We start from the raw sequence: 57,671 nt of genomic DNA on the forward strand, positions 1-57,671 counted from the left end.
TTCACTTACTTTAACTTACCGCGCCCTGTTTATTTGTAAATTAATTGAGGCGACAACTATCCTGACACAGGGGGATAGCTTGCCCTAAAGTAGATGAAAATTTTAATGTGTTTGATAGGCGATCTATGCCTGAAGTCATGAGTAGTAATAATATTGAAAATCATTTGCGGGAGTTTGTATCAAGCTCTGATATAGAACAATATAATAGTTGGCTACCAACAGAAGTAGAACTAGAAAACTATAATTCTGAATTAGAAAGAAAATTTAAGGTAGAGGGTTATTCTACCCCTCTTATAATCGATGTAGTTAATGTAGGATCGACAAAAGCTAATAACTTATATATAGATATAACCTTTCCAGATAGTGTTTTAGTTTATAAAAATGACAGAGACTTCAGTGAGCCAAATAATCCGTTTCCGCCTGACCCTATAGATAAAGCGAGAGCACTTTATCAAGAAAAAAAAGAAGAGGCTCTAAGGAGGCTAAATCCTTTAGATTCACTTCACAGAACTTTAAGTATGAATGATAATTTTTCCGCATTGTCTATGGCACAACATTTAGGAGGTAATATTCAACATATTACTCCAATAAATCAGAATTGGTGGACAAGATTAAATGAAAATAAATTGACCATTAAAGTAAATAGCCTGCTTCATACCAGAGAAATATCATTTGATGATGAATATATGATTGTTCCTTTAACTTTAGGCTGTCATGTAATAGAAGCCGTAATTATTTGTGAAGAGTATGAAGATATTAAAACCCAAGTAATTGAGATGAAAGTTTAAATGCGCTATAACAAGCTAATTCAGTAGGACAAAAAATAGTTGGTTTTGCTCCTACGTCGCTAACTTTAACTAACTAACCAGCTCCTTCCTGCTAATAGGCTTCTAACGTGGTAAGTTGGACTGTTTCTGGTAAATTCATCATTTTGTCGGACGGCGTGGCTTCGCCACTTATCCGACCTACGTCAAAAGGTAGGTTGGTTAAGCCGAAGGCGCCACCCAACAGAGTTTCAGGTTTACGCCTTGAAGCTCCGCAATTGGCACTCTCCAGCCACTCGACAACATAAAATATTGATTATAATTGGCAAGGTATTTTACTGTGTCGGATGGCGTTTCGCTTATCCGACCTACACTGTCTAATAGCTATCATTCCTCGTCAAACCTTGGCACTTTTCGCTTATCAGCCTTGCTCATAGCGAGCTCTTGGATTTCTTCATGCTTTAGTTCTTCGGGTTTATCTTCTAGAGATTCCTGATTGGCATTCTCAAAAGAAAGCTCAGTGAGTAGTGCAAAGTGATCAGAGCCATATTTAGCAAGGCGCTTAATACGCTTTACTTTAAAGCCTTCACTGTGAAATAAATGATCAAGCGGCCAGCGCATAAAAAAGTAACTTGCGTGAAAGGTATTATAAAAACCGCGACCTTTACGAGGATCCAGCAAGCCGCTTATTTGCATAAATAAACGCGTGCTGCGCGACCATGCTACGTCGTTTAAGTCACCAGCAACTATGGTAGGTCGTGTAGGGTTTTTAAGTGCTTTAGCCACCATTATTAGCTCTGAGTCGCGTGGGCGCGATGAGTCTTCCTCCGTTGGGCTTGGCGGTGCGGGGTGAATAAAATGCCCTTGCATTTTAAGGCCTTCGTCGTTTTCAAACAGTATATGAATAGAAGGAATATCTTCTTCTATTAGCTCACATATTTGGGCATCGAGTATTTTAAATTTGCTGTATAAGTGCATGCCGTAGCGATTGTCTTTAGGGCATTCTATAAAATACGGATAGTGTTTTTTAATGACTGATAATTTATTTTCCCACCAGCTATCGCTTTCAAGCGTGATAAGTAAGTCGGGTTGGTGCTCGTTAACCAAGCTAATTAACTGCTCACTTTTATGATTCGACATAAGTACATTTGCCGACATAATCCTTACACTATGATCTATATGCTTTGGTGCGCTTTGCACTTCTTTTTTAGCAAGCCACGTATACGGGTAAATCCATTTGCCTTGTAAAATCATTATAAGTAACGAGGTTAACGCTATAAATACGTAGCTTATTTCACCGTTTTTCCATAATAAAAACAGCGACGTAACAGCTACAAAACTGGCAATATAAAATACCTGTAAACGCACAAAATCACAGCTACGCACTAAATAGTGTTGGCTGTACGACATAGGTAATAAGGTAACCAGTAAAAAAAAGCCAATAATTATAGCCAGCGTAATGAGCATTTTAATATCCTTATAAAGTTAATTTAACGACTTAAAATTGAAAGTATTTCTCGGGTGTCGTGCACCATATGGATAACTGTACGGTCTATTTCAATACTTACTGTACCATTATCTCTAGAGCGTTCAATAACTCTACCTCGTTTGTATAAATCGCGCTCTAAAAAGTCGCCTCGGTGGTAGCTTTTACTTAGCCCTGGTGGCGTCCAACCTGCGCGAATTAACTGCTTTGCCTCTTTTTTAGAAAGGTAGTCATTGTCGTTATGTTTATGTGAATGATGCTTATTATGGCCGTGTTTATGACCATGTTTATCTTTATGCGGTTTTGCGTCTGCGCTTATTGAACATAAACTCAATGCTATTAGTGCTGTGTGTATTACTGCTCTCATAAATAATCTCTAGCGTAATTAATAGCTAAAGATTAACAAACATGGATGAACATCGTATGAAACACACACCTCGTTTAACGTTGTTTATATTGAGTTTTACAATGGCTGCGCATAATAGCGGGATCGCGTAATTTTAAGTGTTTTGTTTTACGCCCTGCATGGCGCTTACGCCACACTTTAAAACTCCCTTTTGAAACATTGTCTCGCATAAATACCACCAGCTGCGGGTATTTTAATCCGTATAGCTGCTCTATTGCCTCATAAGGGGTTCTATCTTCCCACGCCATTTCGATAATACGTGACTGCTGCTCTGGGTTAAACATGGTGTTTCTCACAAAATTTAATTTATACGCTAGGCAAAAATACTTAGATCAATGCAATTTAAGCTCAGTAACTGTATAATTAGCATTCAGATTATGTATTTAAATGGTATCGAATTTATATTTATGCGCGCAACATTACTGTTTTTAGCTTTAACTTTTCCCTCGTTATTACTTGCAGCGCCAAGTAAAACTTTGCGCTGCGTTACAACGCACTACCCTCCTTTTACTATTTACGATGAAAAAGCCGATACATTTACAGGTTTAGATATTGATTACATAAAGTTTATTGAAAAAAACTTAAACCTCAAGATTGACGTTGTTCATTTACCTTGGGCGCGTGTTAAAAAAGAGATGAAGCTGGGCTATTACGACTGCTATTTCTCATTGGCTAACTATAAAGAGCGTACAGAATATTTAGATTTTACTAGCGAGCCTTTGCATACGACTAAGTATGGTTTATTTACTTTAAATGAAGATAATTTGCTTACTGATGATTTATCAAAAGCCGCTATAGCTATGCTACGCGGTGTTATTCTTCCCGAAATTATCGCTACAAAATACACAATTAATGAAAATAACTTACTTCGTTCACTTTCTACTGAAGCCACTTTTGAGCTACTAGAAAAAAACCGTGTGCAATATGCAATAACCAACTATCAGGCCGGTTTGTGGTACTCAAAAAAATATAAAAATATTTATGCGCGGCAATTAAATGACTATTCGTTCCCCGTTTATATTGCTTTTAAACGTGGCGTAATGGATACAAAATTAGTTGATGAACAAATAAAGCAATTTAAAACACAAAAATAGTAACTCCCCCACATTACGAGATAGATAATGTTTACAAAACTACCAAAATGGGTTGAATATGGCGCGTTTACGCTGGCATTTATAGCGGGCATAGTAAACGCTGTAGGCTTATTAGGATTTGAGCATCAAGCTATTTCGCACTTGTCAGGCTCTGTTACCTTGTTGGGTATTAAGCTAATGAGCAGCACGTCAGCCGCTTTGCTGTTATTTAGCATACTCATTAGCTTTATGTTGGGCTCGGCACTTTCTGGCTTTTTACTTGCTGGGCGCTCATTAAAACTCGGCCGCCATTACGACACGCTCTTATTTATTGAAGGTATTTTGCTGTTAGCAAGTGCCTACCTACTTGATCAATCTTATGTTTATGCAATTACGCTCGCATCAGCAGCATGTGGTTTACAAAACGCGTTAGCGACTAATTACAGTGGCGCAGTTGTTCGTACTACACACCTAACGGGTATTTTTACTGACCTTGGTTTAATGATGGGAAAAGCACTTAAAGGTGAGCAATTTGATACGCGTAAAGGCGTTATGTTTTTACTTATTATTGCGGGCTTTTTATTAGGTGGTGTAATCGGCTTTATTTTATTTAAGCACTACCAAGTGCTTACTTTGGTGTTTCCTGCTGCAGCTTGTTTTGTTTTATCAATTACATATCGGGTTTACAGGCTACGTACGCTTTAACGCAACAAGTTTAAATACACATTAAAACCGCATATTATAGAGGCAATGCAATATAGATTACTTTCAAGGAATGTATGAAACCTTATTTTTTGCCGCTGTTATTACCCTTTAGCTACACTGCGCTTGCCAATAATCAAAATAACGATTCAATAGAAACCATAACAACCACTGCATCGCGCGTTGAAGCACTATCTACCCCACTGCCTCTTTCAATAAGTACACTAAGTGAAGCGCAGCTAAAAAGCATAGCGCCTACCCATATTGAGGAAGCACTACAACGAGTAGCAGGCGCTAATATTCAACGCGGAAACGGCCAAGAATATTTACCCGCCCTTCGCTCGCCGGTACTTTCGGGCGCTGGAGCATGTGGTGGCATATTGACTTTGGAGGATGGAATACCACTAAGAGCCGCTGGGTTTTGTAACATAAACGAGCTATTTGAAGCCCACAGCGAAATGGCGCAGCGCATTGAAGTATTAAAAGGCCCTGGCTCTGCACTTTATGGCTCAAACGCTGTGCACGGTGTTATTAATGTAATAACGCCCGACACCACACAAGGCGGCGGCTTAGTTGGCATTGATTACGGCTCGTACGGTTATGCTCGTTATAAATTACGTGCCGGGCAAGATTACGGCAACAGCGGTATAGGCATTAACGTAAGTATTACCGACGATAGCGGTTACCGCGACGACGAAAGCGTAGATCAACAAAAAGTAAATATTCGCCATCGCTATTCAAATGATAATTTACTACTAACTTCAGGGCTTACTTACACAAACCTCGATCAGCAAACAGCGGGATTTATTACAGGCTTTGAAAGCTATAAAAACGAAGATCTCGCGCAAAAAAACTTTGACCCAGACGCATTTAGAAAAGCACGCGCGTTTAGAGCGTGGAGCAATGCAACATGGCAATTAAATAACGATGATGTGCTCTCTACTACGGTTTATTTTCGTGACCAAAGCATGGACTTTTTTAAGCACTTTTTACCCGGTACACCGCTTGAAAAAAACAGTCAAACAGGCTTTGGCGTGCAATCACTTTATCAACATAACCTACAAAGCAATGTAAAAGTAAACCTGGGGCTTGATGGAGAATACACGCAAGCCGATTTTACTCAAAGTCAAAACGAGCCAACGCAGGGCTCTGCATTTTTAGTGGCCACCGTACCGCAAGGCAAGCATTACGATTACGATGTAAACGCCACGCTGTATGCGCCTTTTGCATCGGTTGATTGGCAATTACATAAATGGTTATTTACCGCAGGTGTTCGCTACGAGCATATGCAGTACGACTACACCAATAATATGCTTGCAGGCAGAACAAAAGACGATGGTACTGAATGCGGCTTTGGCGGTTGCCGTTATAGCCGCCCAGCAAGCACAAAAAATAGTTTTAGTAATTTATCGCCAAAGCTTGGCGTAAGTTATCAGTACAATACAAATAACACACTTTATGCCAATTTTTCTCGTGCTTACAGAGCGCCACAAGCCGCTGAGCTATACCAATTACAACGCCAGCAAACCACTGCAAATTTAAGCGCCGAAATAGCCAATAACGCAGAACTAGGTATTAAAGGGATTTACGAAAAACTACGTTATGGCGTGTCTGTTTACGCTATGAGTAAACACAATACGATTTACCGCGATAGCGACTTTTTTACGGTAAATAATGGCAGCTCTCGTCATCGTGGTATTGAGCTTGAGCTTGATTACCAGCTCACTAAATCGCTTGCGCTTAACTTTGCAGGCACACACGCAAAGCACACTTATACTAACAACCAAGTACTCAATGGTTTAAACATAAATGGCAACGATATAGACACCGCGCCGCGCAATATTGCTAATCTTGATTTAACATGGCAAGCACTCAGCAATACACAATTTGCCCTACAATGGCATCGTGTTGGTAACTACTACACCGACCCAGAAAATTTAAATAAATACCAAGGGCATGATGTTTTAAGCCTACGCGCGCAGTGGCAGGTTACGAGTAATATTGAGGTACTTGCACGTATTATTAATTTAACCGACGAAGCGTATGCAGAGCGCGCCGATTTCACTAGCTTCACTGGCGACAGATACTTTCCAGGCAAACCTCGTAACGCCATGCTTTCGGCAACTTACACATGGTAATGCGTTAATTTAAGGGCTAAGCTAATTTAAATCGCTCATGTATTTCATGGGCGATTTACCCATCACCTTTTTAAACATAGTAATAAATGCACTCACCGACTCGTACCCTAATAACTCAGACACCTGCTGCACACTTTGCTTATCAGAAAGCGCCTTTAAGGCTGTAATTATATGTAATTGTGTACGCCATTTTCCAAATGTCATGCCGGTTTCTTTTTTAATTAACCGCGCTAACGTGCGCTCAGTTAATGCAAATTGCTTGGCCCATTGTGGCAGTGTTTTTCGATTATTTGGCTTGTTTATAAGCTGATCGCTCATGGCTTGAATTACCTCGTTATTAGATAAAACAAAGTCCAGGGGTTGTACTGGCATATCGATAAGTTGATCAAATAATACCTGCGCTAAACGTGCCGTTTTATTATTTAAAGCATAGTGTTGATTATGAGCAGCTAGTTCGCACATTAGCTCTTTAACCAGTGGCGTAATGGCTAACGTACAGGTATTTAGTGGCATACCGTTTTTACTACTATCAATAAATAAATGACAAAGCTTTGCGTTATCAGACGCCCTATTACTGTGAATCTTTTTTGCAGGGATCCAAATTGCACTGTGCGTAGGCACCATCCACATTTTTGCCGACACTTCACATGTTACATAACCATGCAGCGCTAAAATTAATTGCCCTTTTGGATGAGTATGCAGAGGGATTTCGTGACTTGCATGGGCGTGCTCTATTTTGGCTATTATGGGCTGCGTCATTGTTTCAAAGTTTTTAATGTCGTCCCAGCCAATTGCATCAAACATAGTTTTGTCTGTTTTTAGTTATTTAATGTCATTATCTCTAAATTATAGTTTTTACTAAGCCTTTATACTAGCGCCCATTATGCATTAGTAACAACTCAACTTTAATGGCCTTCTCTTTTGTTAAATAACACACCTAAATCACGCTTTGCTGGCATATTGCTAGTACTTGGCATATTGCTTATAGCTGCAAACTTACGCGCCACATTTACAGGTATTGCACCTGTGCTTGAACAAATTATTAATCACTTTGGGCTTAGCGCATCACAAGCAGGATTTTTAACAACATTGCCACTCATTGCCTTTGCGGTTGTATCGCCAATGGCGGCAACCCTTGCTAAAAAGCAAGGGCTGGAGCGCACTTTGTTTGTGGCTTTGCTATTAATACTTACAGGGGTTGCAGCAAGAGTAATAAATACCTCAGTTATGTTGTTTATAGGTACCGCTATTATTGGTGTGGGTATTGCTATAGCAAACGTATTATTACCAAGCTTAATTAAACGCGACTTCCCAGGAAAAATTGCATTAATGACCTCGGCTTACGTGCTTACTATGGGCGTTGTATCGGGCGGATTTTCTACCTTAGTATTTCCGCTGAGTCAGTTAAACGGTTTGGGCTGGCAACTTGCGCTGGGCTCATCAGCCCTAATTACACTGGCGAGTATTATTGTATGGACGTCGCAATTAAGTAAACACACAAAACCTGCCAGTATTGCTCAGCACGCTGATACTTCAAAAAGTGTATGGCGTTATGTACTAGCGTGGCAAATTACCCTGCTGTTGGGTTTAAACTCTTTTTTAAATTATATAATTATTACGTGGTTGCCCAGTATATTAACCGAAACTGGCCAAAGTGCTACGCAAGCGGGTGCTTATCATGGGGCTTTTCAAATTGCGACTGCATTACCGGGTTTAATATTAATCCCGCTATTGGCAAAATTAAAAGATCAAAGCGTGCTTAGCTTTATTTTAGCCATGCTCAGTGCGTTAAGTGCATTAGGTTTACTTTACATGCCAAATTTTGCCTTTGTGTGGACCTTAATGCTGGGTTTTTGCTCTGGAGCATGTTTTATATTGGGGCTGTCGTTTATTAGTTTACGAACCGATGATTCACAACAAGCAGCATCGCTTTCGGGTATGTCGCAAAGTGTAGGTTATTTACTCGCCGCTGTAGGGCCAATGCTTGCGGGTGCATTACATACGACTACGGGAAGTTGGGCTGCGCCATTATGGCTATGTGCTATTGCAGGCGTATTATGCGCGCTATGTGGCTTAGGTAGTGGTAAAAACACCACGTTAGCTAAATCAGTTAACTAGCTGTTGTAACCACGAAAAAAAACCAGATGCAGGCTTACCGCTAGTATGCTTTTGCTCGTAGCGTTTATTAGTTGCTTCGCGCTGTGCGCGGCGCTCTTGTGCTAAATTAGCTTTTGCAGCAAAACGTAGGCGCTATTCTTGAGTAAGCTCATCATTAAAACTAATGGCTGTTTTTTTTACTGCTCGGCTGCTTTTAGGTGAACTACACATGTTATTCTCCAAATGACTGACTTATAAGTAGACAGTCATTTGGTAAAATAAATTTCAAACCGCTTACTAAAAAAGTGATTTTTGATCAGTATTACTAATTTTGTGGGGTTGTATCAAACGCAGGTACTTCGTGTAAGCCGCTCAACCAGCTCAATGTTGATTTAGCCCAAATTTGTGCTGTTGGCGTAAACTGTTCACGCTGATCAACCGCACCAATACGCAAGCCATATACACGGTCAGTTTTAGCTTCGTTAGTTGCATAAAGTGTTGTACCACATGTGCCGCAAAAACCTTGCGCACGCTTGTTACCGCTTTGCGCTGTTTTAACAAACTCTTTTGGCTCACCTTGGGTAAATACTACCGAATTTGGCTCTGCAATTATAACGGCTCTAAATGGGCCGCTCGACATACGTTGGCAATCGCTACAATGGCAAACAAGTGCATTGTTATTTTGAGACTTTGCTTGGTATTTAATTTCACCACAGTAACAGCTTCCAGTAATTTCCATTATTTAAATCCTTAATGCTTATGAAGATTGAATCGAGATATAAGACCGGCAGTATCGATTCATTATTTTTAAAATATAAAAAATTGCTCGCCGGTTCATTTGTATATTCGGTTAGATTTTTAATTTTTGAGAGTGATTTTCAACGTTGAGCAAGTGCTACAAACATGATCCGATGTTTTAAATAAAACAGCAATACCACGTTAAGTTAATAGCGTAACGTGGTGCGTCTAAATTATTTTTTATATGTGTTTAGATCATAAAATAAGAATAGCAATGTAGAACCTCCCCTTATGTTGGGGGTAATTATTTAAATGCGTTAGCATTTTTTATGCTGTCAAAATCGTTAAAGCGCACGTTGTGTTGCGCCATTACTTTAAGTATTTTTTCACTTAGCATTTGACGTAAATAAAACGGCTGATTTGGCACAAAATGATGGATGGTATGCGTTTTACCAAAGTTAAAACAAAACAAGTGAAACGGCATAAATAAACGACTCGTTAGTACATGTGTTTGTTCAAGCATATTATTAACGCCGCCATAGTAATGCATGCTTGAGGTAACAAAATTAAGCGAGCTTGAGCGAATAATATTAGGCACAATAAGCACGACCATTAAAAATTCAAACACGTTCATTGTGCTTAGTACCCAGCTAGGTGAATTTAGCGAAAGTGGTATAAATAAATCCACGATATGAAACACAATAACACTATATAAAACAGCAAAATAAGCAGTCGCTACCGGAAACCCCGCATTAAAAACACTCGAAAAACTAAAGCCATTAATTTCTTTTCTAAAACGTTTAGTAGAAATAACTAACCCTAATAACCCATCCATAATAACTAGCGCACGCATAAATGGATTTTTAATACCATTGCCCACCAAGCGCTCTTCTAAGTCTTGTTGTGTGCCTGAGGTTTTGTGATGGTGTAAATGCATTTTACGTCGGTACCACGGGCTAATAGTATTTGGCCGCATTAACCATACTGTTAGCATCATAAAATTATGCATGAACGGCTGGTTACTAAAGTATTGTTTATGTATAAGATCGTGTTCTAACTCATGGGAAATAGACGCAGCAATAGCCGCAAGTACTATGCATACCCAAGCAGGTATTATGGCTAAATAATATAGAACACCAACGCCAATAAGAGCACTCAGCGACAGCAATAAAATGATTAACCCTAAGGTATTTTGATGTGCAAGTAATGGATGCTTTTGACGAAGTAATGCTTCCTCTGCCTTAATTGCTTTAACAATCGCTTGAATGTTCTGTTTGGCACTTAATTGGGTCATATATAATGTCTTAAAAACCTTGTTGCGCAAATAATACCTGAATTAAGCGCAACATCGGAATAAAGCAGGAATAATTTTTGTAATACGATTAACTATTATCAATAGTTCAATTGCTTATTTATTCAATCGCATAACAATTTAATAGCACTCATAACCCAAAATATTCGCTTTATATATCAGTCCAAAAAGACTTAAAAAATTTACCGATGGAGTCTCCTTGCTATAAACGATTAATTATCAACCAGTTGTTTATACAAATAAAAGAAAAGGCTTGCCGCCCCCTCTTTTGTTTGTATAATGCGGATACAGAATAAGAGGTATATAAGTATCCTTTTTATTTTAAGTGGTTTTTCTTTATCTTTTTATGCTTAAAAGATTAAAGAAAAATTATGCCAGCGTGATGAAATTGGTAGACATGGGGGATTCAAAATCCCCTTCCGAAAGGAGTGCCGGTTCGAGTCCGGCCGCTGGTACCACTTTTTGAACCTCAGCTAATTATTGGCTGAGGTTTTTTTATGCCTAAAATTTAACTAGTAATTAATACTAATTCGCTTTACTAAGTGAGCTACGTTTAGGCAGAAAACGGTTTCGATAACAAGATAAAACCTAGATGAGTTGAAGCAAAAGCTACAAGCCTTTCATTAAAGCCGTCAACGTAATTAGGAAGGTACATAAATCTAATTAGCATGCTAGTTATGCGTCTTGCTCTTGATTTGTTATATTCCCAATACGATTATTTAACTCTTCGTCACTAACATCTTCTTTGTGTGTACCAATGATCCATATATGACCAAATGGGTCTTGTAGTGTGCCGGTCCTATCACCATAAAACTGATCATGTACGGGTCTTATTAGTGTTGCACCAAGCTCAATTGCTTTTTTAAATACGGTATCAACATCTTCAACATAAAGCATAAGGCTTAGCGCTGTACCACCGAGTTCTTTTGGGCTTTTTAAATGCTCTTCAGAACCATTATCTGAAAGCATAATATGCGAATCACCAATTATTATTTCTGCATGGGCTATTCCACCATCAGGTAAAGGCATTTGCATTACGTGTTCAGCACTAAATGCATCACAATAAAAATCTATCGCTTTTTGTGCGTCATTCATAATTAAATATGGTGTAACTGAATGAAACCCTTTTGGTATTGCTGGGACTGCCATAATATTCTCCTTTACTTACGCGGTGATTTTTAATATTTAATAAACTAAATATGCGTTTAATTGCCCCTAAATTTAAGCTTAGCTCATACAAAAAATTGCGTTACTTTTCGAGGTTTAAACGCTTATGCCAAGCAGCAATACTTTCATCAGGGTATTCTTCAAATTGCTTGTCACCTTCATTAATGGGCGCATTTACCCAATTTGCTTTACTACCAAGCATTAAATGAGTGCGCTCTGGCGGTATGGGTAACTCACTATCTATTGCACCAGCAAAGGGGTGAACTTGCTCAGGCCAACGTGCATCGTATAACCACAAGTTAGCACTACAATGCTTACAAAAATGACGCTCTGCAGGGCTGATTTTATCGCCTATTTTTGCATGATAAATAGTTATGTGTTCACGCCCTGTAACCTCAAGCGTGCTGTATTGTGCGTTCAAATTAATAACAAACCCGCCGCTCCCTGCGGTTTTACGGCATATAGAGCAGTAACATAAATTGTAAGGATAAGGGTGTTTTGAGTTGACCGTAAATACCACTTTGCCACAGTGACAAGCCCCATTAAGCTTCATAATATATCCAATTTTTTTATTGTTGGCTTGAACTAATACCTTAACTAGGTGAGCTTAAAAAAACCACAACAATTACATGCTGTGGTTTTTTAATTATTGAGCTTACTAACGTTTCCAATATCTTAAATTACGTAATGTATTTATAAATTTATCGGCAGAGTGTGCCTCTAAATCAATCCAACCATCATCTGCTTTGTCATCGAGCCCTGCGGCTTTAAATAAAGGCTTAGCCTCTTGTGTGTAGCCAATGTATTTCATATGTGCATACGCATCACTTACAAAGTCTTTAGCTTCTGCAATAGCAGCTAGTTTTTCGGCTCCCTCTTCAGTGGTGAGTACAAGTACCGCATCGTATAAAACCGATGGACCACCATTAATAACCTGATCAGCTTTAAAGTGCTTACCTTTACTGCATTTAGCACCGCCAACTTGTGGGGCAATAATTTCAGAGTTTGCGCCTTCACTTTTAAGTGCATTGGTAACCGATTCAAAGATGTCTGCATTAAAGCCATCACTTACTAAAATACCTAATTTACGGCCTTTGAAGGTGTTGGGCGCATTTTTCAAAATACTTAACGCATCAGATACAGGTAAGTCTTTACGTGTTGGCATAGCAGCTTCAGCTGGGTCTGGCATTTCTTGCAAGCCAAGTCCTTCGGCAACTTTATCTGAGAGGGTTTCGTCAATATTTAACAAGTGCGATACCAAACGTTCTCGTATTGGTAAATGCTCAACTTTAGACAGCTCAAACACGTACGCAGATTGAATATGCGCCTGCTCTACCTCTGTTTGACTTAAATAAAATTGACGGGCTTGACTGTAATGATCGCTGAATGTTTCTGAGCGATAACGCAGTTTATCACCGCCGCTTACTTCAGGTTCCTTTGAGCTTTTAAAGCCATGTACTGGGCATTCGCGCGGGTTGTTTTCGTCGCCGCTCCATGAGTTTGGCTCATAATTAACACGCCCTTTTGGATTGTGCATTGCCATGTGGCCATCTTGCTGAAAATGACGCATTGGACATTTAGGCGCATTGACCGGAATATGCGTAAAGTTAGGACCACCTAAACGCTTAGTTTGAGTATCTAAGTATGAAAAGTTACGACCTTGCAGTAGCGGGTCGGGTGTAAAGTCGAGCCCCGGTACAATGTTTTGAGTACAAAATGCTACTTGCTCTGTTTCTGCAAAAAAGTTGTCTACAACACGGTCAAGCACCATACGGCCAACAATTTGCACTGGTACTTGCTCTTCAGGTATAAGCTTAGTGGCATCGAATACATCAAATTCAAATTCATCAGCAAATTGCTGATCAAACACCTGTACACCTAGCTCCCACTCAGGGAAGTCGCCATTACCAATAGATTCCCACATATCTCTGCGATGAAAATCAGGGTCTGCACCATTTAGCTTAAGTGCTTCGTTCCATACTACAGATTGCATGCCGCCTTTTGGTTTCCAATGAAATTTAACAAATTTCTCTTCACCTTTGGCATTAATAAATTTAAAGGTATGAACACCAAAACCTTCCATAAAGCGTAAAGAGCGCGGAATAGCTCTATCAGACATTGCCCACATAACCATGTGCATTGACTCAGGCGATAAGCTCACAAAATCCCAAAAGTTATCATGTGCTGTTTGCGCTTGCGGAAAACCTCGGTCGGGCTCGGCTTTAGCTGAATGAACTAAGTCTGGAAACTTCATCGCATCTTGAATAAAGAAAACCGGTATATTGTTTCCCACTAAATCCCAGTTTCCTTCTTGGGTATAAAATTTTACCGCAAAACCACGTACATCACGTGCTAAATCTGGAGACCCTTTATTACCTGCAACTGTAGAGAAACGAGTAAATACTGGGGTTTTTTCACCTTTTCGCTGAAAAATATCTGCACAGGTTAAATCTTCAAGCGTGTCGTAATTTTCAAAGTACCCATGTGCCCCGTAACCTCGTGCATGCACTACTCGCTCAGGAATGCGTTCGTGATCAAAGTGAAAGATCTTCTCGCGCATTATGTGATCTTCTAATAATCCTGGGCCACGCTTTCCTGCACGTAATGAGTTTTGATCGTCACTTACAGGGCAGCCCTGCGCGGTGGTCATGGTAGGGTGTTCATCCGACGCTTTTTGATGCAATTCACCGCCATGCCCTTTATTACCTGAGTATTTAAATGATTCAGCCATGTTTAGTCCTTCATACAGTTTGATTTAATGGGTCAATAGTTTTTATGAGCTTTAAAGCTAAAAGCGACTATGCAAATGCAAAATAAAGACCAGCCATCCAACCTAGTAAAAAAGGGCTGTACAGATAACAATGTAGTATTTGAAGTGGTTTATAAAAGAAAAGGTTACACAGGTATGTAACTTTTTCACACAAAAAAAGAGCACTTAAAAGTGCCCTTAGGTTTAAATCGTTTTAAATTTAGTTAATCTTTGCTTTCGTTAACTAAAATAACTTTACGATGTGGGAAAGGTATTTCAATATTATTTTCATCTAGTGCTTTTTTAATTAACTCTGGCACAGTGTAAAGAATATCGAAGTAATGCTCGCCCTTACAAAAAGGTCTTACTAAAAAGTCTACTGAGCTGTTGTTAAGAGTTTCTACTTCAACAAAAGGAGCTGGATCTTTTAGTATGTGTGGGTGCGCTGCAAGTACGGCATCTATAACTTTACGTACAGCCGTTGTATCTTCACCGTAAGCAACACCAAAATGCATATCCACACCACGAATTGGATGATGTGAATGGTTTATAATTTGCGCGCCCCAAATTTGACTATTTGGAATAATAACCTGTTGGTTATCGAACGTTTGTAAAATAGTAGTAAACATATCTACTTCTGTTACTTTACCAAAACGCCCTGCGGCCTCAATAAAGTCATTCACTTTATAAGGTCTGAAAACAAGTAGCATAACGCCTGCGGCAAGGTTCGACATTGCACCTTGTAACGCCAAGCCTATAGCAAGTCCCGCAGCACCTAGCAAAGCAATAATAGAGGCCGTTTGTACACCAAAGCGATTTAACACAGCAATAATAACGAACGCTAATATGATGTAGCGAGCCATACTGCCTAAAAAGCGAAAAAGCGTATCATCAAGATGAGTGTATTTATGGCATAAGCCAATAATTAAATTGCGTACTTTGCCTGCCAGCCATAAGCCCGCAAGTAAGATTGCAATCGCTAGTAATATGTTGGTTGCCCACGTAATTGCAGCGGGTAAATATTGATTAATATCAATGTTGTTTATTATATCTTCCATTTTTTTTCCTGTTTTAAAAACTTTTAACTGACTTCAATTCATACTAAGCGCAATAGTTTAACAAAAAATTAACTAAAGTACGACTATAGGAGTAATTTAAAACATAAAGAAAGAGCGTTCCCTCAAAACATGTCATCGCTCACGTAAATCTTTCAACACATAATTTTGCTTTAACCCTTGGTCTACAGCTTAAATAATTCAACTTTAACTTGTTCATAAATAAAGTTAATGCCCGATATAAATCTCGGTTAGCTCTCTTAATTTTCTAATTACTACTGGCACTCATCTATAAATTTACCGATAATCTCACCTAAGCGCGCATATATTGGCGAGACAACACAATTGGATGAAATTAAAACAAAGGATTATTATGAAAAAGTACTCAATTTTACTTACAGCGGCAGCACTTACTGTACTTGCTGGTTGTTCAACATCTGTTGCAGTAAGAGACTTTGAACAAAACCCTATTCCACAAACATCAACAATTACCAACAGTGAAGCTGACGTAGAAAAAGGTATTCTAAAGGCATGTATTCAGCTTGGTTGGAAGTGTACGCCTATGAGTGAAGGTAAAATAAAAGGTGTACTGGATATTCGCACACACCAATTAACTGTCGATATTGCGTATGACAAAACGGCATACTCAATCAACTATAAAGACTCTATTAACTTAAACTACAACGGCAAAAAAATTCACCGCCAATATGTTAATTGGGTATCAAACCTAATACGCCATATAGATGCTGAAATGATTTAGCAGCGCGTTAACCTGCTTTACATATTATAAAAATCACTAAATATGAATAATAAAAGTGGAGAAGTTACCTATAGCTTCTCCATTTTTTAATTGAGATTTAAACAGTAATAATCACGCCAAAAATATTAATAAATTTCAACCAGTTACAAGCCAAAAAAGCACCAAACCTAACACTATTAGTAAAAGTACTCTCCCGTATTTTCACTCTTTAATGAATGAGTGATTTTTTACTTATCCCCCTTCGTAAAAACATATTTTATATCTTGCTATAACGCAGTTTCGCTCATATAGTCAGCAAATTATCACACCTTTATTTTGAACATCTTTGTTTATGAAATCTTCTGCTCCTGCTAGTGATTTTGGTACCTTATTAGGTTATGCACCTGGTAATGTTGCTGTGTACTCATCTGATTATGATACGGCTGACGAAAGCATTTATCCTAATCGTAGCGCCTATCGTAGTTACCTTGATGGCATTTACATGGGCTATAAATGGCAATGCGTTGAGTTTGCACGTCGATGGATGTATCTCAACCATAGCTATATTTTTGATGATATTGCTATGGCTTACGATATTTTTGAGCTGCGTTCAGTGCGCGATGTAAATAGCCAAAACAGATTGCCACTAAACGCGTTTAAAAATGGTGCAAAACATCATCCTCAAGTAGGTAGCTTACTTATATGGGAAGAAGGCGGCGAGTTTGAAGAAACAGGCCATGTTGCTGTCGTTGTTGAAGTGCACGAAGATAAAATACGCCTTGCTGAGCAAAATGTAGGACATCAAATATGGCCAAAAGATCAAAGCTGGTGCCGTGAACTAAAAGCAAAAGTAACTAAAGATGGCGACTATTGGATTGAGTGCTCTTACAGCGACGCCACTATTTTAGGCTGGATGACACAAACTGATGAAACAGAATATGCTGAGCCAACGTCTGAGCTAAACACTGATTTATTTATTATAGAAGCCCATAAAGCAGTAGATACAGGCCAAGCAAACAAGTCATGGTTAAATATTGCGAATGACGATGAAGCTGCCTACGTAGAAATGATGCAAGGCCATAAACTTACATCAGTAGCTGCGAATCAACATAATTACTTTGCGATATCTCAAACGGCGCAGCAAAGCATTGAGCATGCAACAAATGAGCTGCATGGCTTATTTATGCATGCAACCGACTATGTACTGCAGCACCCTGAGTTATTAAAAAAGTTTAATTTACCCGATGTTGTGATTAATAAAATTCGCCAATCGTGGGATAACCGCTTAAACCAATTAATTACCAGTCGGTTTGACTTTGCTTTAACAGCAGCAGGTTTAAAAGTTTACGAATACAATTGCGATTCGGCATCGTGTTATATGGAGAGCGGCAAAGTTCAGGGTAAATGGGCAAAACACTTTGGTGTTAAAACAGGTGTAGATGCAGGCCAAAATTTATTTAAAGATCTCGTAAAAGCATGGCGTAAAAGTGAAGTAAAAGGTCTTGTTCATATTCTGCAAGATGATGAACCAGAAGAGCATTACCACGCATTATTTATGAAAGAAGCTATTGAAGCCGCGGGCTTTGAGTGTAAGTTAGTAATTGGCTTAAGCACACTTCGCTGGAATGAATCAGGCAACATAGTAGATGCAGATGGCGCACAACTGAGTTACGTATGGAAAACCTGGTCGTGGGAAACCGCACTTGATCAAATTCGTGAAGAATGCGAAGCAGACCAATCATTAGGTGATAACTTTGAACCACAATTCAAAATTGGTGAAACGCCACGCTTAGTCGATGTATTACTGCGTAAAAATGTCATGGTATTTGAACCGCTGTGGACATTGATCCCAAGTAACAAGGCTATTTTACCAATACTGTGGAGTTTATTCCCTAATCATAAATATTTACTTAATACCGCGTTTGAGCTTAACGACGAGTTATTACAAACCGGTTATGTAGTTAAACCAATAGTAGGACGTTGTGGTGCTAATATTCAACTTGTTGATGAACAGCAGCAAGTTATAGAAAAAACAATGGGGCACTTTGCCGAGCAAGACCAAATATACCAACAACTATTTGCACTGCCTAAAGTAGATGACTACTTTGTACAAATATGTAGTTTTACAGCCGCCGGAAAATACTCTGGTGGTGGCGTACGTGTTGATAAAAGCATGATCATAAACGGCCATAGCGATTGTATGGCACTGCGTATTAAATAAATAATACTAAGCCCGCAATTTTGCTGCGGGCTTAAGTTTGTGTAGACCCCCTTCCCTCTTTTAAGTTTTATAGCTATCTCAAGCGAGTTACTCCTGATAGAGTAAATTTATTAAACACCACAAACTAAGGTATTTCATGGCGAATCAATTTAATGTACTTGGCACACGTTTAAAACTATGTTGCGGTAATGGTGGCTACACACGTGAAGGATTTTGTTATGTACCAGAATCAGATCTTGGCAATCACAGTGTGTGTGCAATTATGACTGACGAGTTTTTACAATTTTCAAAATCACAAGGTAACGACTTAATAAGCCCAAACCCTCTTTACGATTTTGAAGGTTTAAAAGCCGGTGATAAATGGTGCTTGTGTGCGCTAAGATGGCTTCATGCTATTGCAGCAAACGTTGCGCCACCAGTGGTACTTGAAGCTACAAATAAAAAATCATTAGAAATAGTGCCGCTCGATGTTTTAAAAGCGCACGAATATATAGCCAAAGTTTAAATACACTTAAGCGTTATTAAATTAAAGTCTGCAGATTTTACAAATGTATGCAGGCTTTTCAAAAATTCAATCACCCCTCCAGCCTCTAAAATCTTAAATAAAAACACAACCCCATGTTTTTAAACGACTTTTAAAAACAATCAACTTACGGCATAACAGTTGCTTCATTAAGTTTAAGTCATGCTCATAACGCAACATATTATATGAGCAACACATTACTTAATGTAGGAGAAATTATGAGTAACAATAACGAATCAAACAAAACAACTAAATTTACCGCGCCAGGTATGAGTGACGAATCAGCTCAAAAAACAATAGCTACGCTAGATAACCGCATGGTTGCATTGATAGATTTACAGCTTACTTTAAAGCATATTCACTGGAATGTAGTAGGACCTAACTTTATTGGCGTACACGAAATGATAGACCCACAAGTAGACATTGTGCGCGAAATGACAGATACAATTGCAGAGCGAATTGCGACTCTTGGTGGAGTGCCCGTTGGTACGCCTAAATCAATTGTAGATCGTCGTACATGGAGCGAATACTCAGTAGGTAAAGGGTTAGTAACCGAGCATTTAGCCGCACTTGATAAAGTATACAACGGCGTTAATGGCGATCACCGCAAAGCAATTACCACTCTTTCTGAATTAGATCCGGTGTCTGAAGATATGATCACCAGCCAATTAGCCGATCTAGAGCAATTTCAGTGGTTTATCCGCGCCCATTTAGAATCATCTACAGGCGAACTAAAAAGCTAATATATTTAATCTAAGAAAGCCCAGCATTAATATGCTGGGCTTTTTTTTGCGTGAAAACCACTCTATTTATAATCATATATAGATATGTATCAGTAAGCTCTAATACAAAACCCATATAAAAACAATAAAAAATTGGTATTACCAAAACAAATAACCAAAATAAAATTTAATGATTTTATACTCCTTACTATTTCGCAAATTTATAAGCCATACCCAACCTTTAATGAACATCTCATTATTTTAACATCACTTAAAAAACAAACTAAATACGTATAAAAGTACGGCATAAAATTTAAAAACAGCACTAAAAAGTGTATTTAATAGTACAAATAATATAAAAAAACGTCTTTGGTAAACATACTTCAATAAAATTCATTCAAAATATAAAAAATAAAAACACATCATAAGCTATTAAATTTATTAAATATAAGCAAAATAAAAGAACATTTTGTAATACATCTTGTGAATTTTTGGTAAACAAAGGTTGTAATAAAAGCTGAATTGGACTAATTTCAACCATACCACCTGTATGACACGATACAGGGAAACAGCAGTTAAATTGGTTAACCAAACCAAGTAACAACACACACAATGACGTAAGTCGTACCCAAACGGGAGAGATACATGAAACTCAATCAAATTACTTCAACATTAATTAATAAACATAAAAGAAGTAGCTCTACAACAATCAGTGCAGCAGCCCTTTTATTAATGGCTTCTTCTACTATTGCAGCGCAAGAGGCTCCGGCAGCTTCAGAAACGGCAGCTGCAGATATTGAAGTTATTGAAGTAAAAGGCATGCTAGGTAGTATGAAAGCCGCCGCTATGCTTAAGCGTACTGACGGACGTATTGTAGATGCGATTGTTGCTGAAGACATTGGTAAGTTACCTGATAATAATATTGCAGAAGCACTGCAACGTATTACTGGTGTATCTATTAATACCGATTTTGGTGTGGGTGACAGTGTTTCGATTCGTGGCTTACCTCAAAACCGTGTTGAATTAAACGGTCGCTCTACTATTGGCGACTCTCGTGACGGTATTAGCTTACAAGATTACCCATCAAGTTTCTTAAAAACAGTAGAAGTAGTTAAATCTCCTACTGCCGATATGATTGAAGGTGCATTAGGCGGAACAGTTAGCTTAAAAACAGTTCGCCCATTAGAGTTAGATAAACTAACTGGCGCAGTTTCATTAGATGGTGAATATGCAGATAAAACAGAAAAAGTAGCACCTATTTTTAGTGGTTCACTTGGTAACAACTGGGACTTTGACGAAATGGGTACCTTTGGTGCCATTGCTATGTTTTCGTATCAAGATCGTGAAATTCGTCAAGATGAAACGTCTAGCCGTGTTAAACCTCAAGACATTGATATTAATGGCCAAGAAGGTAATACACCAAGTGGCAACGCTATCGTACGAGACGAGCACAGTGTTGAGCAATATGTAGAACAACGTAAACGTACTGCTGTAAATTTATCACTTCAGTGGGCACCGCAATCTGGTAATGGCATGGTGTATCTTGATTTAAGTGGCACTAAACGCTCTGGTGAGCAAAGTGGTAACTCTATATTAGGTGTTGCAGGTTCACTATCAACAGATGCAAATACAACTCAAGATGCTAACGGCGTAAATAATTACACGCTAACAAACGAATTTGGTATCCCTAAAACATACAGTGACTTTCGTGAAACTGACTCGTTTTCAAATGCACTTGGTGCAGAGTGGAACCTTACTGACAGTATAAAAATCTCTGGCGAAATTGCAGTAGCATCATCAGAAAGCGTAAGACCTGATTCTGAATTTACACTTCGCCCAATCGAAAAATCAACATTTGAAGCAAGTGGCGGAACTCAGCTAACAAATCATTTATATGATGGTGCATTTTCTCAAGACGGTAATAAATTACCAAGCATCATTCATTCAGATCCTAATGCATTTACTGACCCACAAAACTTAGCACTTCGTACGTTTAAAAGTGAAGATAGAAGAACAGACAATGACGAAACAGCTATTCGTTTTGATGTTGAAATGTTTGAACCTCTCAGCAGCTTAAGCTGGGTGTCTAAAGTAAAAGCAGGTGTACGTGTTACTAACCGCGATTACGAATATGAGCAATACAAAGTAGAAATTAAAGACATTTACAAAAATGCATTTAACGACTCAGATGGTTCATTAGCTACTTTATGGGTTGATGACTACAACGCTGCTTTTTCAAATAGCTTCACAACAGTTAGCCACGACAACTCTTTTGACCAATTAGGTAATTCTGGTCAAAACGACCTACTAACGTTTTTAAGCTACAACGGTTTATCTAACCCTGCAAATACTTACGCTCAACTTCAGCAGTTACTTGCAGGTACTAACCTAGCGTCAACGGGGAGTCTTTCAGATAACCAAGAGTTCCAAGAAAGCGCATACCGTAACGTAGTTGAAGATACAGCAGCTGTGTATATATCAGCGTACTTAGACTTTGATAACATCACTGCGATTGTGGGTGGTCGTTATGTGACTACAGATTTAGAATCAAGCGTATTTCTTAATGGCGAAAAAGTAACTGGCGACAATGACTACAGCGACTTTTTACCAAGCTTAAACGTTACGTATAACTACTCAGACGAAACATTATTCCGCTTTGCTGCTGCAAAAGTTATGCGCCGCGCTGACTTTAGCGAGCTAAGCCCTGCATTTGACGTTAATAACGATATTACGGGTGCAACGCAAGGATCTATTGATTTAGAACCATACCGTGCAACGCAGTACGACTTATCAGTAGAGCATTACTTTGATGAAGGTAACGTACTATCTTTCGCTGTATTTTATAAAGATGTTGAGTCTTTCTTAAGTAACGAAAGCAGCTGTCAGGCTTCTTCAAGCACTTCAACTGGTCAAAACGTAACGCAGTGGAACCAAGTATGTCAGCTTGACGTTGCAGGTGTTTCACAAGACAACCTAGTATACTCTGACGCAACTGATTTCCCTGTAGATGTAGATGGCTTTAACCATGTTGCAGGTCTGCGTGACGCAGGACTAACGGGTATCGATACAGTTAAAAATGTAAATGGTGAAAACGGCTCAGTACAAGGTTTTGAAGTGGGTTACCAACAGTTCTTTACAAGCTTACCTGGTGCATTTTCTGGCTTAGGTGTTAATGCAAACTACACGTATGCAGACAGCGAACAACCAAACGGCAACCCACTATTAGATATTTCTAAAAATACATATAACTTACAAGTATTTTGGGAATACGAAGGGTTCTCTACTCGTATCGCTTATAACTACCGTGACAGTTTCTTAGATACTGAAAACGAAAAACGCGTAGAAAATATTAACTCAGATGGCAGTATTTCAGCAGAAGGCACTGTTTACGGTAATAACTACCGTGACGACAGAGGCCAGTTAGATTTCTCTGCAAGCTGGGATATTAACGAAAATATTACGCTAGTAGGTAATGCGACTAACTTAACGGGTGAGCCTTCAATCTACCTATCTGAACTAGGTGGTGCTTGGAAGTACACTGAAGCGGATCGTCGTTACAGCTTTGGTATTCGCGCTAAATTTTAATTTTCCCTGGAAACTAAAGCCTGCTTTATGCAGGCTTTTTTACGTCTATAAAAAAGTGGCTTTATATTATACAACCTTATTAAAAACATGATTATTCTACCGAGTTAAATAACCCTCCATCGCTATAGTAAATAACTAATTCAATACAGTAGGTATTACGTAAAAATACTCTCCTCTAGCTATACTTATTTGAATATTAAATTTACTATCAAAGCGTTATTACTATTAACAGGAAAAGTTGAAGTGCTGTCGCGTTTATATAATTTTATGCCGGGTTTAGATACATTGCTGCACTATGAGCGACAATGGTTTGCTGATGATGTAAGAGCAGCGCTATCGGTAGCTGCCGTAGCTTTACCTGTTGCCATTGCTTACGCACAGCTAACCGGTGTTAATGCTGCCGTAGGGTTATATTCTTGCATATTGCCAATGATGTTATATGCACTTTTTGGCACTTCAAAACAGTTAATAGTAGGCCCTGATGCTGCTACCTGCGCCGTTATTGCAGCAGTAGTAACACCTCTTGCTGCAGGTGACAGTTTTAAACATTGGCAACTTGTTGTCACCATGACCGCTATGACCGGCTTTTGGTGCTTTATAGCCAGTAAATTTAAGCTAGGTGTATTAGCCGACTTTTTATCTAAACCTATTTTAATGGGCTTATTAAATGGCGTAGCCATTACTATTATTGTTGGTCAATTTTCCAAAGTATTTGGCTTTACCTTTGACGAACGCTACCTACTTGAACGCTTAGGTGGTGTGCCCACATACCTAGCGCAAACACATGTCCCCACCTTATTAATGGCTTTGTTTACACTGGCGGTTTATTTTGTGATGAAACGCGTAAAACCCACGTGGCCTGCATCTATGTTCGCCATAGCTTTTGGTGCGCTTTTGGTGTGGATTTTTGATTTAAAACAGCTTGATATAAAAACCATTGGCACCGTAACTGGCGGACTTCCCGTTTTTAACACCCCTGTTTTTGATTTAGGGATTATTCGTGAGTTAGTGGTCCCCGCACTTAACTTAGCCATCGTGAGCTTTGTTAGTATGATGCTAACTGCCCGCAGCTTTGCTGCTAAAAATGGCTACGACATAGACGCCGATAAAGAATTTAGAGCGTTAGGTATTGCCAATATAGCGTCAGCTCTTTCGCAAGGTTTTGCAGTCAGTGGCGCCGACTCACGCACCGCTGTTAACGATGCAACAGGTGGTAAAACGCAGTTAGTATCAATAATAGCAGCGGCCATTATTGCGCTCATAGCCGTATTTTTAACAGCCCCACTTGAATTTATTCCAAGCGCAGCGCTAGGTGTTGTGCTCATTATTGCCTCTGTTCATTTACTCGATTTAAAAGCGGTTTGGCAATTAAAACGAAAAGATAAACAGGCATTTTATCTTGCCTCAGCCACCTTACTTGCGGTGTTATTTATTGGCGTTATACCAGGGATCACACTTGCTGTATTACTGGGGTTATTTCAATTTATTCGCACTGTTATGCGCCCAACCGACAATATACTCGGCGTAGATGTTAACGGTGTAGTAAGAAGTTTAGACGCCACAGATAAAGCAAAAGCGGTGCAAGGCGTGTTTATTTACCGCTTTAATTCACCTTTAACTTACTTTAATGCCAGCTACTTTAAACGCAGATTACTTGAGCAATACGCAAGACAAAAAGACGACACACAATGTGTAATAATTGACGCTGTGCCCTGCTTTACTCACTTAGATTTAAGTGTAATGGCCATGCTTGCCGATCTCGACGTCATATTTAAAAAGCGCGATATAAGGCTTGAACTTGCAGGCAGAAAACGCCAGCTGCTCTCATGGTTTGATATTGCAGGAATGAAGTCAGGAACAGAGGGTATATACATTCACTCAGACCTATACATCGCCCTAAAAAGAAATAGCGTAAGCCAGCACACACAAGAGGTTAGCTTGTTTGAGTCAGACGAAAATAAAGAAGCGCTCACACAGCCATAAAATACTAAACAGCAGATCAGCTAGCTGATCTGCTTATTGTATTAAGTACTTTTTATACTTTAGGGTAATTTGAAGGGAAAAATGCTTTTTTAGCGTCTTCATCAAACTCTTTTTTAAATGCTACATCAGTACCTATTACGCGTGCACGTGCAACCGCTGGGCGCCTATCAATGCTTTCAAACCAACGCTTAAGATTTGGATACGGTGCTAAGCCCTCTTCACCTAATACAACCGGTGCTTTATCAATCCAGCCCCATGCAGATACATCAGCAATGGTATACGTATCACCCACAATAAAGTCGCGGCCCTCAAGATGCGTATCAAGTACTTCGTAATGGCGCTGCGCTTCACGTAAATAACGATTAACCGCATAATCAAGCCCTTCTGGCGCCATGTGTCTAAAGTGTACACTTTGCCCTGAATACGGACCCAAACCAGATGCAATAAACATTAACCACGACAGCATTTCAGCACGGTCATCGCCCTTGCCTTCTAGCTTTCCATATTTTTCAGAAAGGTACATTAAAATAGCATTCGAATCGAACACACGAGTTTCACCATCAACAATTGCTGGCGCTTTAGCATTTGGATTAATTGCTTTAAATTCAGGTGTATGTTGCTCACCTTTTAAAGTATCAAGAGGAACAAGTTCAAACGGTAAGCCTGTTTCTTCTAAAAAGAGTGCAACCTTCATTGGGTTAGGAGTATGGTGAAAATAAAATTTAATCATGTAAAGTTCCTCAATAATTGAGCAACGATTAAAACACAACTTGAGCGAGTGTTCAAATTAAGTTTTAACCAAGTAAAATATACAGTTAAAACGTGATTTAATTGTGAGTATTTCGTGATACTTCATTCGTAAATATCATTTAGGCTGAATGCAATATCAACCTTTGCGAGAAGTAACATGCCTTTTAAAGCACTATCCCGTCCATTTTTTATCTCACTTGTTGGGTTAATAATTTTTTGCTTTCAAAGCCAAGCTGCTGAGCAAGTAACTATTTCCAGTACAGCTAATCCGACTACCTTTTTAGAGCTTTACACATCGCAAGGTTGCAGTAGTTGCCCACCAGCAGAGCGCTGGATTTCAACGTTTACAGATGATGAAAAGCTATGGACTGATTTAATCCCTATTAATTTTCATGTTACTTATTGGGATTATTTAGGATGGAAAGACCCGTTTGCCTCTGCTGTTTTTAGTAAAAGACAACGTACTTATAAAGCACTCGGTAAAAGTAGGATTGTAGCAACCCCAGGATTTATGGTTAACGGCAGCGGGTGGCAAGGTTGGTTTTATAAGCAAGCTATTCCTGTAGCTAAAGCCCCTCATTTAGGTAATTTAAAAGCGACTATAAACAATAGTAAAATTAATCTCGAATACGATACTGTTAATACCAAAGATGATACTAACCAAAACTTAATAGCCCATGTAGCTCTGTTAGGCTTTGACATAGAAACACAAATACACAGCGGCGAAAACGCAGGCCATAAGTTAAAACACGACTTTGTTGTTATTGGCTACGAGCAAAGTGACATGCAAACTAAGCAACAATTATCATTAACTGACTTAAACCTGCCTCGCGCTAAAAAAATATCGCCAACAAAGCAAGCCTTAGTATTTTGGGTATCTGAAAAAAGCGACCCTACCCCACTACAAGTTGCAGCAGATTGGTTTTAATATGGATAAAATAAACAGCTGAAGTTTAAAAATAGGCCACCATTACACCTTTAACTATACAGCTTGTTAGTAGTCCACTCATACCCATATACGTAAACATAAAGCGTTGTTCAGAATCTGTTTTAAACACGAAAGCGACTAAATAAAGAGAAGCAATAATAGCTACGCTTAGCATAAGCCCATAAATAAATGAGCCGCAATAGTGTGGTAATACAGCTAAAGCGAGTGCGGTTAAATTAGTGCCAAAGAATGCTACGGGCTTTTTAATACCGCGTAAAATGGCAAATAGCGGTATAACAAAAGTAAGACAATACAACCAAATAATATGAGTAGACCATCCGTAACTTAAGGGAGCTTTAACTTCAAAAGTAGAAAGCTTAAAATTACTCGTAAATGTCCATGCAGCATTAATAATTATACTTACAATAAAAGCCCCAATAAATAGAGCGACTAACACCGCAATTGCACCGCCTGCGGTAGCCCCTGCTTTCTCTTTTTCTATAATTAAAATAATGACACTTAACAGCCCACTTAATTGTAACCACTGCCAATAATCGCTCGTAAATAGAGGAATAGCAGCTAAAACGATCGTAGTTATAATTAACTTACTTCCATCATTTGAGCGCAATAAATAAAAGGCCATTATGGCAATATAAAATAGATCCGTTACATCAGGCATATCAACAACTTCCTTGTAAAAATATAATAAAAACCAATAAACGCAGCGATTCTACCTATTACTGAGCCCCTATAAAATCCGATAATTGTGTTTACTTTTTAGCTGTGCAATATTAACTCACTATAAAACACAAGGATCGCTAAGCCTATCTAGAGGTTTGGTATAAAAACTAAAAAGGATGAATATGATTAAGCCATTTTACGCTAGCTGTTTGTTAGCCCTCTCGCTATTAACACCCAGCCTTGTAAAAGCCAACCCGACAGCCTCGCAATATCAGGAAATTCTTAACGAGAACCTTGCTGAAAACGAGCCTGGGGTATCGGTAATTATAAGTAAAAATGACAAAGTACTTTTTAAAGGAGCGCGCGGGCTTGCCAACCTTGAACATAACATTGCACTTAATGAGCAAAGCGTTTTGCGTTTAGGTTCTATTTCAAAACAATTTACTGCAGCTGCAATTATGATGCTGCAAGAGCAAGGTAAGCTAGCGGTTACCGATGATATTCATAAGTATGTTGCAAACTTCCCAACAGAGGGCAACCTCGTCACAATCGAAAACTTATTAACCCACACCTCAGGCATCGCCAACTACACAGATGACGACGACTTATTCGATAAAGAAATACAAGTACCCACCAGCGTTGACGATGCGTTAGCGAGATTTGCCAAACACCCAATGGTGTTTAAACCCGGCGAAGCCATGGCTTATTCAAATACCGGTTATTCACTGCTTGGTAAAATAATTGAAGTAGCAAGTGGCCAGTCTTACAAAGACTTTATTGAACAACACATATTTAAAAAGCTAAAAATGAACCAGAGTAGTTATGAAGGGCAAGAAATTGTTGCCCATCGCGCCTCTGGGTATGAGCAAACAGAGCAAGGATTTATCAACACCAACTACATTAATATGGATTGGCCATATGCCGCAGGTGCGCTTATATCTACTCCAACTGACTTAAACATTTGGTTTAGTGCGTTATCGTCTGGCAAGCTTATTAGTAAAGCAAGTTATGAGAAGATGGTAAGCCCTTTTAAACTAAATGACGGCAGCTTTTCATCCTATGGTTACGGATTAATTATTAAGCCTTTGAATGAATACACCGTAATTAAACACACTGGCGGAATAAATGGTTTTTTAGCGCATGCACGCTATATTCCAGAACAAAAGCTATATGTTGCAGTACTGGCTAATTCAAACCACATAAACCCTATTTTTATCAACGAAAAACTCACAGCCAGAGTACTAGGTATTGCACTCCCCGAGTTTAAAAAAGCAGAGGTAACAGAGCAGCAATTAGCGCCCGTATTGGGTGATTATCGTATTGATAAAAACACCTTACGCAGCCTAATTTTTGAAAATGACGTTTTGTATTCAAAGCGCACTGGTGGCGATAAAACAAAACTTATTACGATGTCTAAAAATAGCTTTTACTATCCTAATTCAAACAATTACTTAGTAATAGAAAAGAACAGCCAAGGGCAATTAGTGATGAAGTACTTTAGTGGGTTATCAATAATCCCTACTGAGGCAATTAAAATTTAATTTCAAGATTATCTAAATAAAAATGCCCGAAGTTCACTCAAGTCGTAACCTCGGGCATGACTGGTTTTATCGTGATTCTGAGGTAAATTAAGACCCTATTAATTTGATATTACGAAAACCTTCACCAGATTCAAAAATGCAGCTTACTCAAAGAAACTAAAAATTTACTGCTGACTCAATAACCACTCCTTTGGCGCTTGCCCTGTTTTTTTTCTAAATACACGAGCAAGTGCAGAGCCATTTTCGTACCCAACCTGATTAGCCACTAAATCCATATTTTGATTTTTTAAAATAAGCTTTTTAGCAACTGACAAACGCCAATCAGCCAAATAGTCAGCTGGTGTTTGCTCTATAATTCGCTTAAACGTGTCAGCAAATTTAGAGCGCGACATGCCACACGCCTCAGCCATAACACTAAGCGACCAGCTTTGCTCTGGGGTTTGGTGTATTTTTATTAATACCTTAGCCAACTGAGGATGGGCAAGCCCTGCCATCATCCCGGTTTTAATGGTGCCCTCTTCTAATACCTTGCGCAAAACACTAATTAAAAATACATCGCATAAGCGATCTATAATTAAATGCTTACCGCTGGCGTCTTTAAATGCCTCATCAAAAATCCAAAAAGCGCTCTGCGCTAATAATCCATCACCCGTTAATTCGTAATTTAAGCAAAAAGGCAGCGCCTGCAATAAAGGGCTATGCCCGCCGCTTTGATAGTTAATTTGTGCACACACTAAATCAGCACCGTCACCCTTATCCGAAAATAAACAGTGCCCTGTAGAATGAGGAAAAAAAATAACCGAAGGCGTAGACAAAACTACTTCAAAGCCACTATTACTACGCACTTTTAACGTACCAGAACGTAATAAATGTAAATGCCCAACACCTTGATCGTCACTAAAGTCACTCGTACCGCACATGTTCCCACTAAAAAACACATTGGCATTAAGCGAAAAGTGACTCAGTACACTCGAAAGTACGTCCATAAGCGCCTCTTTGGATTATTGGTATGAAAATATAGACTAATAGACGCATATTAACCAAGCAATAACGATAAAGTACAGTTGAGTTTTAAACAAACACACTAATTAAATTACCCTTTGGAGATACACATGAAATTTTCGACACTCACTAAATCAGCTTTTTTTGCAGCATCAGTCCTTGCAAGTTCACTAAGCTTTGCAGCAGACATAGACGCAAATGCAGACGTTAACGACATTGCAATTAGTGGCTACGATACCGTTGCTTACTTTACCCAAAACAAAGCGGTAACAGGCAGTTCTGAATATACCGCAACGCATAAAAATGCCATTTATAAGTTCAGCTCAGCTAAACACCGCGATTTATTTAGAGCTAACCCAGAAAAGTACGCACCGCAATTTGGTGGCTTTTGTGCGTTTGGTGTATCAATGGAGAAAAAGTTTGACGTAGATCCTGAAGCGTTCAAAATTGTTGAAAACAAACTTTATTTAAATCTTGATAAATCGGTTCAAAAACAATGGCTAAAAGACGTACCAGGCTTGATTACTTCAGCCAATTCAAACTGGTTTGACATAAAAGACAAAACAGCAAAAGAGCTTTAATAAAACCAATTTAAAGTTAATTTTGAGGTTGCTTCGGTTTATAACCGTTCACCCTCAAAATGCCATTTAAATTAATAAAATTTTAGGTTTAAGCTCTTAATTTAACTAATATTACTTTGATTTATTAAGCATCGCTTTTAAATCGGCAAATGGAGAATGCGTCGCAGCCTCAACTTTGCGATCTGTAGTCGACCCGCCATACATAATATGCTCGTGGTATTTATTGTGCTCATTGTCGTGGCAATAAATACACAATAACTCCCAGTTACTTCCGTCTTCAGGATTATTACTGTGGTTATGATCAACATGATGCACCGTTAACTCACGTAAATTAGAGTATTCAAACTCACGAGCACAACGCCCGCATACCCAAGGATATAATCTTAAGGCTTTTATTCTATAACCTTCCTCTTGCTTAACATAAGCCTGAGGTACATCGTTATTCTTACTCATAATATTCCAGTTAAATTTGTTATTTCTATGCTTAACAAGTAAATAGCCAATATGTAAAAGCAAATATAAAAGTAAAAAGTTCGTAAGGGATCTAACTTAAGCTACGTTTCGTATAAGTCAGGTCTAATTATAAAGTTGAGCAACATGGAAAATATATTCCAAACAAGTCGGTTTTTGGTCGTAATCGCCGTTATTACCGCTGCAATATCATCATTACTCGTTTATGTTTCATGCATTAATATTGTAGCTAATATAGTAATAACAACGCTATTTGACCTGCCTGATTCAGCTAAAGCCGGTAAAGCCCTAATAGTTGAACTACTGAAAATTCTTGATTTGCTACTAATCGGAATTACCTTACAAGTTATTGCTATTAGCTTGTACCGACTATTTATAACACCATCTAAGCCTGAGGAAAGTAAATTTCTTGCTGCTTTTAATATTAAAGACTTTCATGATTTAAAAATAACTCTGGTACAAGTAACTTCGGTTGTACTGGTAATACTATTTTTAGAGCACGCAGTTGAGTTCGGCGGCACAATAGAAACACTCTACTTAGGTATTGCCATTGCGATCGTTATTGCAGCATCTACATTTGCATGGCGCTCAATGAAAGACTAACTAAGCACTCATTACTATTAAGTAATTACATGCAGGTGTAATTACTTATCCCTAAAATTCTGCAAAAACTTAAGTGAGAGCCCCAGCACTCAATATTAAAAAAACTTAATTACTGACAAGTCACCAAAAGAAGTATCTATATGCCTACCTGTTTGCTCCCACGCACGTAGTACTACCATGAGTTTTTTGTTACTTGAAGTCCAAGAAATACCACCGCCGTATGCCGCTACTTTTTCACCGCCCGAATCTTTTAACCCCAGCCCAGGGTCTGTATTTCGAATATTTCCCTTACCTACTTTGTATTCAGCAAATACGTGAACATTATGCGGCAACGAAAATGATAAAAGCGAGCCAATACTCGCCCCGTACGAATTAGAAATTAACTTAGTGACCTGTGGTGCAGACGAATTTAAAAAATCAGCCTGAAATACAATATTATCTTTATTCTCAAGGGATACATGCTTAAAAGACCACGCACCAACAACACTTAACGACAAGTCAAATTTGCTGCTTAGCTTTGGTCTATTAAGAAAAAAATGCTCAAACAAAGACTCTTTATTATTAAAGGTATAAAAGTTGTGTTGGCCAGATAGCTCAAACTTGGTTGAACGTGTATTTTGCGAGAAAATTTGATCCGTTTGATTGCCGCTTAAATTGCTAGCCGTGCTTTGCAGCCCTTCAAGCGTTTGATAGTTAAATGTGATTTTAGAATTTTTAAATTTTCTATACGAAAGCAGTATATCTTGTGTTTTTGTTTCAACATCATCTTCAAAAATATCGGCTGAATAACCAATTTCAATGTCGTTAATATCAAAAAACACACCCACACGTTGATTGTTTATGGGCTCTAACGAAAACAGTGTTTTTTGATTACTCCCAGCCAAGTCGTCATATATTAACGCGTGGCTAGTGTTTGGGTTTGAAATAGTGGTTCGTACCGACTTTAAGTCAAAGTCGAAAGCCAATACAGCACCAGATTGAAATGCCGCTAAAACAGCAAAGCTCACAATAACCAAGTAATTGCGATTCATTAAAAACACTCAAAAATTAATTTGTATTAGAGTAGCGTTTTTTTTACCTTAAATTATCACAAAAGGTTAACAATTGATGAAAACTTTAAATAATGCGCTTTATGCCATTTTTTGAGGTGCTTTCAAGATCAAACTCACTTACATGCTTAATTAGCTCCGGGAAGAACGCTAAAAAAACGGCTTCTAATTCATCGTAATTCCGTGCTATGTCATCAGCCGCGCCAGCAAAAGTGTTAGTAAAGCGAATACGCTTGGCAATATTATCAAGTGCTAGCCCTATTCCATCCATGGTTTCGTATTCTTTAAACCAATCGTTTTTAGTCATACTTGTTACAACATGCTGCATACGCGTTGGCATAACAGGTATGCGATTATTTAAAAGCTGATAGCTGGTGTACTTAAAGTCACTTAAAGGTTGCTTGCTAAATCGCTGCCAATGCACAATTAAAAAATGATCAAACACCACATCAATAGCTACACCAGCAAAGCGCTTACGCTCGGGTGAAAAGTACTGTTTAGCGTGTTTTACTACTGGGTGAGAGTCGGTAAATTTATCGACTAAATAGTGGTTATCGAGCCCGTTTATAACCGTATTTGGTAAGTGTTCTACATGCCTTTTACCACCAAAGTCGCCCAACAAGTTCCCAAAGTGAGAATCGGCTGTAGGCTGTGCTAAATAAAGGTGAGCTAAATAATTCAAAGTGTTCTCGGGCTTAGTATTAATACAGTTAAAATAATAACTTAGTTGTAAGCGCTACTTAAAGTTAGATTTTATGCCTAATCAAAAAAATAGCATAAAAAAGGTGAAACTAAGTTTCACCTTTCATATTAATTTTGAAACTAATTAGCTAGCATTACGCTGTAGAAACGTTACTTGCGCCTGCATTGTTAAGTATTTCTTCAATAGCGTTTTTGTTGTCACTATCGTACTTAATACCAATTAATATAGAGCCTTTTTCAATGGCGTCTTCGTAGTACTTAATTTCGTGCTCTGGGATAAACGCACCAACTGCGGCACCTAAAGTACCACCTACTGCAGCGCCTGCTCCACCAGCAGCAAATGCAGCGACTAATGGACCGGCAACTAATAAGCCCGTACCACCTGTTGCTACAGTCCCTACGGCAGTAAATCCGCCAATAATTGCAGCAAGAATACCACCTGAAGCCGCGCCTATAATGCCGCCCTCGGCAGCTTTAGTACCTTCGTCTACAGCAAAATCTTCCTTTGCGTATGAGTCGTTGGCTACAATACTAATATCAGCTTCATTAATACCTAAAGCTTCTAATCTATAAATTGCGAGTGTTGCTTGTGATGCACTTTCGAATAACCCAGTAATAACGGTACTCATAATAACTCCTTTATTTATTTAAGAAAATACACTTACTACCAAGCAAAACTCAAACCAAGTAAATTGTCATTTAAAATCAACAATATAAAACAAAGCCCTGTACTGACACTCTTATTATTAGAGTAAAAATTGCTAAATTTTGTAAAAAACTCCTATCTACATAAACAAAATTCCTTGCGAAATAAAGAGAGGTTTTTATCACTCTCTTGTTTATGGTTATTACAGTGCTTACCAATAAAACTAAAAACACCAACAGAGCATTATTTTTCATGCGATTTGAAGGTTAAAACAAAGACGCTTATCCTCTTCAATTCCCCTACCCAGTTACAATTGTGTTTTATTAATTCAGTAAAGAGTCAGTCTAATTTTGTTATCACTATTGCTCATTTTTCGGTGCGCATGAATCGTAAAATACTGTGCTAAATCTCCTTTTTATATTGCCCTGCTATCAGCAGATATAGGCCGCCCATGGATTACGAAAACAACTTTTTAAGTCAATCACAACAAGCTGCACTGCAACAAGCGATGGTCAATACCAAGCTTTTAAACAGCACTTCAATAAATACTAACAACATGCCAACACCTGAACAGCAAGCTTATGGTGTTATTGCTGTCGCGCTTTACCGCTTTAATTTACAAAAAATAAAATGGTCATTATTTTTAAAAACAGCAATAAAATTAACTACTAATGTTTGCCAATGGCTGGCCACCGAACTCACAAGATGCCAGCAAGAATACAAAGCCCAACCTAATGACGCTGTAATAATTGAGCAAAACGCTCTTTTGAATGGTATTTTTAGCGAAGAACTCGCCTATATCGGTGCCTTACTAGGAACTGAAGCACAAGCTTAATAAACCTCCTAAGCGTGAGTAAAATAACCTTTCAGTTAAACGCTCTTACTTTTGTCGTAATCTCACTCAAAGCTCTACGCTTAAATTTGTAAAACTTTGAGTGAGTTTTTTATATAACTGTGCTTATTACCCAGGCGTATATCGGTACGTAAATTGCTGTTATTAATATTCTTACTTAAAGAGTTATACATAAATAACGCTGCCGTTATTTATAAAAAGGAGAACAATTATGAGTAATAAACAACTAATTACGACTATCGGTATAGGTCTCGCCGCTGCATCAGCAGGTATGTTAACAAGGAAAACTTTACAAAAATCGTGGGAAAAGGTTACCAACGAACCAGCCCCAAAAGATAGACCAAGCGAGGAAACAGATCTTAAAGAGGCCGTTACATGGGCGGTAGTTTCGGGCATTGGTGCGGGCGCTGCAAGAATGGCCGTACGTTATGTACTAGACAAGCGCCGATCTAAATAAACAGTCCCTATTGATACCTCTTATAAGTATTAAACGTAATACGGTGAGGCTCAAAAGGCGGCTTGCGACAGCTACTCCTTAGTTGTCGTAAGCAACCCGGCAAAACCTTAAACAAGGTTATTTAATCATAGAGTTAAAACACGTTAGTATTAATATCTAAAATGGGGCCCTGCGATGAAATTTGAAATGTCGGATGGCACGGCTGCGCCGCTTATCCGACCTACGCAAGTTGTAAAAGCCAAAGGCGCCTTCCAACATGCACTCCTAAATTTTAAGCAGATACACTCTATTAAGCATTAACACCCTTTCAAAGTTGTTGCCTGCCTACAAGCTTGCGTATAATGCCCGTATTCCGGCTGCATTTTTTAGCCGCTAACTTGGATTTTAATAATGAAAAAACTATCTGCAGTGCAAATAAAGCAGCAAGCACTTGTACTCAATACTGCTGAAAAATTAGAAGAACAAGGCCGCGCTGAGCTCCCAGGCATGCTGCAATGCTGGTTTGATGTTCAATATCACTTATTTCCAAGTACACTACTGCTGTGCTTTCAGTTTGAAAACGAGCAAGCCTTAGCAGCCGCAGAGCCAGATTTATTAAAGTGGCAAAAGCGTTTAAGCGGCGCAATGCTCAAAAAAGGCGTTATTTTAAAAGATATGCGTAAACATTTAAAATTTACGCTCAAAGGGCCTGACGATTAATTAGGAAGGTTTAAAACTATATTTTGGCTTACGCTCGTGTCACCGCAAGCGCATAAAACCATAATGAAAAGCCGTTGCATTGCTGCAACGGCTTTTTACTTTTTATTAAAACTTAAAGTAGAACCCATAAAGATCACTTTAGACTCAGGGATTTTTATTAGCCGATAATGCTAATTGGCCTGTTAAACAATACCAATACTCTGCAAAAGCAAATATCAGTCGATTCAACGTTAATTAGTTGCTCTAAGTTAGCAATAGTAGGATAGTAAATTACATATAAAACAATAGCCTTATATTAGGAATATTATGATCAAAGTATTATTAGCGACCAGCTTAATTGCCTCTTCATTCGCTGCTTTAAGTAATCCTTTAACTGTTGAAGAACAGCGTATCAACAAAGCACAATCAGCAATGCCAAATGTTTTAAATGCATTTACCCCACAAGTATCAAGTTTTGAGCAACAATTTAAAGAATTAAACGACTTTAAAAGTGCAAAAGCATTAGTACAAAGCTTTAGCTTTGAACTATGGGAAAACGCAAAACAACGCATAGTAAAAACCAATAACTACGACGATCGAGAGCTTTACTGGGCGCGCCTGCTTTCAAGCAAAGTAATACGCACAACATCGCCTAAATTTTCAATTACGCAGGCTCAACTAAATACTTTACTAACCATACTTGAGGAAGGCAGCAGAGGCCGTACCGACCTTGCTTTTTCATCAGGCAGCACTAAAAAAATATTACTTACAGGCTTTGACCCATTTTTACTCGATAGAAACATAAACCAAAGTAACCCCTCTGGTGTTGCGGCGTTATTGCTCGACGGCCAAGTTATTAATTACAACGGCGTGAGCGCAGAAATTAACACTGTTATGGTACCTGTACGCTATGAAGATTTTGATCAAGGCATAATAGAATCCTTACTTGCCCCTTACTACGCACTTAATAATGTAGACATGGTAGTAACCGTAAGTATGGGCAGAACAGAATTTGATTTAGAGCGTTTCCCGGGTAAACGCCGCAGTGTAACCGCCCCCGATAATGCCAATATTGTGTATGGTGGAACGCAAACAAGCCCAGTCATACCAAAACTCAATGGCCGACTACTCCCAGGCAACGAGTTTGTAAAATTTAGCTTACCTGTAACTTACATGCAACAAGCCAAAGGCCCTTATAAAGTTATCGACAATCACGAAGTCACCACGCTTGAAAAAACCTATAAAGCAGGTTCGTACGGCGAGCTTAAAAATAGTATTGCGGTAAATGGCGGCGGCGGTGGTTACTTGTCTAACGAAATATCGTACCGAAGTATTCGCCTGCGCGATGCGCTTAATTCAAGTATACCTACAGGACATATTCATACCCCACGTATACAACAATTCGAACCTGAAATAGAAGCTAAAATAGTAAAACAAATAAAGGCAATGCTAGAGCAAAGCTTAGTCGCGCTATAGTTTATAACAACTAGTTTAAGCGCATAATAAAGGGCAATATTATTGCCCTTTATTAAATGAGGTTACTAGGGGAAGGTTTTGCCTTTTCTCTTAATCACAAAAAGCAAAAAGAAAGAGCTGACCTTGCTGATTGTTATTTGTCACAAATGAATAAGTGCAGCTGAGTAAATTTTGAATAGTTGAAATCTCTGTTATAGTAAGTCCTGCGAAGAAAAGGCGCAATGCGAATGAGGGAATATGACAACCATTGCTGATATTAGAGAAATGATTACAATAAATAATATAAAGCCTGAAACTGGTAATGTATTATTTCAAGACTCGTTACAAAATTCAAATTCTGAAGAACAAACATACCATGTATATAACGGGTTTGATCCGATTAGGGCGAACCTATGTGATTCCTTATGGGGCGCTTTCAATTTAAAGTTAATCGCATTTATTAAGTCACAAAATTACACTCAAGAAGATCTTGAAGAAGTCGCTAACTCTATTCAAATAGATGATAACCATTGGGATTGGCTTTCAAAAGTTTGTCTACATAAAAGCGATGAATATGAATGGTTTTTTTTGGATATTAACGAAAAACCGCAAGCAGCTTGCTTAATATACCATCCAAAGAAAAGTGCTATAGATGCAGGTGATATTTTTTACATTGAATATGTAGCTGTAGCTCCTTGGAATAGAAATAACCCAATGGAAGAAAAGCAATTTAGAGGGGCTGGTTCTGAAATCATTAAATGTGCAATTCAATATGCCACTGAATCATTAGGTTTACGTCATGGTTTCTCTTTACATGCACTACCAAGAGCTGAAGGGTATTACGAAAAAATTGGAATGACTATTTTTGATGCTTTATCGAAAGACACCATGAAATACTATGAGATGTCGGAAGAGAATACCCAAAAATACATGGGGGTATTATGAGTAAAGTTGATTTGAATAAATTGGATGATTTTTTTGTTACTTCTGATTCGGTTGATTCTTTAAATGATTTAATTGAATCTTATTCAGAATACGAGAAACAGTTAGAGCGCATCCCAAAAAAAATTACTATTTCAGATGATGTATCAAAGTTAAAGTTTTTCAGAGAAGTTCACTCGAATCGTAAATCAGAAGCGCTTTACCGAAAAAGAGATGATGCTAATAGTGCCTTAGCAATTTATTGGCTATCCAGAGTCAAAGAATTAGCAGCTTTTTATGCTTCTTATAATAATGTGGTTAAATTTGAAGGTATTAATAAGGATTCTCTAAAAGAAGTAGCTCAATTAAGCAGCGATGTTAGAAATTTAAATATTTTGGAAGATTACTTCGCTGAGCGCGGAATCATCCTTGTTACTGAACCTTCGTTGCCTGGTTTAAAGTTAGATGGTGCTGTATTTATACTAAGTTCAGGGCAAGCTGTAGTTTCGCTGAGTCTTAGATATAAAAGATTAGATAACTTTTGGTTTACTTTAATGCATGAACTTGCTCATTTATGTTTGCATGTAGACAAACTAGTCTCACCGATCATTGAAGATCTTGATAGTGAGGCTAAGTCAATAATAGAACTTGAGGCTGATAAATTAGCACTAAACTCTTTTGTGCCAAGGAATATTTGGAGAAATTGTCCACCTAAATATAACTTTTCGGAAGAGAGCGTAATTGACTTTGCTAACCAAATGGGAATTCACCCAACTATCGTTGCGGGCCGATTAAGAAAAGAGTTAAATAGGTATGACCTTCTTTCTAAAATGGTAAATGGTATTAATGTACAGGAGTACTTTGCATAATGAATTATGTTCCATTTTTAAAATATAAAGTTAATGAAGTATCAGCATTAAAAGCGCTTTCCCTAAATGATAGAAAACGAGTGACACCATTTTTTGATTTGCCCAGAAAAGATATGTTGAATAGCGCTAGCTTAAAAGACACAATTGATAAGGCTCACCGAAAATATGAAATAAACTTAGATAGTTTACCTTATTTTTATATTGATAACTTTGATATCAATGACAACATACTAATAAATGGTGATGATAATTACTTCTATGTATTGGAGAAGTTTTCAGATGCAAACATAGTTCCAGTGGTTGGCATAGATCGGAGTGAAAGAAGAAATGATGTAGTCATAGAGGCTAAAATTAATGATATGCTTTTACTTGATACTGTAGCTCTAAGAGTCAGTTATGAAGATATTATTTCTTATACGTTGATTGAAGATGAAGTTACGGAACTATTAGAATCTTTAAATGATCATTTCGGTTCTTATCACTTAATTATTGATAATCGTATATGCCACAACATAGATATTGAAGTCAGATCTGCTCAAGTAATAAGCTTTATTAATGATATTTGTAGTGATTTTACATTTGATAGAATTATCGTTACAGGCTCATCTATACCTGCATCAATTCGAGATTTATTAGAACCTAATTGTGAAATTACTATTGATAGGTCAGAAGTTAAAATTTTTAATAAAGTTTCACTTGTTCTTCCTTCGTTAGTTATTGGGGATTATACAGCTGTCAGCCCTAATTATTCAGATGTACAAATTAGGGGAGAACTGATGAGAAGAGTAACAGCTCCTAAAATGATGTACAGCTTCGACCATAAACTAAATATTAAAAGAGGAGGAGCTATTGAGGGACATCCTAGGGGAAATAAACAATATAATGATCTATCCGCTGTATTGATTGGGGAAGCTTTTTATAGAGGCTCAGTGTACTCATTTGGTGATAAATATATTGATGAAAAAGCAAAGAACATAGGTAGTGATGCCAGCCCTAGTACAATTCCTAAAGCCTTAATAAATGCGCATATAACTTATATGCTTAACGACTTTACATAGTTGTTCTATTAAACAATGAGTTAGCTATTTCCGTATTTACCTTTTTTAAAGTTAAATTACTCGCTATTTCGGTAACTAACTCTTGTTTATTAATTCTCTTGGGCAGCTCTATATCATTATTATTACTAACATCGAGCATTTCTTGTTTCCACAAAGTAAGTAGAGCAATCTCTTTCACAAAATGCGGGTTTGACTTAGCTTTCCTATGGTGACGAAGCTTTACAGTCCCATTATCATTAGAGGCGATTAAAATTCCCCAATGTTCAGGAGTCACATTTAAAGATTTTTTTAGGTGATTTTCTGTCGTAACTAATGATATTTTTTTGAATACCAAATCATAGAACTTACCTTGGGTAAGTAATCTATTTACATTATCTGTCTCACCTTTTATTTCAAAACAATGTGGTTCCTTATAAACGGCAACTACGTCAGCAATAGCATTGCCTCTATGAACATGCAATTCATCTACGATAGCCCTAGGTTTTACTGGTAGTGATTTCAGGTAACTCTTTAATCTTTCTCGAATTGTAGAGTCGTTAAGTACAATCTTCATTTTTTAAGTTACAAGTTTTTTGGAATGGGTTTAAGTATACATTAACAAAGAATTTTGTGCATTTGGAATATCTTAACGTCAAGGGTTGTGTATTAATTGGGTAGTTAGGTTAGGCAAAATAAACGTCTACTGTAGTTTTTTGTTTTTTCTGAATTTATCTGTTCTTTGCCCAGAATGCAGAGGGTCAGGTCTTGTTTCTTGCCAAGACCAAGCACCAATCTCACGTTTAACACCTTCCCCGTCATCACGTCCTGAAAATAAGCAATTGATGAGTAATTCATTTCATGGATGAAATGAAAGCCATGCTTGCACATGGATGTGCTTTCATGGCGTTTACGTTCACATCGATTGTGGTTTGAAGGATTAAGCGTGATGCTCGGGTGGCGCTGAGAGTGTCCAGAGAGGGACCAGCGGCAGCCCCTCTTTGGCTGCGGTCGCCAGCGCGACAAAACCTTGAATAAGGTTTCTAATTTCTAAAAGTACCAAACGTATTCGCGTTATCGGTGATGATAACCTCAAACACCTATTCGGGCTGCCGCCCGCGCGTCAGCAAGCTAAACGCCTACAATAAATAACACATACTCTTGGCTTTTGAGCGAGTATGTATATTTGTGATTCGTTGGGTTTCGTTACACTCTTCCCAACCTACGCCCAAATACAGAGGGTCAGGTCTTGCTTCTTGCCAAGACCAAGCACCAATCTCACGTTTAACAGCCCTCCCCCGTCATCACGCCCTGAAAATAAGCAATTGATGAGTAATGCATTTCATGGATGAAATGAAAGCCATGCTTGCACATGGATGTGCTTTCATGGCGTTTACGTTCACATCGATTGTGGTTTGAAGGATTAAGCGTGATGCTCGGGTGCGCTGAGAGTGTCCAGAGAGGGACCAGCGGCAGCCCCTCTTTGGCTGCCGTCGCCAGCGTGACAAAACCTTGAATAAGGTTTCTAATCTTTAAAAGTACGAAACGCATTAACATTATCTGTAATAGTAACCTCAAATACCTATTCAAATACTTATTCGGGCTACCGCCCGCGCGTCAGCAAGCTAAACGCCTACAACAAATAACACATACTCTTGGCTTTTGAGCGAGTAAGTATATTTGTGATTCGTTGGGTTTCGTTTCACTCGAAATACAGAAGGTCAGGTCTTGTTTCTTGCCAAGACCAAGCACCAACCTCACGTTTAACACCCTCCCCGTCATCACGCCCTGAAAATAAGCAATTGATGAGTAATGCATTTCATGGATGAAATGAAAGCCATGCTTGCACATGGATGTGCTTTCATGGCGTTTACGTTCACATCAATTGTGGTTTGAGGGAAATAGCGTGATGCTCGGGTGGCGCTGAGAGCGTCCAGAGAGGGACCAGCGGCAGCCACTCTTTGGCTGCCGTCGCCAGCGCGACAAAACCTTGAATAAGGTTTCTAATTTCTAGGAGTACCAAGCGTATTCGCGTTATCGGTGATGATAACCTCAAGCACCTATTCAAATACTTATTCGGGCTGCCGCCCGCGCGTCAGCAAGCTAAACGCCTACATTAAATAGCACATACTATTGGCTTTTAAGCGAGTAAGTATATTTGTGATTCGTTGGGTTTCGTTACACTCTTCCCAGCCTATGCAACTTGTGTTGTAAGGCGAAAGTTAAGTGCTTTCATCACTTTAAAAATAGTTTCCCAACGTGGCTTGGTTTTACCGTTAACTGCCTTATATAAGCTTTCACGGTTTAATCCCGTTGCTTTAGCAATATCACTCACGCCATGCTTTTTAACTAATAAGCCAAGCGCTTCAATAAAGGTATTTGGATCGTCATCAGCTAAACACTCTTCTAAAAATGTATTAATTTCTTGCTGTGTTTCCATATAGTCAAACGGGTTAAAATCTGATGTTTGTAGCGACATAGTAATTACTCCTATTTATTCAACTTGCTGAATAAATGTAGCCTAAAAGCTACAAGCGCACAATGTTATTTATAACTTTTGGGCTATCGCCCGCGCGTCAGCAAGCTAAACGCCTACAATAAATAACACATACGCTTGGCTTTTGAGCGAGTAAGTATATTTGCGACTTGTTGAGTTTCGTTTCACTCATCCCAACCTACGCCATATTATTTATGGCTTATCGCTACACACAAAAAAGCCGTTGCATTGCTGCAACGGCTTTTATAATTTTGATAAATTTTCAAACTATAATGGGATTTACTACCCATTAAAGCTCAAAAAATTAGTCTCTGCTCTTAGTCGCGATAAGTCTCAACCGCTGGGCATGAACATACTAAGTTACGGTCGCCGTATACGTCATCAATACGAGTAACGGTTGGCCAAAACTTGTTTTTAGCTACTGCAGGCACTGGGAATGCAGCGTAAAAACGGTCGTATGCACGGTCCCATTCGTTACCTAACACGTCGCCTTGTGTATGCGGTGCAAACACTAGCGGGTTGTTTTCGATTGACCATTCGCCAGAGATTACTTTTTCAATTTCGCCTTTAATCGATACCATTGCTTCAATAAAGCGGTCAATCTCACCTTTTGATTCAGACTCAGTTGGCTCAATCATTAATGTACCAGCTACTGGGAACGACATAGTGGGTGAATGGAAGCCGTAATCTTGCAAGCGCTTAGCTACGTCCATTTCAGTAATGCCTGATTGCTCTTTAAGCGGGCGTAAGTCAACAATACATTCGTGAGCAACACGGTTGTTACGACCACGGTATAAAATTGGGAAGTGCTTGCTTAGCTCATGCGTTAAGTAGTTAGCATTAACGATTGCCATTTCAGTGGCTTGCTTTAAGCCCTCTGAACCCATCATGGTGATGTAAGCCCATGAAATAGGTAAAATAGCAGCTGAGCCGTAAGGCGCTGCCGATACAGCACCGTTACCAATGTTAGTACCTGGTACGTTAATTACGCTGTGGTTTGGCATAAATGGCGCAAGGTGCGATTTAACACCAATTGGGCCAACACCTGGACCACCGCCACCGTGTGGAATACAAAACGTTTTATGCAAGTTTAAGTGCGATACGTCTGAGCCAATAAAGCCTGGGCTTGTTACGCCAACTTGCGCGTTCATGTTTGCGCCGTCCATGTAAACTTGGCCGCCGTACTCATGAATAATGTCACAAATTTCGCGAATTGTTTCTTCGTATACGCCATGCGTAGACGGGTATGTGATCATAATGCACGATAAGTTTTCAGACACTTCTTCAGCTTTCGCTTTAAGGTCAACCATGTCTACGTTACCGTTTTTGTCGCAGTTAACTACTACAATTTTCATGCTCGCCATTTGCGCTGATGCAGGGTTAGTACCGTGCGCAGAGCTTGGGATTAAACATACATTACGGTGTGCATCGCCGCGTGACTCGTGGTATTTACGAATCGCGATTAAGCCTGCGTATTCACCTTGCGCGCCAGAGTTTGGCTGTAGTGATACTGCATCGTAACCGGTAATGTTTACTAACCAGTCGTGTAGCTCGCCAATCATTATTTGGTAACCTTCTGCTTGATCTAGCGGGCAGAATGGGTGAAGGTTTGCAAACTCAGGCCACGTAATTGGGATCATCTCGGCAGTCGCATTTAGCTTCATGGTACATGAGCCTAACGAGATCATTGAGTGATTAAGCGATAAGTCTTTGCTTTCTAGTCGCTTAATGTAGCGAAGCATGTCAGTTTCGCTGTGGTAACTGTTAAAGTTTGGATGCGTTAGTACTTCGTCATCACGTACTAAACTTGCAGGGATTGACTCGCTGCCATTTACTTCAACGTCGGCTGCAATAGCGTCAACACTTAGGCCATGGCCTTCGCCTAAAATAATATCGAATAACTCAGCTACATCCGCGCGTGTTGTTGTCTCTGATACCGAAATTGAGTACTCGCCTTCGTGGTTTGTTGCAAAGTTTACGCCTTTTGCAATTGCACGTGCTGTTACGTCGTCTTTGCTGTCGCTTACTACTGTTAGCGTATCAAACCACGTGCTGTGCTTAAGTGCGATGCCTTTAGCTTTAAGACCACTTGCTAAAATATCAGCAAAGCGATGTATACGCTGCGCGATAGTTTTTAAGCCTTGTGGGCCGTGGTATACCGCGTAAAACGCTGCCATGTTGGCAAGTAATACTTGCGCTGTACAAATGTTTGAGTTGGCTTTGTCGCGGCGAATGTGTTGTTCGCGCGTTTGCATTGCCATACGTAGTGCGTCGTTACCTAAACGGTCTTTAGATACACCAATAATACGACCTGGTAATGAACGTTTGTATGCGTCACGTGTTGCAAAAAATGCAGCGTGTGGACCGCCGTAACCCATAGGTACGCCAAAACGTTGAGCCGAACCAAGTACTACGTCTGCGCCTAGTTTACCCGGTGCTTTTAATAGTAATAAACTCATTATGTCGGCAGCAACACAGGCAATGGCCTTCTTGCTTTGTACGCCAGCAATTAGGTCTGTTATGTCTACCACTTCGCCTGATGTAGTTGGGTATTGGAACAATGCGCCAAAAATATCAAAGTTAACGGCATCTTCTGCTTTACCTACAATTATTTCAAAACCAAACTGCTCGGCACGCGTTGTTACTACGTCGATTGTTTGTGTGTGTACGTCGTCGGCAATAAAAAAGGCATTGGCTTTTTTTGCTTTTGATACGCGTTTTGCAAGGCCCATAGCCTCTGCAGCCGCTGTTGATTCGTCAAGTAGTGATGCGCTTGCTAAATCAAGACCGGTTAAATCTAGAGTCATAGTTTGAAAGTTTAATAATGATTCTAAACGCCCTTGTGCAATCTCTGGCTGATACGGTGTGTACGCTGTATACCAACCTGGATTTTCTAGTACGTTACGTAAAATTACGTGCGGTACGTTAGTTGGGTGGTAGCCTTGGCCAATGTACGATTTGAAAACTTTATTTTTGCTTGCTACTGATTTTAGGTAGCTTAGTGTTTCAACTTCAGTACGGCTTTGTCCAACTGTTAATGGCTGCTCTAAACGAATGCTAGCAGGTACAGTTTGGTCAATAAGCTCTTGCACACTCGATACTTCTAAAGCACTTAGCATATCGCTTACTTGTGCTGGGCTTGGCCCAATATGGCGGCGAATAAAATCTTGCTTTTGCTCTAGTTCTTCAAGAGATTTGGCGTTTGACATGAATCCAGATTCCTATGATCCTAAATGCTAATGGGTAACTAGCATTAATTAAAATATTTGACGATTTAACAGTTCACTCAGTATGGGGTTGTGCGCTGTAAAATCATAAAAGCCCCATTTTTATACATTAAACGGGGCTTTTAGTTATCTACAAAAAATGATTATTCTTCGTCGATAGTGTGCGAGTAACCTTCAGCGTCTAATAAGTTGTCTAGCTCAGACTCGTCAGATGCTTTAATACGGAATAACCAACCGTCGCCGTAAGCGTCGCTGTTTACTGTTTCAGGTGAATCTTCAAGCTCTTCGTTAATAGCAACAATTTCGCCACTGATAGGTGCGTAAATGTCTGATGCTGCTTTAACCGACTCTGCTACTGCACAGTCTTCGCCAGCGTCTACTTCGTCGCCAACTTCTGGTAATTCAACAAATACCATGTCGCCAAGAAGTTCTTGTGCATGCTCAGAAATACCAACAGTAAATGTACCGTCGCCTTCACTGCGAACCCACTCGTGTGAAGGTGCGTATTTTAACTCGCTAGGAATATTGCTCATTTTATTTGTCCTTTGGTTTACATTGGGTGGATACCAATCACAATGATTATTGTGATTGATATAACCAAATTATTTAAATTATTGATTTACCGTTACGTACAAAGCTAGGCTTTACTACTTTAACGTTTACTAATTTTTTACGCATTTCTACTTGAGCTGTGTCGCCTGTTGAACGTGGTACACGTGCAAGGGCTACACTAAAACCAAGTGTTGGTGAAAAAGTACCAGAAGTAATAATACCTACCCCACCGTCAACAATTACTTTAGAACCGCTACGCAAAACGCCTTTTTCTTCAAACACTAAGCCAACTAGTTTGTCAGTGCTTTTTTCTGCGCGTTGCTTAACAAGTACGTCACGACCAATAAAGTCGCGATCTTCTGGTTCCCATGCAATGGTCCATGCCATGTTAGCAGCAAGTGGTGATACGCTTTCGTCCATATCTAGGCCGTAAAGGTTCATACCGGCTTCTAAACGTAGCGTGTCGCGTGCACCTAAACCAGCTGGCGCTACACCTGCATCTAGCAGTTGTTGCCATAAATCGGCTGCTTGGTCGTTCGGTACTACAATCTCGTAACCGTCTTCGCCAGTATAACCCGTTGTGGCAATAAATAAATCACCTACTTGAACGCCAAAAAACGGCTTCATACCTTCAACGGCTGCTTGTTGTTCAGCATTTAAAAGTGTGGCTGTTTTTACTTTAGCGTTAGGGCCTTGTACTGCAATCATTGCAAACTCTGGGCGCTCTGTAACGGTTACGTCAAAGTCGCTCGATACGTTAGCTAAATGTGCTAGGTCTTTTTCGCGCGTTGCTGAGTTAACAACTAGGCGGTAAAAGGTTTCGCTAAAGAAATAAATAATTAAGTCGTCTATTACACCGCCTTGCTCGTTAAGCATGCCTGTGTAAAGCGCTTTACCTGGTACGGTTAATTTTGCAACGTCGTTAGCTACTAGCTTACGTAAAAATGCTTGTGCTTGAGGCCCTTCAATATCAACAATAGTCATGTGTGATACGTCAAACATGCCTGCATCGGTGCGAACGGCATTGTGTTCTTCTATTTGTGAGCCGTAGTTGATTGGCATTTCCCAGCCATGAAAATCAACCATTTTTGCGCCCGCTTCTAGGTGCTTAGCATGTAGTACAGTTTTAGAAGTCATAACATTCCTTCACGTTTAAATTAACCCTGTTTAGGGCGTGGCTTAAATTAGTTTTTACTTAACCGTAATTAAAAACAGGTAAACATTGTTATGTTCACCTGTTGTTTGTATTCGTTATGCGGCTTCACTATGCATAAGTGCAAAACCTTGCGCTTGCATGTAGTTTTGCCATTTTTGTAATTCTTGTTGTTTAGCGACTAATACAAAGTGTTGTTCGTCGTTTTTATCAATGGCGGTAATAAATACATCACCACTTTGCGCACCGTAGCACAGTTGCGCGTCAGAAAGGCGCAAACCGGGTGTTAATTTAAAAGCATTTACTAGAGTATCAAACGCGTTGTCGCCACTTAAAATAAAGCTTGCTAGGTCGGTGCGTACTACATAATCAATATCAAAACGTAGCTGTTGCTCGTTTATAAGTGCTTGTAGTTGAAGGCTTGCGTTGTGTGGCAGTACAAATCTAAAGGCGGTTTCGCTAAAGTAATAAACAGCAAAGCTGTAGTCAGAATTATAGTCGCCATCAAGCGTGCCTTTTAAGCCTAAACCGCTGGCGGTAAGCTTAGTTAAATCAAGGCCTAAAATAGTGCTTAAAAATACACTGGTTTCGGTGCCGCTAAAATCCATTACAACGTGATTGTTGTTAGTTTGCAAAGCGTTAGTAACCGCACTACTTGCGTTGCTGTGGCGGGCAAACATTATTGGGTTAAAAGTCATAACAAACACCTGTGTATTTTCGATTACAAAAGTATATTGCCCACGCCTATCAACAACAAATTGTAATTTTTTATCAATTGATAAATAATACTTATATATATAGCTATATAAATTGTAATTTTAAATATGAAAAACATATCAACCGACAGTTTACGTACTTTTGTGATGGTAGTTGAAATAGGTGGCTTTGCTAAAGCAGGCGATTTACTTGGCCTTTCGCAACCTGCTGTAAGTTTGCAAATAAAGCGCTTAGAAGACGTGCTCGGATATAAACTATTTAAAAAACAAGGACAGCGCCAAGTATTAAACCAGTACGGCGAGCTATTATTGCCTATGGCAAAACAAATGATGCAACACAACGATGCTATTTTGCAGCAGTTCACCTCAGAGAACATTGCAGGTAAAGTGCGCTTGGGTATTCCGAGCGAATTTGCTGCGCGTATTTTACCTTCTATTATTGGCGACTTTGTGGCGCTCTACCCTGAGGTGTCGTTAGAAGTTAAATCGCGTTTAAGTAAGCATTTGCTTTCGGCCTCAAGGCAAGATCAGTTCGATTTAGTACTTGCACTAAATGAGCGGCTCAACTCTGATAAGTTTCCTATTTTTATGCAAGACGAATTAGTGTGGGTGGGCGACCTGTCACTTGCGCAAAACGATGTGGTTACGCTAGTTACCGCACCAGAGGGCTGTATTTATCGTCGCCGTGCAATTGATGCATTAAAAAATGCAGGCATAAAATACCGAATTGTATATAGCAACGCCGATTTAACTGGCCTTATTGCGGCATTAAAAGAAGGCTTAGGCATTACGGTACTTGCTAAAAGCACAGTACCTAGCGAGCTTAATTATCAAGTTCAAACCAAACATTTACCCACTCTTGGCAATATTGGTATTAGTTTAATTAAAAGCTCGGGCGAATCTGACCATGCTGTAGATAAACTCGCGGAGTTTATAGCGCTACGCTTAGGTTATAGCTAATCCAAACTTTATAACTAGTTTATAAGTTATGAAGCAATACAAAAGAAACAATTTAGTTAACATAGTTGCATAAGTTGGTGTTTTTAGTTCTATTAAACTGAATAATTAAATACTTAATAACATTGATTCGTATTCGTTAACGTGTTCAAATTACGCCAATTTAGATAATTGACATGATTAGGAACACAATGAACCCTAAGTTTTTAGTATCTACCCTGGCAACTGCGGTTGCTTTGTCTTTTTGTGCTACTGCAATAGCAAAAGACACCAGCGATAAAGAACAACGCTTTGAACAAATTACCGTTATTGGCTCACAGCAAGCAATTAACGATATTCCGGGTTCGGCTGCGTTTATTTCTGATGAAGAGCTTCAAAAATTCAAATTTACTGATATTTCTCGCGTTTTAGCGTCTGTTCCGGGCGTTTACGTGCAAGAAGAAGACGGCTACGGCCTTCGTCCTAATATTGGTATGCGCGGTACAGGTACTGGCCGTAACGATAAAATATCAGTAATGGAAGACGGTGTATTAGTTGCGCCAGCACCCTATTCAGCACCATCTGCTTACTACTTCCCTACTACGGGTCGTATGGAGTCTATTGAAGTATTAAAAGGCGCGGCATCAGTTAAGTACGGCCCGCGTACTACGGGCGGTGTTTTAAACTTGCTTTCGCGCAGCTTACCTACTGAGCCAAATAGCTCAAAAGGTATGGTAGATGCAGCCCTTGGTAGCGACGGTTACTACAAAGGTCACGCTTACTTCGGTAAAGAAAAAAACAACACAGCAGGCTTAATTGAAGTATTTACTTACGGCGCAGACGGCTTTAAAGAGCTGCCAGTAGGTAATGACAACACCGGCTTTGAAAAAACAGATTTACTATTAAAGTTTGGTCATACGTTTGGTCAAAACGATGCGCATAATTTAGAGCTAAAAATTAAGTACTCTGACGAAACATCAGACGAAACTTACATGGGCTTAACTGACGAAGACTATCAAGAAAGTCCTTACCGTCGTTATGCTGCATCGCAAAACGATGAAATGAACACCCGCCACAACGCATACCAACTTAACTACGCGTACCGTTTTGGTGATGGCTATGAGTTTTTAGCTACGGCTTACTTAAACGATTTTCATCGTAACTGGTATAAAGCCAGTAAAGTAAGCGAAAGCTACCTTGAGCAATACAGTGAATTTGAAGCAAACCCTACAAGCGAAGGTATTGAAGGTATTGGTATTAAAGCTAATAACCGCGATTACCAAGCTAAAGGTATTCAGTCTGAATTACATATTCCTGCAGGCGATCACTACGTGACTGTTGGCGTACGTTACCACGAAGACGAAATGGATCGTTTTCAGTGGGAAGACACATACACGCTTAATCAAGACCTAAGCTTAACGCTTACAGAGCAAGGCATTCCGGGCTCTGACAGCAACCGTGTAGATAGCGCAGAAGCAAGTACTTTGTTTATTCAAGACGAGTGGACAATTGATGCATTAGTAGTAAGTGCAGGTCTTCGTTATGAAGACATTACTATTACGCGTGAAGAGTGGTCTAAAACTGACCCAACACGCAGCAACGGTTTAACTAAAGATGTGTCGAACGACACAGAAATTTTAGTGCCATCGTTAGGTGCTACTTATACTCTTAACGAAAACGTAACGCTACTTGCCGGTATTCAAAAAGGGTATGCACCAGCAGCTCCTGGTAATGCAGACCAAGAAGAAGAAGAAAGTGTAAACATTGAGTTTGGCTCTCGCTTTAATATGGATGGCTTTAGCGGTGAAGTAATTGCGTTTTACTCTGACTACAGCAACATGCACGGTAACTGTACTGCAGCGGTTGGTTGTAGCGACGACAACATTGGCGACCAATACAACTACGGTGAAGTAGAAGTAGCGGGCTTTGAATTTAGTGCAGCACGTACGTTTGCAACTGATACAGCTATGTTCCCAGTTAAATTAACGTATACCTACACAGACTCTGAGTTTAAAAACGATTTTGATTCAGAAATTTGGGGCACGGTAGAAAAAGGCGATGCAATGCCTTACGTACCAGAAAACCAAGTAGCGTTATCGTTAGGTGCTGAGTTTTCTGCGTTTGTAGTTAACAGCCAAATACGTTACGTATCTGATGCGCATGCTAACTTAACGCAGTCGGGCTTAAACGCAATTGATAGCCGCGTAGTATGGGATTTAGCTGCTAAATACTTAATCGATGAAAATCAAAAAGTATACCTAAGCGTTGATAACTTGTTTGATAAAACATACGTTGCTAACCGTTCAAACGGTGGCATTCAACCAGGTAAGCCGCGTACTGTACAGATGGGCTACACTTACTCATTCTAAATTGAAAGCTGGTTAAACGGTTCACTAACAGCGTTAATAATTTTTTATGTAAGACCAATACATCTAAATTATTGCCTTGTTATTAAACCGTTTACCTGCGCTTTGTATAGGATAAGTGGTTTATTAGCTGCTTTAAAAATAACTCATGTAAGAACAATTATATTTCGTTATTTTTGCCTTGCTATAGAGTTATTTTCCTATCGCTATAATAGAGCATCAATTGATGTAAAGTTAAAAGCGTAAGTTACAGATACAAAAAAGCCGAGATTGAATTTCAATCTCGGCTTTTTTAATACTTAATTTAAATTAGGTATTATTAATTAGGTATTAGTTATTTGCGTTACGTTGGCGTAATACTTCAAACAAACAAATACCCGTGGCTACCGATACGTTTAAGCTTGAAACAGTACCCGCCATTGGGATTTTAACAAGCATATCGCAATGCTCACGCGTTAAGCGTCGCATGCCCTCGCCTTCTGCGCCCATAACAATCGCCATTGGGCCCGTTAAGCTTGCATCAAATACGTGGTTATCAGTTTCACCAGCGGTGCCTACAACCCATACGCCTGCATCTTTAATTTCGCGAAGCGTACGTGCAAGGTTAGTCACTTGAATAAGCGGTACTGTTTCGGCTGCACCACAAGCAACTTTACGTGCTGTGCCGTTAAGCTTGGCAGAGCGATCTTTAGGTACAATTATAGCGTGAACACCAGCAGCGTCTGCACTACGTAGGCATGCGCCTAAGTTATGCGGATCGGTAATACCATCAAGCACAAGTAAAAACGGTGTGTCTTCACGAGCGATGATCGCATCAAGATCTTTTTCGTTAAACGTTGGCGCTGCTTTTACGTTGGCAATAATACCTTGATGCTGCTCACCCTTTGATTTGCTATCAAGGGCTTTACGCTGCATAAACTGTACTGAAATACCAAACTTACGTGCTTCATCAATAATCGGAGTTGAGCGTTTGTCGTCACGACCTTTAAGGGCGTAAATTTCTACAAAGCGCTCTGGCTCGCTTTCTAAAATTGCTTCAACAGAGTGAAAGCCAAAAATTAATTCATTACTCACGTATTATCTGCTCCTGGGCTAGTACTTTTACGGGCATTTTTGCCAGCTCTTTTAGGCTTTTTAACTGCCTTCTTCTTAGGCTTTTTCTTTACGGCAGTGTCTGCTGCTTTTTTATCTGCGGGTTTAGTTGCAGACTTATTTGCAGGCTTGCCTTTATCTTTATTTGCTGGCTTTTTTTTACCTTTTGGTTTGTCATCGCTGTGCGACTTTTTACCCGGTACTTTGCCTGCTTTTAATTGCGAACGCACACTTGCTGGCGCATGCTCAGATTTACCTGAACCTTTTTTTGGCGCACGACGACGTGAGTATCTGTCTTGTGCAACATCGCCTTTAAGCGTTAAGTTGATACGACGGTCGTCTAAACTAACCGACGCAACTTTTACTGTTACTTTATCGCCAAGGCGATAAACTTTGTGAGAGTGCTCACCTATTAGGGTGTGTTTTGCAGCATCATGCGCAAAAAACTCGTCGCCTAAATTAGTAACATGAATAAGCCCATCAATTTGTAAATCGTCTAAACGAATAAACAAACCAAAGTTAGTGACCGATGAAATAACACCGTCAAACTCGTCACCTACGTGATCTTGCATAAACTCACATTTAAGCCAATCGGCAACTTCGCGAGTTGCATCATCGGCGCGGCGCTCTGTGGTAGAACACTGCTCACCAAGTTGATCAACTTCGTCGTCGGTATAAGCGTATTCGCCAGACGTTTGCTGACCTTGTGCTTTTATTACTGCTTTAATAGCACGATGTACTACTAAATCTGGGTAACGACGTATTGGCGATGTAAAGTGCGCATAAGCCGATAACGCTAAACCAAAGTGACCAATGTTATCTGGCTGATATACAGCTTGTTTCATTGAACGCAGTAGCATAGTTTGAATAAGTTCAGCTTCTGGGCGGTCACCTAGTCGCGCTAATACTTGGGTTATTTCTTTTGGTGTTGGCTCGTCGCTTAATGTGCTTTCGATACCTAACTCGCCTAAAAACTTAGTAAAGTTACCTAGTTTTTCGCTGTCTGGTTCGTCATGCACGCGATAAAGCGCGCTTGCTTCGTGCTTTTCAAGAATTTTAGCCGCCGATACGTTGGCTAAAATCATACATTCTTCAATCAGTTTGTGCGCATCGTTACGAATAACAGGCACTATTGATTCTATTTTACGCTGAGCGTTAAATACAAAACGTGTTTCTAGGGTTTCAAACTCAATGGCACCACGGTCTTGGCGTGCTGCTTTAAGTGCCATATACATTTGCTGTAAGTCAGTTAAATGTGGCACTACGGCTGAGTATTCTTCGCGTAGTTTTTCGTCGTTTTGTAAAATGGCATTTACTTTGGTGTAAGTTAAACGTGCATGCGAGTTCATTATCGCTTCGTAAAACTTATAGCCCGAAAGTTTACCCGCGCTCGATACGGTCATTTCGGCAACCATACATAAGCGATCTACTTTTGGATTAAGCGAACATAATCCGTTAGAAAGCACTTTTGGTAGCATCGGAATTACTTGCTCAGGGAAATACACTGAGTTACCACGCAAAATTGCTTCTTTGTTAAGCGGCGTGTTCATTCCTACGTAATGCGATACATCGGCAATAGCAACCCATAAGCGCCAGCCACCCGATTTTTTAGGTTCACAGTACACGGCGTCATCAAAGTCGCGAGCGTCTTCGCCATCAATAGTTACAAGTGGTAAGTCACGTAAATCTACGCGGCCTTTTTTGTCAGCGTCTTCAACAAACTCACCTAGGTGAGCAACCTGTGCTTCAACTTCTTCAGGCCATACATGTGGAATATCGTGATTGCGCAGTGCGACTTCAATTTCCATACCTGGGGCTAAATGCTCACCAAGTACATCAATAATTTTACCTACCGCGTTCATGTTGCGACTCGGATTTTGAGTGATTTTAACCTGCACCATTTGGTTATGGCGGGCACCGTTTTCGTTGCCTGGTAAAATCATTATATCTTGCGTTATGCGCGGGTCTTCGGCTACCACAACGGCAACACCATGCTCTACAAAGTAACGGCCAACAATTGGCGCGCGCTCGTTAGTAAGCACTTTTATAATACGTGCATCGCATTTTGAGCCAGAGCCACGTTTAGTGCCTTTAGCTAGTACAATGTCGCCATGTAACACCATATTCATTTGGTGCTTAGCAATAAACCAATCTTTACTCTCGCCTTCAACTTCTAAAAAGCCAAAACCGTCTCTGTGGCCTATTACTTTGCCTTTGGTTAAACCGGCTTCGTCAATTAGGGCATAGCATTTAAATTTATTAAAATACAGCTGTCCGTCACGCTCCATAGCGCGAAGGCGGCGTTTAAATGCTATTTGGCGTTCGTCATCGTTTACTGCTAGTTCTTCACATAATTGCGCATAGTTAGCAGGTTTTGAACGCTCTTGAAGGTGAGTAAGTATAAACTCACGACTAGGGACTGGGTTTTCGTACTTTTCTTGTTCTCGACTGAGATTTGGATCTTGGTTTGACATTCACTATCTTGTTAGTTGGTTATGTAGGTATTTTAACCCATATAGTTATAATGAGACAGGTAAAAGCGATTAAACTTTTAAGAAAGCACTTTTACCTTGCTGTTTATCTTGGTGTATAGTTTAAAAATCTAGCGCAATGGGGCTTAACGACCCCTTAACTGCAAAGTGTTAAGTCATATCGTAGCAATCCGAAAGCCCTTTCGCGCTAAATACTTATTTATAACCTGAGCTCTGGATAATAAATCTATCTCGAGCAGCTATTTTCAGCGCTAACAGCGTTGAATATACTTGCAATAGGCCAGCTATTGACGCGTAAATTCGCCTTGTTTTCACCGAAAATCTCTGGCTGGAGAAAATAAATTTAAATATCAACATGATTCAATACGTTAGTAAATCTCTTAACCTGAGTTCAGGTTATTTATTTTTTTTGTAGGTTTTTCCAGAGCAATTTACTTATATTATCAATAAAGCTTGGATCTTCATCTTTCATTGTAAGCAAAATTTCTTTGTTCATTTGTGTTTTGTTTTGAGCGTAAATCCAACGATTTTTATTAAACTGCTGGGCAAACTCAAGTACACCTGCTTGTAGTTCGTCGTTATTTGCAAACACAGCTTCAACCACTTTATTGTCTAACAACTGCTGTGCACCAACACGCTCTCCTGACATAGCTAAACGATTAAAGAATGTTTGCGAAATTGCTTTATTAATTATAGGAAACATCGACGGTACAAAAGGCACCATTACATCAACTTCAGGAAAACAAAAGAAGCCTTTGTCTGACTTCATAAATCTAAAATCGCACGCACATGCAAGCACAGAACCATTGCCATAGGTATGCCCGTTTAACGCAGCAATTATAGGCATAGGAAACGTAACTATGCGCTTAAACAAGTCACTTATTTGAATCATAAAGTCAGAAATTGCAGCAGGTAAAATACTTGGATTAGACATCCACTGAAGGTCGATGCCCAATGACCAATTTTTATCACTCGCAGACGTTAAAATAACTGACTTAATATTTTGATCTGCTTCAATATGGTCAAGGTGTAAATTAAACTCAGCCAAAAATGCTGGGTTGTGACGATTTTCAGCGGTATTCATAGTGAGTATTACAGTACTATTTTTAGTTGTTAGTTCTATTAGATTTGCCATCAAACCCTCTTTTAGCGCTTTTTAAGCTAACTTTAAGCGCTGTTCGTTACTATTATAAGTAATACCAACCTGCATAAATCTTTGATCAATTTAACGAATTAAATTTCACTATAACGTCGTTAAAAATTTTTTATTTAGAACACTAGATACAAAAATTTTTGCCTAGTTCTAGCGTAATTTTCTTAACGTTAAATAGACCCCATATATAAGCAGATTGGTATAACATAGTAATACTTTGCTTATAATTTATAAACCCACTATTTAAAGCCATCCTTTTTGTTTAGCTATACGCGCAGCATCTATGCGGTTAGTGGCGTTTAATTTTGCAATGGCGTCTGATAGATAATTACGTGTGGTGCCTTCGCTTATAAATAACTGCTTGGCTATTTCGCTTGTTTTAAGGCCATCGCTTGCAAGTTTAAGTGCTTTGCGTTCTTTATCGGTAAGTGGATCTGCGTCGTCTAATGCATTAATAGCAAGCTCTGGATCAATTACCTTTTGCCCCTGCATTACTTTTTTAAGGGCATTTATTAGATCTTCACTGGGTGCTTCTTTTAGTATAAACCCTTTAACACCCGAACTTAATGAGCGTCTTATGTAACCAGCGCGAGAAAACGTGGTCATAATAACCATTTTTATAGCGGGAAACTTAGCAGCTATTTTTTCGCTGAGCTCTATACCATTCATGGTTGGCATTTCTATATCGGTTAAAATTATATCTGGCAGTAAATCACTATCAAGCGCCTCAATTGCATTAAGTGCATCTTGCCCGTTACTTGCTTGCCCAATTATCTCTATATTAAAATCGAGACTTAATAGTGCTG

At 39.2% G+C, this 57,671-nt stretch carries 52 protein-coding genes and 1 tRNA gene (1 of these 53 running past the window's edge); 25 read left to right on the forward strand and 28 right to left on the reverse strand.

The features are described from left to right. The first annotated feature begins 125 nt into the window (after positions 1–125). Positions 126–788, forward strand: a complete 663-nt coding sequence (locus I6F53_RS09665; RefSeq protein ID WP_197239389.1) for a hypothetical protein — start codon at positions 126–128, stop codon at positions 786–788. Between the two features lie 363 nt (positions 789–1,151). On the opposite strand, the gene I6F53_RS09670 is transcribed toward I6F53_RS09665, so the two are convergent. The 3 genes from I6F53_RS09670 to I6F53_RS09680 form a co-directional block, all read right to left on the reverse strand. After that, complete coding sequence (locus I6F53_RS09670) at positions 1,152–2,231, reverse strand: endonuclease/exonuclease/phosphatase family protein (protein ID WP_166420503.1); 1,080 nt, start codon at positions 2,229–2,231, stop codon at positions 1,152–1,154. A 23-nt stretch (positions 2,232–2,254) separates the two neighbouring features. Then, positions 2,255–2,617, reverse strand: a complete 363-nt coding sequence (locus tag I6F53_RS09675) for a hypothetical protein (RefSeq protein WP_197239390.1) — start codon at positions 2,615–2,617, stop codon at positions 2,255–2,257. A gap of 74 nt (positions 2,618–2,691) precedes the next feature. Next, positions 2,692–2,940: a TIGR03643 family protein gene (locus I6F53_RS09680; protein ID WP_024612353.1), complete on the reverse strand. Its 249-nt coding sequence runs from the start codon at positions 2,938–2,940 to the stop codon at positions 2,692–2,694. Positions 2,941–3,063: 123 nt separating this feature from the next. On the opposite strand from I6F53_RS09680, the gene I6F53_RS09685 reads away from it, so the two are divergent. The 3 genes from I6F53_RS09685 to I6F53_RS09695 all read left to right on the forward strand — a co-directional run bounded on the left by I6F53_RS09685 (position 3,064) and on the right by I6F53_RS09695 (position 6,569). Next, the gene (locus I6F53_RS09685; protein WP_197239421.1) at positions 3,064–3,750 is read left to right on the forward strand and encodes a substrate-binding periplasmic protein; all 687 of its coding nucleotides are present in this window, start codon (positions 3,064–3,066) and stop codon (positions 3,748–3,750) included. Positions 3,751–3,777: 27 nt separating this feature from the next. After that, a complete protein-coding gene (locus I6F53_RS09690; protein WP_197239391.1) occupies positions 3,778–4,434 on the forward strand; it encodes a YoaK family protein in 657 nt (218 codons plus the stop codon). Between the two features lie 74 nt (positions 4,435–4,508). After that, a complete protein-coding gene (locus I6F53_RS09695; protein WP_197239392.1) occupies positions 4,509–6,569 on the forward strand; it encodes a TonB-dependent receptor in 2,061 nt (686 codons plus the stop codon). Between the two features lie 21 nt (positions 6,570–6,590). Here I6F53_RS09695 and I6F53_RS09700 read toward each other — a convergent pair whose 3' ends face one another. Continuing rightward, positions 6,591–7,373, reverse strand: a complete 783-nt coding sequence (locus I6F53_RS09700; RefSeq protein WP_197239393.1) for an AraC family transcriptional regulator — start codon at positions 7,371–7,373, stop codon at positions 6,591–6,593. Between the two features lie 117 nt (positions 7,374–7,490). On the opposite strand from I6F53_RS09700, the gene I6F53_RS09705 reads away from it, so the two are divergent. Further along, entirely contained in the window at positions 7,491–8,687 is a 1,197-nt protein-coding gene (locus I6F53_RS09705; protein ID WP_197239394.1) for an MFS transporter, read from the forward strand. A 304-nt stretch (positions 8,688–8,991) separates the two neighbouring features. Here the strand turns inward: I6F53_RS09705 and I6F53_RS09710 are convergent, their stop codons facing one another. Next, a complete protein-coding gene (locus I6F53_RS09710; protein ID WP_007581502.1) occupies positions 8,992–9,405 on the reverse strand; it encodes a GFA family protein in 414 nt (137 codons plus the stop codon). A gap of 303 nt (positions 9,406–9,708) precedes the next feature. Beyond that, complete coding sequence (locus tag I6F53_RS09715) at positions 9,709–10,698, reverse strand: fatty acid desaturase (RefSeq protein WP_197239395.1); 990 nt, start codon at positions 10,696–10,698, stop codon at positions 9,709–9,711. Positions 10,699–11,089: 391 nt separating this feature from the next. On the opposite strand from I6F53_RS09715, the gene I6F53_RS09720 reads away from it, so the two are divergent. Beyond that, positions 11,090–11,174: transfer RNA gene (locus I6F53_RS09720), tRNA-Leu, on the forward strand. Between the two features lie 217 nt (positions 11,175–11,391). Here I6F53_RS09720 and I6F53_RS09725 read toward each other — a convergent pair. The 4 genes from I6F53_RS09725 to I6F53_RS09740 all read right to left on the reverse strand — a co-directional run bounded on the left by I6F53_RS09725 (position 11,392) and on the right by I6F53_RS09740 (position 15,690). Continuing rightward, positions 11,392–11,865 carry a VOC family protein gene (locus tag I6F53_RS09725; protein ID WP_165741087.1) on the reverse strand — a complete coding sequence of 158 codons (474 nt, stop codon included), beginning with the start codon at positions 11,863–11,865 and terminating at the stop codon, positions 11,392–11,394. Positions 11,866–11,965: 100 nt separating this feature from the next. Beyond that, on the reverse strand, positions 11,966–12,436 hold the full coding sequence (locus tag I6F53_RS09730) for a GFA family protein (RefSeq protein WP_058154198.1): 471 nt from the start codon (positions 12,434–12,436) through the stop codon (positions 11,966–11,968). Positions 12,437–12,541: 105 nt separating this feature from the next. Beyond that, on the reverse strand, positions 12,542–14,614 hold the full coding sequence (locus I6F53_RS09735) for a catalase (RefSeq protein WP_165727642.1): 2,073 nt from the start codon (positions 14,612–14,614) through the stop codon (positions 12,542–12,544). 242 nt (positions 14,615–14,856) lie between these two features. Continuing rightward, positions 14,857–15,690 carry a mechanosensitive ion channel family protein gene (locus I6F53_RS09740; protein ID WP_010553100.1) on the reverse strand — a complete coding sequence of 278 codons (834 nt, stop codon included), beginning with the start codon at positions 15,688–15,690 and terminating at the stop codon, positions 14,857–14,859. Positions 15,691–16,060: 370 nt separating this feature from the next. Between I6F53_RS09740 and I6F53_RS09745 the strand changes: the two genes are divergently transcribed. The 6 genes from I6F53_RS09745 (at position 16,061) to I6F53_RS09770 (ending at position 25,460) form a co-directional block, all read left to right on the forward strand. Beyond that, positions 16,061–16,447, forward strand: coding sequence for a hypothetical protein (locus I6F53_RS09745; RefSeq protein WP_007581468.1), 387 nt, complete (start codon positions 16,061–16,063; stop codon positions 16,445–16,447). Positions 16,448–16,778: 331 nt separating this feature from the next. Then, positions 16,779–18,647, forward strand: a complete 1,869-nt coding sequence (gss, locus tag I6F53_RS09750; protein ID WP_197239396.1) for a bifunctional glutathionylspermidine amidase/synthase — start codon at positions 16,779–16,781, stop codon at positions 18,645–18,647. Positions 18,648–18,783: 136 nt separating this feature from the next. Beyond that, entirely contained in the window at positions 18,784–19,152 is a 369-nt protein-coding gene (locus I6F53_RS09755) for a DUF2237 family protein (protein WP_165741092.1), read from the forward strand. A gap of 236 nt (positions 19,153–19,388) precedes the next feature. After that, complete coding sequence (gene dps / locus I6F53_RS09760; RefSeq protein ID WP_197239397.1) at positions 19,389–19,913, forward strand: DNA starvation/stationary phase protection protein Dps; 525 nt, start codon at positions 19,389–19,391, stop codon at positions 19,911–19,913. Between the two features lie 624 nt (positions 19,914–20,537). Continuing rightward, a complete protein-coding gene (locus tag I6F53_RS09765; protein ID WP_197239398.1) occupies positions 20,538–23,477 on the forward strand; it encodes a TonB-dependent receptor in 2,940 nt (979 codons plus the stop codon). Between the two features lie 243 nt (positions 23,478–23,720). Continuing rightward, on the forward strand, positions 23,721–25,460 hold the full coding sequence (locus I6F53_RS09770; protein ID WP_197239422.1) for a SulP family inorganic anion transporter: 1,740 nt from the start codon (positions 23,721–23,723) through the stop codon (positions 25,458–25,460). A gap of 52 nt (positions 25,461–25,512) precedes the next feature. Here I6F53_RS09770 and I6F53_RS09775 read toward each other — a convergent pair whose 3' ends face one another. Next, positions 25,513–26,190, reverse strand: coding sequence for a glutathione S-transferase family protein (locus tag I6F53_RS09775; RefSeq protein WP_197118638.1), 678 nt, complete (start codon positions 26,188–26,190; stop codon positions 25,513–25,515). Between the two features lie 177 nt (positions 26,191–26,367). Here I6F53_RS09775 and I6F53_RS09780 point away from each other — a divergent pair, with 177 nt between their 5' ends. Beyond that, positions 26,368–27,138, forward strand: coding sequence for a DUF1223 domain-containing protein (locus I6F53_RS09780; protein WP_197239399.1), 771 nt, complete (start codon positions 26,368–26,370; stop codon positions 27,136–27,138). A gap of 25 nt (positions 27,139–27,163) precedes the next feature. Here I6F53_RS09780 and I6F53_RS09785 read toward each other — a convergent pair whose 3' ends face one another. Continuing rightward, positions 27,164–27,817 carry a hypothetical protein gene (locus I6F53_RS09785; protein ID WP_197239400.1) on the reverse strand — a complete coding sequence of 218 codons (654 nt, stop codon included), beginning with the start codon at positions 27,815–27,817 and terminating at the stop codon, positions 27,164–27,166. A 184-nt stretch (positions 27,818–28,001) separates the two neighbouring features. Between I6F53_RS09785 and I6F53_RS09790 the strand changes: the two genes are divergently transcribed. Continuing rightward, a complete protein-coding gene (locus I6F53_RS09790; protein ID WP_197239401.1) occupies positions 28,002–29,360 on the forward strand; it encodes a serine hydrolase domain-containing protein in 1,359 nt (452 codons plus the stop codon). 164 nt (positions 29,361–29,524) lie between these two features. Here I6F53_RS09790 and I6F53_RS09795 read toward each other — a convergent pair whose 3' ends face one another. Further along, on the reverse strand, positions 29,525–30,346 hold the full coding sequence (locus I6F53_RS09795) for an AraC family transcriptional regulator (RefSeq protein ID WP_165727649.1): 822 nt from the start codon (positions 30,344–30,346) through the stop codon (positions 29,525–29,527). 126 nt (positions 30,347–30,472) lie between these two features. On the opposite strand from I6F53_RS09795, the gene I6F53_RS09800 reads away from it, so the two are divergent. After that, positions 30,473–30,943, forward strand: a complete 471-nt coding sequence (locus tag I6F53_RS09800) for a YHS domain-containing (seleno)protein (RefSeq protein ID WP_197118635.1) — start codon at positions 30,473–30,475, stop codon at positions 30,941–30,943. A gap of 111 nt (positions 30,944–31,054) precedes the next feature. On the opposite strand, the gene I6F53_RS09805 is transcribed toward I6F53_RS09800, so the two are convergent. Further along, positions 31,055–31,396 (reverse strand): YajD family HNH nuclease, encoded by a 342-nt coding sequence (locus I6F53_RS09805; protein ID WP_007581433.1) that lies wholly within the window; start codon positions 31,394–31,396, stop codon positions 31,055–31,057. A 144-nt stretch (positions 31,397–31,540) separates the two neighbouring features. Between I6F53_RS09805 and I6F53_RS09810 the strand changes: the two genes are divergently transcribed. Beyond that, positions 31,541–32,017, forward strand: a complete 477-nt coding sequence (locus I6F53_RS09810; protein WP_007581432.1) for a YqhA family protein — start codon at positions 31,541–31,543, stop codon at positions 32,015–32,017. A 95-nt stretch (positions 32,018–32,112) separates the two neighbouring features. On the opposite strand, the gene I6F53_RS09815 is transcribed toward I6F53_RS09810, so the two are convergent. From I6F53_RS09815 to I6F53_RS09825, 3 genes are all read right to left on the reverse strand, one after another. Next, complete coding sequence (locus I6F53_RS09815) at positions 32,113–33,048, reverse strand: hypothetical protein (RefSeq protein ID WP_197118634.1); 936 nt, start codon at positions 33,046–33,048, stop codon at positions 32,113–32,115. Positions 33,049–33,133: 85 nt separating this feature from the next. Further along, a complete protein-coding gene (locus tag I6F53_RS09820; protein ID WP_165741776.1) occupies positions 33,134–33,748 on the reverse strand; it encodes an acyl carrier protein phosphodiesterase in 615 nt (204 codons plus the stop codon). A gap of 154 nt (positions 33,749–33,902) precedes the next feature. Continuing rightward, positions 33,903–34,397, reverse strand: coding sequence for a hypothetical protein (locus tag I6F53_RS09825; protein ID WP_007378461.1), 495 nt, complete (start codon positions 34,395–34,397; stop codon positions 33,903–33,905). 468 nt (positions 34,398–34,865) lie between these two features. Here I6F53_RS09825 and I6F53_RS09830 point away from each other — a divergent pair, with 468 nt between their 5' ends. The 7 genes from I6F53_RS09830 (at position 34,866) to I6F53_RS09860 (ending at position 40,705) form a co-directional block, all read left to right on the forward strand. Beyond that, entirely contained in the window at positions 34,866–35,249 is a 384-nt protein-coding gene (locus I6F53_RS09830) for a hypothetical protein (RefSeq protein WP_121955128.1), read from the forward strand. 229 nt (positions 35,250–35,478) lie between these two features. Next, on the forward strand, positions 35,479–35,724 hold the full coding sequence (locus tag I6F53_RS09835) for a DUF4235 domain-containing protein (RefSeq protein WP_024593336.1): 246 nt from the start codon (positions 35,479–35,481) through the stop codon (positions 35,722–35,724). Between the two features lie 390 nt (positions 35,725–36,114). Continuing rightward, on the forward strand, positions 36,115–36,423 hold the full coding sequence (locus I6F53_RS09840; protein ID WP_197118629.1) for a hypothetical protein: 309 nt from the start codon (positions 36,115–36,117) through the stop codon (positions 36,421–36,423). Positions 36,424–36,729: 306 nt separating this feature from the next. Further along, positions 36,730–37,878, forward strand: coding sequence for a hypothetical protein (locus I6F53_RS09845; protein ID WP_197239402.1), 1,149 nt, complete (start codon positions 36,730–36,732; stop codon positions 37,876–37,878). A gap of 237 nt (positions 37,879–38,115) precedes the next feature. Further along, positions 38,116–38,802: a hypothetical protein gene (locus tag I6F53_RS09850; RefSeq protein WP_197239403.1), complete on the forward strand. Its 687-nt coding sequence runs from the start codon at positions 38,116–38,118 to the stop codon at positions 38,800–38,802. Next, entirely contained in the window at positions 38,799–39,647 is an 849-nt protein-coding gene (locus I6F53_RS09855) for an ImmA/IrrE family metallo-endopeptidase (protein ID WP_197239404.1), read from the forward strand. The genes I6F53_RS09850 and I6F53_RS09855 overlap by 4 nt, the downstream gene beginning before the upstream one ends. Further along, complete coding sequence (locus I6F53_RS09860) at positions 39,647–40,705, forward strand: beta family protein (RefSeq protein WP_197239405.1); 1,059 nt, start codon at positions 39,647–39,649, stop codon at positions 40,703–40,705. Before I6F53_RS09855 ends, I6F53_RS09860 begins: the two co-directional genes overlap by 1 nt. Here I6F53_RS09860 and I6F53_RS09865 read toward each other — a convergent pair. The 7 genes from I6F53_RS09865 to I6F53_RS09895 all read right to left on the reverse strand — a co-directional run bounded on the left by I6F53_RS09865 (position 40,698) and on the right by I6F53_RS09895 (position 48,808). Next, positions 40,698–41,258, reverse strand: a complete 561-nt coding sequence (locus I6F53_RS09865; protein ID WP_197239406.1) for a sce7726 family protein — start codon at positions 41,256–41,258, stop codon at positions 40,698–40,700. The two genes, I6F53_RS09860 and I6F53_RS09865, sit on opposite strands and share 8 nt — an antisense overlap. A gap of 707 nt (positions 41,259–41,965) precedes the next feature. After that, positions 41,966–42,232: a hypothetical protein gene (locus I6F53_RS09870; RefSeq protein ID WP_197239424.1), complete on the reverse strand. Its 267-nt coding sequence runs from the start codon at positions 42,230–42,232 to the stop codon at positions 41,966–41,968. A gap of 643 nt (positions 42,233–42,875) precedes the next feature. Beyond that, positions 42,876–43,160, reverse strand: a complete 285-nt coding sequence (locus I6F53_RS09875) for an addiction module antidote protein (RefSeq protein WP_197118624.1) — start codon at positions 43,158–43,160, stop codon at positions 42,876–42,878. Between the two features lie 335 nt (positions 43,161–43,495). Then, entirely contained in the window at positions 43,496–46,387 is a 2,892-nt protein-coding gene (gcvP, locus tag I6F53_RS09880) for an aminomethyl-transferring glycine dehydrogenase (RefSeq protein WP_197239407.1), read from the reverse strand. A 161-nt stretch (positions 46,388–46,548) separates the two neighbouring features. Next, positions 46,549–46,938 carry a glycine cleavage system protein GcvH gene (gene gcvH / locus I6F53_RS09885; RefSeq protein ID WP_165727660.1) on the reverse strand — a complete coding sequence of 130 codons (390 nt, stop codon included), beginning with the start codon at positions 46,936–46,938 and terminating at the stop codon, positions 46,549–46,551. Positions 46,939–47,011: 73 nt separating this feature from the next. After that, complete coding sequence (gcvT, locus tag I6F53_RS09890; RefSeq protein WP_197239408.1) at positions 47,012–48,094, reverse strand: glycine cleavage system aminomethyltransferase GcvT; 1,083 nt, start codon at positions 48,092–48,094, stop codon at positions 47,012–47,014. Positions 48,095–48,208: 114 nt separating this feature from the next. Continuing rightward, the gene (locus I6F53_RS09895; protein ID WP_197239409.1) at positions 48,209–48,808 is read right to left on the reverse strand and encodes a hypothetical protein; all 600 of its coding nucleotides are present in this window, start codon (positions 48,806–48,808) and stop codon (positions 48,209–48,211) included. Between the two features lie 126 nt (positions 48,809–48,934). Here I6F53_RS09895 and I6F53_RS09900 point away from each other — a divergent pair, with 126 nt between their 5' ends. Together I6F53_RS09900 and I6F53_RS09905 are read left to right on the forward strand one after the other, a co-directional pair. Further along, the gene (locus tag I6F53_RS09900) at positions 48,935–49,786 is read left to right on the forward strand and encodes a LysR family transcriptional regulator (protein ID WP_197239410.1); all 852 of its coding nucleotides are present in this window, start codon (positions 48,935–48,937) and stop codon (positions 49,784–49,786) included. A gap of 188 nt (positions 49,787–49,974) precedes the next feature. Next, positions 49,975–52,131, forward strand: coding sequence for a TonB-dependent receptor family protein (locus tag I6F53_RS09905; RefSeq protein ID WP_197239411.1), 2,157 nt, complete (start codon positions 49,975–49,977; stop codon positions 52,129–52,131). Positions 52,132–52,458: 327 nt separating this feature from the next. Here I6F53_RS09905 and rlmB read toward each other — a convergent pair whose 3' ends face one another. From rlmB to I6F53_RS09925, 4 genes are all read right to left on the reverse strand, one after another. Then, complete coding sequence (rlmB, locus tag I6F53_RS09910) at positions 52,459–53,202, reverse strand: 23S rRNA (guanosine(2251)-2'-O)-methyltransferase RlmB (protein ID WP_007378377.1); 744 nt, start codon at positions 53,200–53,202, stop codon at positions 52,459–52,461. Next, positions 53,199–55,694, reverse strand: a complete 2,496-nt coding sequence (gene rnr, locus I6F53_RS09915) for a ribonuclease R (protein WP_007579938.1) — start codon at positions 55,692–55,694, stop codon at positions 53,199–53,201. Before rnr ends, rlmB begins: the two co-directional genes overlap by 4 nt. A 418-nt stretch (positions 55,695–56,112) precedes the next feature. After that, a complete protein-coding gene (locus tag I6F53_RS09920) occupies positions 56,113–56,847 on the reverse strand; it encodes an enoyl-CoA hydratase/isomerase family protein (protein ID WP_197239412.1) in 735 nt (244 codons plus the stop codon). 261 nt (positions 56,848–57,108) lie between these two features. Continuing rightward, positions 57,109–57,671, reverse strand: the 3' portion of a protein-coding gene (locus tag I6F53_RS09925; protein WP_165742039.1) for a response regulator transcription factor. 52 nt of this gene lie beyond the right edge of the window; the window shows 563 of its 615 coding nt (coding positions 53–615); the start codon falls outside the window, past its right edge; it ends in the stop codon at positions 57,109–57,111.

Source organism: Pseudoalteromonas sp. SWN29, assembly GCF_015864465.1.
Classification (GTDB): Bacteria; Pseudomonadota; Gammaproteobacteria; order Enterobacterales; family Alteromonadaceae; genus Pseudoalteromonas.

Excerpts from the sequence above, each read along its gene's own strand:
- I6F53_RS09665 (WP_197239389.1), top strand. The coding sequence starts at position 126 with ATGCCTGAAGTCATGAGTAGTAATAATATTGAAAATCATTTGCGGGAG.
- I6F53_RS09670 (WP_166420503.1), bottom strand. The coding sequence starts at position 2,231 with ATGCTCATTACGCTGGCTATAATTATTGGCTTTTTTTTACTGGTTACC.
- I6F53_RS09675 (WP_197239390.1), bottom strand. The coding sequence starts at position 2,617 with ATGAGAGCAGTAATACACACAGCACTAATAGCATTGAGTTTATGTTCA.
- I6F53_RS09680 (WP_024612353.1), bottom strand. The coding sequence starts at position 2,940 with ATGTTTAACCCAGAGCAGCAGTCACGTATTATCGAAATGGCGTGGGAA.
- I6F53_RS09685 (WP_197239421.1), top strand. The coding sequence starts at position 3,064 with ATGCGCGCAACATTACTGTTTTTAGCTTTAACTTTTCCCTCGTTATTA.
- I6F53_RS09690 (WP_197239391.1), top strand. The coding sequence starts at position 3,778 with ATGTTTACAAAACTACCAAAATGGGTTGAATATGGCGCGTTTACGCTG.
- I6F53_RS09695 (WP_197239392.1), top strand. The coding sequence starts at position 4,509 with ATGAAACCTTATTTTTTGCCGCTGTTATTACCCTTTAGCTACACTGCG.
- I6F53_RS09700 (WP_197239393.1), bottom strand. The coding sequence starts at position 7,373 with ATGTTTGATGCAATTGGCTGGGACGACATTAAAAACTTTGAAACAATG.
- I6F53_RS09710 (WP_007581502.1), bottom strand. The coding sequence starts at position 9,405 with ATGGAAATTACTGGAAGCTGTTACTGTGGTGAAATTAAATACCAAGCA.
- I6F53_RS09715 (WP_197239395.1), bottom strand. The coding sequence starts at position 10,698 with ATGACCCAATTAAGTGCCAAACAGAACATTCAAGCGATTGTTAAAGCA.
- I6F53_RS09725 (WP_165741087.1), bottom strand. The coding sequence starts at position 11,865 with ATGGCAGTCCCAGCAATACCAAAAGGGTTTCATTCAGTTACACCATAT.
- I6F53_RS09730 (WP_058154198.1), bottom strand. The coding sequence starts at position 12,436 with ATGAAGCTTAATGGGGCTTGTCACTGTGGCAAAGTGGTATTTACGGTC.
- I6F53_RS09735 (WP_165727642.1), bottom strand. The coding sequence starts at position 14,614 with ATGGCTGAATCATTTAAATACTCAGGTAATAAAGGGCATGGCGGTGAA.
- I6F53_RS09740 (WP_010553100.1), bottom strand. The coding sequence starts at position 15,690 with ATGGAAGATATAATAAACAACATTGATATTAATCAATATTTACCCGCT.
- I6F53_RS09745 (WP_007581468.1), top strand. The coding sequence starts at position 16,061 with ATGAAAAAGTACTCAATTTTACTTACAGCGGCAGCACTTACTGTACTT.
- gss (WP_197239396.1), top strand. The coding sequence starts at position 16,779 with ATGAAATCTTCTGCTCCTGCTAGTGATTTTGGTACCTTATTAGGTTAT.
- I6F53_RS09755 (WP_165741092.1), top strand. The coding sequence starts at position 18,784 with ATGGCGAATCAATTTAATGTACTTGGCACACGTTTAAAACTATGTTGC.
- dps (WP_197239397.1), top strand. The coding sequence starts at position 19,389 with ATGAGTAACAATAACGAATCAAACAAAACAACTAAATTTACCGCGCCA.
- I6F53_RS09765 (WP_197239398.1), top strand. The coding sequence starts at position 20,538 with ATGAAACTCAATCAAATTACTTCAACATTAATTAATAAACATAAAAGA.
- I6F53_RS09775 (WP_197118638.1), bottom strand. The coding sequence starts at position 26,190 with ATGATTAAATTTTATTTTCACCATACTCCTAACCCAATGAAGGTTGCA.
- I6F53_RS09780 (WP_197239399.1), top strand. The coding sequence starts at position 26,368 with ATGCCTTTTAAAGCACTATCCCGTCCATTTTTTATCTCACTTGTTGGG.
- I6F53_RS09785 (WP_197239400.1), bottom strand. The coding sequence starts at position 27,817 with ATGCCTGATGTAACGGATCTATTTTATATTGCCATAATGGCCTTTTAT.
- I6F53_RS09790 (WP_197239401.1), top strand. The coding sequence starts at position 28,002 with ATGATTAAGCCATTTTACGCTAGCTGTTTGTTAGCCCTCTCGCTATTA.
- I6F53_RS09795 (WP_165727649.1), bottom strand. The coding sequence starts at position 30,346 with ATGGACGTACTTTCGAGTGTACTGAGTCACTTTTCGCTTAATGCCAAT.
- I6F53_RS09800 (WP_197118635.1), top strand. The coding sequence starts at position 30,473 with ATGAAATTTTCGACACTCACTAAATCAGCTTTTTTTGCAGCATCAGTC.
- I6F53_RS09805 (WP_007581433.1), bottom strand. The coding sequence starts at position 31,396 with ATGAGTAAGAATAACGATGTACCTCAGGCTTATGTTAAGCAAGAGGAA.
- I6F53_RS09810 (WP_007581432.1), top strand. The coding sequence starts at position 31,541 with ATGGAAAATATATTCCAAACAAGTCGGTTTTTGGTCGTAATCGCCGTT.
- I6F53_RS09815 (WP_197118634.1), bottom strand. The coding sequence starts at position 33,048 with ATGAATCGCAATTACTTGGTTATTGTGAGCTTTGCTGTTTTAGCGGCA.
- I6F53_RS09825 (WP_007378461.1), bottom strand. The coding sequence starts at position 34,397 with ATGAGTACCGTTATTACTGGGTTATTCGAAAGTGCATCACAAGCAACA.
- I6F53_RS09830 (WP_121955128.1), top strand. The coding sequence starts at position 34,866 with ATGGATTACGAAAACAACTTTTTAAGTCAATCACAACAAGCTGCACTG.
- I6F53_RS09835 (WP_024593336.1), top strand. The coding sequence starts at position 35,479 with ATGAGTAATAAACAACTAATTACGACTATCGGTATAGGTCTCGCCGCT.
- I6F53_RS09840 (WP_197118629.1), top strand. The coding sequence starts at position 36,115 with ATGAAAAAACTATCTGCAGTGCAAATAAAGCAGCAAGCACTTGTACTC.
- I6F53_RS09845 (WP_197239402.1), top strand. The coding sequence starts at position 36,730 with ATGATCAAAGTATTATTAGCGACCAGCTTAATTGCCTCTTCATTCGCT.
- I6F53_RS09850 (WP_197239403.1), top strand. The coding sequence starts at position 38,116 with ATGACAACCATTGCTGATATTAGAGAAATGATTACAATAAATAATATA.
- I6F53_RS09855 (WP_197239404.1), top strand. The coding sequence starts at position 38,799 with ATGAGTAAAGTTGATTTGAATAAATTGGATGATTTTTTTGTTACTTCT.
- I6F53_RS09860 (WP_197239405.1), top strand. The coding sequence starts at position 39,647 with ATGAATTATGTTCCATTTTTAAAATATAAAGTTAATGAAGTATCAGCA.
- I6F53_RS09865 (WP_197239406.1), bottom strand. The coding sequence starts at position 41,258 with ATGAAGATTGTACTTAACGACTCTACAATTCGAGAAAGATTAAAGAGT.
- I6F53_RS09870 (WP_197239424.1), bottom strand. The coding sequence starts at position 42,232 with ATGCGTTTCGTACTTTTAAAGATTAGAAACCTTATTCAAGGTTTTGTC.
- I6F53_RS09875 (WP_197118624.1), bottom strand. The coding sequence starts at position 43,160 with ATGTCGCTACAAACATCAGATTTTAACCCGTTTGACTATATGGAAACA.
- gcvP (WP_197239407.1), bottom strand. The coding sequence starts at position 46,387 with ATGTCAAACGCCAAATCTCTTGAAGAACTAGAGCAAAAGCAAGATTTT.
- gcvH (WP_165727660.1), bottom strand. The coding sequence starts at position 46,938 with ATGAGCAATATTCCTAGCGAGTTAAAATACGCACCTTCACACGAGTGG.
- gcvT (WP_197239408.1), bottom strand. The coding sequence starts at position 48,094 with ATGACTTCTAAAACTGTACTACATGCTAAGCACCTAGAAGCGGGCGCA.
- I6F53_RS09895 (WP_197239409.1), bottom strand. The coding sequence starts at position 48,808 with ATGACTTTTAACCCAATAATGTTTGCCCGCCACAGCAACGCAAGTAGT.
- I6F53_RS09900 (WP_197239410.1), top strand. The coding sequence starts at position 48,935 with ATGAAAAACATATCAACCGACAGTTTACGTACTTTTGTGATGGTAGTT.
- I6F53_RS09905 (WP_197239411.1), top strand. The coding sequence starts at position 49,975 with ATGAACCCTAAGTTTTTAGTATCTACCCTGGCAACTGCGGTTGCTTTG.
- rnr (WP_007579938.1), bottom strand. The coding sequence starts at position 55,694 with ATGTCAAACCAAGATCCAAATCTCAGTCGAGAACAAGAAAAGTACGAA.
- I6F53_RS09920 (WP_197239412.1), bottom strand. The coding sequence starts at position 56,847 with ATGGCAAATCTAATAGAACTAACAACTAAAAATAGTACTGTAATACTC.